We start from the raw sequence: 56,384 nt of genomic DNA, 5'->3' as shown, positions 1-56,384 counted from the left end.
CGACCGCCACAGCGACTATGGCGGGACGGGAACCTGGAGGCTCGGTGCCGCCTACCGGATCGAGCAGACCGGAACCACGTTGCGGTCCAGCTACGGCACGGCTTGGCAGCCGCCGTCGCTCTACGAACGGTTCGATCCCTGCTATGGACGGGTCGACCTGCGGCCCGAACGCAGCCGCGGCTGGGACGCCGGCGTCGAGCAATCGCTGCTGGACGGGCAACTGACCGCCGGGGCGACCTATTTCCAGGCCAGCACCCGCGACCAGATCAACTGGCTCTACGGTCCGGCGGCCAGCCCGGCCTGTTCGGGCGGTGGCTATGTCAACGTCGATCGCACCAAGGCGCAGGGGGTGGAACTGGAACTGGCCGCTCGCCCGACCGCGACCACCGACCTGCGCGCCGCCTACTCCTGGCAGAGCGTGGTCAACGCCAACACAGGGCAGCGCCTGCGCAACCTGCCGCTTCATCAGGGCAGCGCGTCGGTCGGCTGGCGCTTCCTGCCGGCGGCCTACGCCAATCTCGGCCTGCGCTATCGCGACATGATCGAGAATTACGGCACCGGCGGCGCCTTCCTCACCGCTGATCTCCGGCTGTCCTACGAGCTGACCGATGCGGTGACGCTGCATGGCCGCGTCGAGAACCTGTTCAACCGCCGCTACGAGGAAGTCTACGGCCACGCCGCGGAGAGCCGCTCGGCTTATGCCGGCCTGTCCGCACGCTTCTGACCCAGCCCTTCCCAGGAGGTTCGTTCCATGAGCACTGCGTCTTCCGTGGCCTCGCAAATCGTCGAGGAACCCGGCATGGGCCGGGTCGAGATCTTCACGCTGCCCACCGATCAGGATCTGCTGCTGGCCCTGCTGAAGGATGCCTTCGAGGTCTGGTGGCGGGACATCGTGTTCGGCTCGCTGGTCCAGGGCGCCGTCTTCGAGATCCGCGCTCCCAACGCCCCGCGCAAGGTGTCGCTGTTCGACGGATACCTGACCGTCGATTTTGGGGCGTGGCATTTCCATGTCTGCATCGGTTCCCACCGGGGCACGCCGCGCAACCCGGTCGATCCGGAGCTTGCCCGCATCCGTCGGACCGCACGGGCCGAGATGTACCGTGTCCTGGGGGCCGACGGCGCACCGCGGAGCTGGGGCCTGCGGCTGTTCAACGGCCAGGGCGACCAGCAGATGACGCTGTTCTTTCCCAACCCCTTCCTCGACGAAAACGACCGCATCCTGAAGGAGCCGGACTGGAGCCGCCTGTCGATGTGGGACCGGTTCCGTGAACGCTATCTCGGGCTGATGCCCGATCCGCTCGACCGCAGCGGGAGGGGGTTCCGGTGCGCCGGCTGACCCTCCGCCTGACAGCGGCCTGCGTTCTGGCCGCGGCCGTCCCGATGGGGAGGGCCGATGCCGCCGGTCCGCGGGCGGCATCGGCCACCGTGTGCGGCGACCAGTATCTTCTGGCGCTTGCCGATCCCGGCCAGATCGCCGCTCTGTCGCCGCAGGCCGGCGACCCCTGGCTGTCGCTCCTGGCCGGCGAGGCGGCCCGTCACCGGCAGGTCCGGCCGAGTGCCGAGACCTACCTGTCGCTCGGCGTCGGGGTGGTTCTCGCCAATGCCTGGAGCGACCACAAGACCGTGGAGCTGCTGGAACGGTTCGGCGTGCGGGTGGTGCGCATCCCGCTGGTCGAGCGGTTCGAGGACATCGAGACGGTGACGGCCACAATCGCCGAGGCTCTGGGACACCCCGAACGTGGCGCGGTCCTGAACGACGCGGTCCGCCGGCGGCTGGCCGCGCTGCGGGCGGAGAATGCCGGTGCCGGCCGACCAGCGCTCTACCTGCGTCCCGGCGGTGGCAGTGCCGCTGCCGGGACCTTCGTCGACGCGGTGATGACGGCAACCGGTCTCACCAACCAGGCGACCGCCGACGGGCGGTCGGGCTGGACCGGCTACGACCTGGAACGTTTCGTCCTCAACCCGCCCGAGATGCTGGTGACCAGCTTCTTCGAAAGTCCCGACCGGTCGGTGCGGCGCGCCTTCGGAGAGCATCCCGCCTTCCTCCGCCGGGCGGCGATCACCCCGACCGTGGCGGTGCCCGGCAAGACCTGGGTGTGCAGCGGCTGGTTCCTTGTCGAGGCGGCCGAGGCCCTGGCCGGCGGGCTGCGTCGGCTCCCACCGTCCTCTTCAACCAACCGGGGGCCTTGATCGATGCGCACTCTGCCTCTGCTGTCCAGCCTGGCCGCCGCCCTGCTGGTGGTCTCCGTGGCCGGTCTCGCCATCGGCTACGCGCCACTTCCGCCGACCGGCGTGATCGCCGGCGTCTTCGGCAACGGGGATCCCCTGACGGTCGCCGTCGTCCGGGAAATCCGTCTGCCGCGGCTTCTGCTCGGGATCGAGGTTGGGGCGGCGCTGGGCATCGCCGGCGCGGCGCTCCAGGGATTGCTGCGCAACCCGCTGGCCGAGCCGGGACTGATCGGCGTATCGGCGAGCGCCGGGCTGGGCGCGGTCATCGCCTTCTATTTCGGCTTCGCGGCGCTGTCGCCCTATGCGCTCCCCGCCATGGCGATGGCCGGCGCCCTGGTGGCGACCGGCATCGTGCTGGCGGTCGCCGCCCGTGACGGCGGCAGCCTGACCCTGATCCTGGCCGGGATCGCTCTGTCCAGTCTTGCCATTGCGCTCACCTCTCTGGCGATGAACCTCGCGCCCAATCCCTATGCGGTCACCGAGATGCTGCTGTGGCTGATGGGATCGCTGAAGGACCGGACGCCGGCCGATGCGCTGACCGCCTTTCCCTTCATCCTGGCCGGCGGCGGCCTGCTGCTCGCCACCGGCCGCGGGCTGGATGCGCTGACCCTCGGCGAGGATGCCGCCCGCAGCATGGGGGTCGATCTAAATAGGCTGCGGCTGGCCGTCGTCGGCGGCAGCGCCGCGGCGGTCGGGGCGTCGGTGGCGGTGGCGGGGTCCATCGGCTTCGTCGGTCTGGTGGTGCCGCATCTGCTGCGTCCCCTGGTCGGGCATGAACCCGGCCGCCTGCTGCTGCCGAGCGCGCTGGGCGGGGCGGTGCTGGTGACGCTGGCCGATCTGGTGTCCCGCCTGATCCCCACCGCGCAGGAGGTGATGCTGGGCGTCCTCACCTCGCTGGTCGGCGCGCCCTTCTTCCTCTTCCTCATCCTGCGCGTTCGCCGGGAGGCATGGTGACGATGCTGTCCGCTTCCGCAATCACCTTGCGCCTGGGCGGGCGGCCGATCCTGGACGGTGCCGGCTTTACCGCCCGGCGCGGTGCCGTCACCGGCCTGATCGGACCGAACGGCGTCGGCAAGTCCACCCTGCTCCGGGCGGTCGCCGGCCTGCTGCCCCATGGCGGCGACGTCCGCTTCGAGGGGCAGCCGCTGCCTGCCGAGAGCAGGGCGCGGGCGCGCCTGCTCGGCTATCTGCCGCAAGGCCATCACGTCCATTGGCCGCTGAGCGTCCGCCGCACGGTGGCGCTTGGGCGGTTGCCACATCTTGGTTCGCTCGGCCGGCCAGGACGAACGGACGAGGACGCGGTCGAGCGGGTCATGGCGGCGACCGGCATCGCCGGGCTTGCGGCACGGACGGTGCCAACCCTGTCGGGCGGCGAGCGGGCGCGCGTGATGCTGGGGAGGGTCCTGGCGACGGACGCCCCGGTCCTGCTCGCCGACGAGCCGACGGCGGCCCTCGATCCCGGCCACCAGCTCCGCATCATGGCGCTGCTGCGGGCCGAAGCGGTCGAGCGGCATCGTGCCGTCGTCGTCGTGCTCCACGACCTGTCGCTGGCCGCCCGCTGCTGCGACGACCTCGTCCTGCTGATGCCGGATCGTCGCGTGATCGCGGGGGACGTGGCGGCCGTTCTGACGCCCGGCCTGCTGCACGAGGCCTATGGCGTGTCCTTCGCGGTGACGCGGGCCGACGGCATCCCGGTGGTGCTCCCCCAATGCGCAACCACAGCGCCCAACATGATCCAATTCGGAGACTGACCAGCCATGACCATCGACGTGATCGTCTGTGAAACCTGCCGCCAGCCCGACACCGGACAAGAGGCGGGTCCGGAGGCCGGGTGGACTGGAGCGATGTTCGCGGCCCTGCTTGAGGGGGTTCTCGCATCCGCCGGCGCCGAAGATGTCCGCGTCGGCACCATGCGCTGCCTGATGAGCTGCCGCCGCCCTTGCGCCGTCCACATCCGCTCGCCGGGGCGCATGGGGTATGTTCTCGGCGACCTGACGCCCGAGCGGTCGGCCGTCGAGGCGCTCGTCGGCTATCTGCTGGCCTATGGTGCGACCTACAACGGTGTCGTCGCGTATCGGGATTGGCCGGACGGTGTCAAAGGCCGCTTCGTCGCACGGATTCCCGCCCCGGACATGCAACCTTTGGGAAAATGACGCTTATCCTCGGTGTGGCACTTCGGCTATTGTGCCGCACTTGCAACGGACGGATCCACGGACCGGCATGAGCGCGACCCAGGACAGACTGCGACCCGTGCGACGGGCCGGCCTTGCGGCCGGTGCGATTGCGCTGCTGTTGCAGATCGTCGCCTGGGCGTGGATGCCGGCCATGATCGCATCCGCCAACGCGGCCGAGAGCGGCGGGATCGTCATCTGCACCCCGGATGGCTTCAAGACCGTGGCGCTGGACGATCACGGTGCGGCGGGCAATCCGGCCCGGTTCGAACCGATCAAGTCCAAATCGGTCGAGTCCGACACAGGCAAGAGCGATCCGACGATGTCCGGCGGCTCCTGCCCACTCTGTCCATTGGTCGGCGGGCTGGCGATGCCGCCGCCGGATCTGCGGATGGCGCAGGCGTCGGTCGGGCGCCACAGTCCGGAATCTTTGCCCGGCGACGTGATCGCCGCCGGTTGGTTCCTGTCCACCCTCCAGGCCCGCGCGCCACCGGTCTAAGGCCGGAATTTCCGGATCGCCGCGCGAGACTGTCGCGCCGCGATCCGCCCCTGCCGACATTGGAACACCGGCCGGACAGTTGGAGCAGCGCCGCCGAGCCGTGCGCGACTGCCGGGTCACGTCTTGGTCAAGTCGCGGACTGGATTGGGTTGGGCGGCTGCGGGTCGATGGCGGTGTCCAGACCCTGTTCGACCGGCGTTACCCCCTGCCTCCCGGCGGCGCCGATGATGCCGATTTCCGGTCAGGGGAAGCCGGGGCACGGTCGGCGCACTGCCGGGGGCAGGGCGGGCCGTCATCGCCGGCATGACGGTCAAGTTCCCAGACCGGGCGTCTGTCGCACCGCACCTTATTCTTCCGAAGGTCCGCTCCATGCACGAGCAATGGCTGATCGCCACCCAACGTCTTGCCGTGGAGGCAGCGCCTGTTCTGGCCACCCGGACAGAGGCGGCGCGGTGGTCCTTGCCGCTTTCGTTCGCCTTGCATGCCGGGATGATCGGGCTCGTGACCGGCCTCCATGCACCGCCGGAGCCCCCGCCGTCGGTGGTGTCGGTGGAGCTTTCCTTTGTCGCGGTTGCGGCGGAACCGGCATCACCATCGGAACCGGTCGCGGATTCGACTGTGGGAGCGGACACCGGCGCACACTCCGAACCGGCTCCGGAACCGGCGGCGGAGCCGGAGCAGCCATCGGATACCCGGAGCACCGAGCCGGAGATGCCGCCCGATGTCGCGAGGCCGCCGGTCGCCGAGCCGCAGGCCGAGAAGTCGCCGGCTGAGGAGCCGCCAATTGACGAATCGCCTGTCACGGAAGTTTCCATGCCGGTCCCGTCGGAGCCGACGAAAGTGGAAACGCCACCGCCCGCTCAACCACCCGTTCTCGCCCGCCGGCCACCGCATAGCCCCCTGCGCCGCACCCCATCTCCCACCAGGCCGACGCCGGCTGCGGTCCCCCCGGCGGACAGGGCCGGAGCAACGAAGGAACAGACGGCACCGGCTCCCGCAGTACCGGCGGTCCAGGCGGCCGCACCGGCGCCGCCATCCTCGGACGCGCCCCCGAAATCCGACAGGGAGGCCGCCGATTATTTCGGCGCGATTCAGGCAAGGCTGGCCCGTCACAAGGTTTATCCACCAGCCGCGCGCCAGAGGCGTCAGGAGGGCATCGTGCTGGTCCGCTTCACCATCGTCGCCGACGGCACCATCACGGGCTGGGCGGTCGTCGAAGGCTCCGGACACGGCATCCTCGACCAGGCTGCGGAGGAGATGATCCGGCGCGCATCTCCGCTTCCTCCTATCCCTGTGGAGATGGGCCGCACCCGCATCGACATCACGCTTCCCGTTCGCTTCGCGTTGCAATGACAAGCCTGTTCCATGCCGGCCCAGTTCCCTCGGCGGCTGGGCGCTCTCTATTCGGAGATGCCATGACATACCTGCACGCACCGGCCGCCGGCACGCTTGCACGGGGAACGGCGGCCGTATCCGGTCTCTCCCGGGCGGCGTGGCGATTCACCCGCGCGGTCCTGTTCGTTCTGGCGACCGTCCTGTCCGCCGCGGCGGTGGGCGGGGAGGCAGCCGCTCATGCCTTTCTGACGGATACCGAACCGGCGGACAGCAGCCGTCTGGAGTCCGCGCCGTCCGAGATCCGGTTGACCTTCAACGAACCGGTCACGCCGATCCTTGTGCAGCTGCTCGATGCGGCAGGCCGCCCGGTCGCCGGGGAAAAGCCGGTGACGGGGCCGGGCGGCAGCGTCCGGCTTGCGCTGCCGACTCCCGTTCCAACCGGCCTCTACACCGTCAGCTACCGCGTGACGTCGGCGGACGGACATCCGGCGGCCGGCACGCTGCTGTTCGGTGTCGGGGTCACACCGCCGGCCGAGGAGGTGGCCGACAGGGCGGAGGCAGGACCGGCGGGGGCGCCGGCGCCGGCCCTTGCCGCGGTCGCGGTGCGGGCGCTGCATTTTGGCGCTTTGCTCGCTGCGACCGGCGGCGGCCTGTTCCTGGTGCTCGTCTCGGGGCGCTGGTCGCCGTTGAACCGGCGGCTGCGGCCAGGGCTGGGGCTGATCCTGTTGACGGCAGGACTGTCGGCTGTCCTGCTCGTCGTTCTGAACGGCATCGTTCTGAACGGCTCGGCGCCGGACACGCTCCTGTCTCCGGCCATCTGGGCGCAGGGATGGACGACGGGATGGACCAGCTCGGCCGGCGTCAGCGCGGCAGTGGCGCTGCTCGCCCTGCTGGCCGTCGCGGTCGGGCTGGCCCTGGAGGCGGATCACGCTGCCGGTCCCGCCCTGCTCCTGTCCGGCGCGATGATCGGTGCCGTGTCGCTGGCGCTTACCGGTCACGCCGCGACGGCGCCGCCGCGGTGGCTGAGCGCTCCGCTGGTGGCGCTGCACGGGCTGATGGCGGCGTTCTGGGTCGGCTCCCTCTGGCCGCTGGCCGTCGCATTGCGGACCGAACCGGCCGGTGAGGCAGCGCGCCTGATCCAGCGGTTTTCCCGGCTGGCGCTCGGGGCCGTGGCACTCCTCGTCGCTGCCGGTGCGCTGCTGAGCGTCCTGCAGATCGGCCTCCTGCAGATCGAACAGCCGGCGGCGGTGCTGGCGACGGGTTATGGCTGGCTCTGGCTGGCAAAGATGGCGGCCGTCGGCATCCTGCTTGCGTTGGCCGCCTGCAACCGGTTCTGGCTGACGCCGGCTCTCGGCATTGCAGGCGGCAGGGGAGCGGTGGCGTTGCGGCGGACGATTCGGGCCGAAGCGGCCGTCGTCATCGCCGTGCTTGTCGTCACCGCCGCCTTCGCGTTGACGCCGCCGCCGCGCGCCGTCACCGCTCCGGCGGGACCGGCGACCGAGGCCATGGCGGACGTCGTGCCGGCTCGCGATGCCGGATACGCGACATCCATTGGCCGGGGTGACCTCGTCGCCCTGATCGAGGTGATACCGGCCCGTCCCGGCCCCAACCGGGTGACCGTGCGCCTGTCCCGTTCCGACGGCCGCCCGGTCGATCCGGCCGGCGCCGACCTGCAATGGAGCCTGCCGGCTGCGGGTTTGGCGCCGGTCCGCCGTTCTCTGACGGCTTCGGCGGCCGGCGTGTTCGGTGCCGGCGATGTCGACCTGCCGATGGCTGGGCGCTGGTCGTTGCTGCTGGAGGTCCGGGGTGGGGAGACCGGGCCTGCGACATTCCGGACGGACGTGCCCGTCCTACCCGAAGACCAATCGAAGGAGGTCAAGCCGTGACGCCGAACAAGATCGGACGCGGGTTCTTTTGGAGTCTTGGCGCGCTGGCCATCGTTGCGCTGGCCGGACTGGTCGGCTGGCAGATCCAGCGAGTCGGCAGCGGCCACGGGGTCGCGGCGGAAGCGCTGACCAAGCTCGGCGGTCCCTGGACGCTGACCGATCAGACCGGCCAACCGCGTACCGACCGGAGCTTCCCCGGCAAACTGCAGGTGATGTTCTTCGGCTACCGTTATTGCCCGGACATCTGTCCGACCGAACTCCAGGCCATCGCCGAGACACTCGACCTGCTGGGCGCCGACGCGTCGCAGATCCAGCCGCTGTTCATCAGCATCGATCCGCAACGCGACACGCCCGCCGCGCTTGCCGAATACACCGCCCTGTTCGATTCCCGCATCCTCGGCCTGACCGGAACCCCCGATCAGGTCACGGCGATGGCGGCGGCGTTCCGCGTCTATCATGCGCGGATCGAAGCGAAGGACGGCGGGGCGGACGACTATCTGATGGATCACTCGGCCTTCGTCTACCTGACGGACCGCACCGGCGCCGTTGCCGGTGTCGTGCCGCCGGGCACCAAGCCGGCGGAACTCGCCGGCATCATCCGTACCCGACTGAAATCCTGACCCTCGTTAGAAGGACACGACGATCATGCGTATTCCGACACTCGCGGCCCTGATGATGTTCGCCGCCGGCACTGCGCTGGCCCATGGCTACAAGGCCGGTTCCGTGGAGATCGAACACCCCTGGGCCCGCGCCACCGCGCCGTCCGCCCAGAACGGGGCCGCCTATCTGGTTCTGAACGGAACGGGCAAGGAGAGCGACCGGCTGGTGTCCGCCGCCACCCCGGTCGCGGAGAAGGCGGAACTGCACACGCACCTGATGGACAATGGCGTCATGAAGATGCGCCCGGTCGATGCCATCGAGGTGACGCCCGGGTCCCCGACGGCGCTTCAGCCCGGCGGTCTGCACATCATGCTGCTCGGTCTGAAGCAGCCGCTGGTCAAGGGAAAGGCCTTCCCGCTGACCCTGACCTTCGAGAAGGCCGGTCCGGTCACCGTCCAGGTCGACGTTCAAGGCGCCGGGGCTGCGGCACCGGCACATGAAGGCATGGGGGATACCCACAAGTCCCACTGAGACTGGGCAGGGGCGCCGGCCGGCTGTCGGCCGGCGCCTCCCCTTTCGGGGTGGCGGTCACTCCGTCGTCGCGTTTCCGGTTCCATCTCCGCGGGCGCAGGATTGCAGCATGGTCCTTGCCGAGGGGAGGTGGCCTGTTGCAGTGGAGTGTCGTATCCGTTGCCGTCATGTTTCTGGCGCTGTCGGTCCTTCCGTCCGGCGGAAGTGCGGCTGCGTCCGATCCTTCCAGCTTCCTGTTCGTCGTATCGCCTTCTGCTTCCGACATCGCGGTGATCGACAGCGGAACCGATGCGGTCGTTTCGCGCATCCGCCTGTCCGCCTTGCCTGGGCCCGTCGCCGCCCTCGATCGTGGCGCGAAGCTGCTCGTCGCCAGCGGCACCGGACATCGCTTGACCGTGTTCGATACCGTGACCGGTACCGTCGTGGCCGAGTATCCAACCACGGTTTCCCCAACTCTCCTTGAAATGGCGCCGGACGGCCGGACCGTGGCAGTGGCCGATCCGGCGGCGGGCGCTGTGGAACTGGTCCGGCCCGGCGCCTCGGCCATGGTCGTCGAGGGCCTTTCCGGTCTTGGGGCGATGTCTTTCGAGGCGGGAGGGCGGCTGATGGTCGCCCACGGCAGTTCGGTCGCGCTGATCGACGGCAGGACCGGGCGGTCGGGACCAGGCCTGGGCATCATGGAATCCGATGGTCCGGTCACCCACCTCGCCGCAACACCCGGTGGCGATCTCGCCATCGTCGTTCAGGGCGAGCGCGGCGTGCTGTCGCTGTTCGACCTGCGGACGCTGACCAGGACCGTGCGGCTCGTCCTGCCGGCGCCGCTCGGGCGGCCTTTTCCGAGCCCGGACAACCAGTTCGTTCTGATTCCCGTCGATGAGGGGCGGGCCTTGTCGGTCCTGTCGACCTGGACCTACCGGGAAAGCGGGCGCTTGCCTTTGACGGCGCCGGTCAGCGGCTTCGGACTGGGCGTTCTGCAAAGCGTCTTCGTCGGCCTGAGCGCGGTGTCGCGGTCGATCCAGACCGTCGATCTCCGGGACCGTCGCAATCTCGCCGTTCTCGACCTGCCGGGAATGCCCAAGGCCGGAGCCCCTTCGGCGGACGGAACCAAATTCTATGTAGCACTCGACGATGGCGGGCGGATCGCGGTCGTGGATCTGCTGCGACCGTCTGTTATCCGGATCGTCGAGACGGACATCGGCGGACCGGTCGCCGTCGTTCCTGCACTTGACAGCGGCTTCTGCCATTGACGGGCGGAAACCACACGGGGACCGGCGGTTCGCGCGGCACCACCGGTTTGAACCGTGTATCGGCTGCAAAACGGTTGATAGACCTCGCCATACCCACAATGGACATGGTATTACTCCGCAACGGACGATAGCGATTTGACGACGGCGATTTTGGCAGGCCCCGCGACGTGAAGCCGGACATGGCGACAACCCCGGACAGGATGCGGCGAATTGCACGGCACGGCCTGTTGGCTGCGGCCGTCGCACTGATCGTGCAGTTGTTCGCCTGGGCGTGGATGCCGGCATGGAGTGCGCCCGGCGGTGGGAACTCCACCCAGTTTGCGGCCATCTGCACACCGGACGGTGTGAAGGTCGTGGCGCTGGACGATGACGGCCTGGTCGCGGAGCTTCAGCCGTCTGCGTTGCCGACGGAAAAAGCGCCTGCAAGCAAGGCCGAAGGCCAGTGTCCGCTGTGTCCGTTGATCGGCGGATTGGGGGTGCTTCCCGTGCAGGCGGTCGTCATGCCGTCGGATGTCGAGCGTCATGGCCCGACTGCGTTGCCGGGAAACCAGATCGCAACCGGCTGGTTCCTCGCCACCCTCCAGGCCAGGGCTCCCCCGTCGCTGGGGTAAGGCGCCCCTTGCGGCCGCCCGGTTGCCGGAACGATCCGGCCGGGCCGGCCTGACAGCGAACGCACAGAGCCTGTCCATCGCCGAACCGTCCGGAACCGCCCCGGCCGCTCGAACGCCTTTGGCGCGAGCGGATCTTTTGGGCGTGACCGGCCGACCGGGCAGACGGCTCGAAGCCCGCTCGCGGGGTGCATCGGTGACGTAATCGCGACGTGACGCCGCCGGGTTCCACCGCCTGTGGACCGGCGATCCATGCCGCTTTTCCAATAAACCGCCAGTCTTCAAGGATCGCAATTCGTGACGACCCTTTCGGTGCGCCTGCGCGCGTCCTGCCTCATCGTGCCCGGCCTGCTCGCCATCGCCTGTCCCGTCACTGCCGTCGCCCAGCAGCAGAGCCCAGCGGCACAGGCGGGCGCCTTCCAGTTGGAAGCCGTCACCGTCACGGCGACGCGCAGCGAGAATAACAGTTTCGACGTGCCGGCATCGGTGTCCGTCATCACCCGTGAGCAGCTGGACGACGACCAGGCCTCGAACCTGTCGGTCCTGCGCAAGGTTCCCGGCGTCGATCTCGGCGGCGGCGCGCGCCCGGCCGGCCAGATTCCGACGATCCGCGGCCTGCAAGGACCGCGCGTCATCCTGTCCGTCGATGGCGCCCGGCGCAATTACGCCGACAACATCCGCACGCCGCTGCTGATCGACCCGGACATGGTGCAGCAGATCGACATCGTGCGCGGCTCCGAATCGGCGCTCTACGGCAGTGGCGGCATCGGCGGCGTCATGGCCTTGCGCACTCTGGAGGCCGACGACATCCTCGCTCCCGGCCGGACGGCCGGAGGCCGGGCGAAGATCGGCTTCCGCAGCGCCGACCACAGCGTTTCGACCAACCTGACCGGCGCCGCGCGCAGCGGCGGTTTGGACATCCTGGGCAGCGCCACCCTGCGCGACGCCGGACGCATCCGCACCGGCGAGGGGAACGGGCTGACCAACGACGAGCAGCTGAAAAGCGGACTGTTCAAGGTCGGCGCGACGCTGAACGAGGGCAACCGGGTCCAGCTTTCCTATCAGAAATTCGCCGACACTCTGGTCACGCCCAGCAATCCCGGCGGCAGCGACGCCTTCGGCCTGTTGCAGAGGCTGAAGCGGCGCCAGGACCAGTTCACCGGCAGCTACGCCTTCCACGATGACGGCCGGAAGTGGATCGACGGCAGCGCCACCGCCTATTACACCAAGCTGCGCTTCGCGACGACGCCCTACACCGCCGGGGTGACGGCCACCGACATCGAGATGGCGACCGCCGGCGTCGCGTTGCAGAACAGCACCCACATCGAGATGGCGCCGTGGCTGCGCCACCGGATCACCTACGGCGTCGACGCCTACCGCGACCGCGCCCGCAACCGCGACGGCGGCGTCGCCAACGCAGTCCAGCCGGATGGCGAGCAGATCTCGCAGGGCCTGTTCCTGCAGGACGAGGTGACCATCGCCGAGGACTGGACGCTGACCGGCGCCATCCGGCACGACCGCTACCGCCTGGAGCCGGTGGGACAGGCGTCGTCCGACAACCAGCGCCTGTCGCCCAAAATCGCCCTGAAATGGCAGGTCCAGCCCTTCCTCGGCCTGTTCGTCGGCTATTCGGAGGCGTTCCGTGCGCCGACGCTGGGCGAGACCTACCAGAATCTCGGCACCACCCGCGCCCTCTTCAACTTCCGGCCCAATCCGGGCCTGAAGCCGGAGACCAGCCGGACCAAGGAGGCGGGCTTCACGCTGGCCTTCGACGACGTGTTGACCGGCGGCGACGCGATGCGGCTGAAGACCACCATTTTCACCGAGACGGTGGAGGACATGATCACCTCGGCCACTGTCGGCCGCTACACCCGCGCCGCGCCCTTTTCCGGCACCGGCCTGATCTTCCAGAACCAGAACGTCGCCAAGGCGGAGCGCCGCGGCGGCGAGCTGGTTGCCAGCTACACCGCCGGCGGCCTTGACCTCGGCATCGGCTATTCGCATCTGCGGGCGAAGGACGCCTCGACCGGCGCCGGGCTGTTCGCCCCGCCCGACAAGGTCACGGTCGGCACCCGCTACCGCTTCGAAAATGGTTGGGCCGTCTGGTGGACCGGCCAGTTCGTCGACGAGCAGCACCGCGATGCGACGGCGTTGCGACGGCGCGACGGCTACGGGCTGCACGACATCGGCGCGACCTACGGCCGCGATTGGTACCGGGTCGATCTCGGCGTCACCAACCTGTTCGACAAGGCTTACGCCACCTACCAGCAGTCGCAGACGACGACCTACACCTACGAGGAAGGCCGCAGCGTCAACCTGACGCTGAGCGCGCGCTTCTGACCCGGTCACCATCCTGCCTTATCCCGAACGAGGAGTTTCCCCGATGACTGTTCAGCGCGCCGCTTTTGCCGGCCTTGCGATCCTCGGCCTTGCGGCCTGTTCCACCACCACGCCGGCACCGGACAGCATGCCGGTCACGGTGACGTTCGCCCTGACGGCCAACGGCAAGCCGGCACGCTGCGGCGAACCGCTCGGCCCGCTCGGGTCGGGCGGCACCCCGGCGACCCTGCACGATGCGCGCTTCTACGTGGAGGACGTCGCCCTGATCGATGCGGCAGGGCAGGCGGTTCCGCTGGCGCTGGAACGGAATGACTGGCAGACGGCATCGGTCGCCCTGCTCGATTTCGAGGACGGTACGGGCGGATGCGCCGGCGGCACGCGGGCGACCAACGCTACGGTCACGGGCAGTGTGCCAGCCGGCCGCTATGCCGGGCTGTCCTTTACCGTCGGCGTGCCGCCCGCCCTGAACCACAGCAGCACCGAAAAGGCGGCCCCGCCGCTGGACATCGCCGCCATGGGATGGAGCTGGCAGGCCGGCCGCAAATTCATGAAGGTCGAGGTCGATCCGAACGGCGGGGTCGCCAAGTCCGCCGGGGCGAAGGCCCGGACCTGGTATGTCCATCTCGGCTCCAACGGCTGCACCGGCAACCCGGCGGACGGGGAAAGCGTGTCCTGCACCAACGCCAACCGTCTGCCGGTGACCGTCGCCGCCTTCGACCCGGCGACGCAGGCGGTGGCGCTCGACCTGTCGTCGCTGTTCGACGGCAGCGCGCTGGGCCGGGACCGCGGCGGGGCGGTCGGCTGCATGAGCGGCCCGACCGACCCGGAATGCGGCCCGGTGTTCCGGCAACTCGGCCTGTCGCTGGAGAGCGGGCGGCCGGTGACGCCCGGCACCTCTCCGGCCTTCGTGGTGGTTGCCAAACCGGTCGCCAAGCCATGACCGGCCGGTTCCGGCGCATCCTGGCCGCGGGCGTCGCCGTGCTTGGATTGGGGGCGGCGGCGCCGGTCCTGGCGGCGGATTGGACATGGTCCCTGCCGGGCCATGTGCCGGAGCCGCGCGTGCCCGCCGACAACCCGATGTCGGCGGCGAAGGTCGAGCTGGGCAGGCGGCTGTTCTACGACACCCGCCTGTCCGGCAACGGGACCGTCGCCTGCGCCTCCTGCCACATCCAGGCGAAGGCCTTCACGGACGGGCGGGCGCTGTCGCCGGGATCGACCGGCGGGCTGACCCACCGGAACGCCCAGCCTCTGGCCAACAGCGCCTGGAACGCCACCTACACCTGGGCGAACCCGGCGCTGGTGTCGCTGGAGCGGCAGATGGAGGTCCCGCTGTTCGGCGACGACCCCGTCGAGATGGGCGTGACCGACGCCAACCGGGCGGAGATTCTGGGTCGGCTGCGCGCCGACCCCGCCTATCCGCCAATGTTCCGCCAGTCCTTTCCCGAGGAGGCGGAGCCGCTGAGCATGGCGGCGGTCATCAAGGCCATCGCGGCCTTCCAGCGCAGCATCGTCTCGGTGGACAGCCGCTATGACCGCTATCTCCAGGGCAAGGCGAGCCTGAGCGAGGCGGAGACGAGGGGCATGACCCTGTTCTTCGGCGAGCGGGCCGAATGCCACCATTGCCATGGCAGCTTCAACTTCAACGATCAGGTCGTCCATGCCCGCAGCCGGGAGGTGGAGACGCCGTTCCACAACACCGGCCTCTACAATCTGGACCGCGCCGGGGCCTATCCCTTCCCCAACCGCGGCCTGTTCGAGTTCACCGCAAGGCCGGAGGATATGGGGGCCTTCCGCGCACCCAGCCTGCGCAACGTGGCGGTGACCGCCCCCTACATGCATGACGGCAGCATTGCCACGCTGGCGGCGGTGATCAACGCCTATTCCGATGGCGGCCGGGCGGTGCGCTCGGGGCCGCAGAAAGGCGACGGCCGCCTCAACCCGCACAAGAGCGGCCTGATTTCCCGCATCGGGCTGACGCCGCAGGAAAAGCGCGACCTGCTGGCCTTCCTGGGAGCGCTGACCGACGAGACCCTGCTGACCGATCCGCGCTGGTCCGATCCCTGGCAGGCGCTGAGGTGACGAACAGGTGACGGAGAGAGGAAAGCCCGGCCGTCCGTTGCGGCGGCCGGGCCTCCGGGCGCATCACATCCTGGCGGTCAGGGCCAGCATGACGTTTCGCGGCGTGCCGTAGGTGTTGTAGGTGTTGGTGGACCGTCCGAGAGCGGCGAAGTATTTCTCGTCGAACAGGTTGTTGCCGGTCAGCGAAACCGACAGGGTCTTGCTGAATGCGTAGCCGATCTGGGCGTTGACCAGAGCGTAGGCATCCTGGACCAGCGCCGCGTTGCTGCCGTTGCCGCCGGTGCGGGTGACCGCCGTGACGCCGGCCCCATAGTTGAAGCCTTCCAGCGGCCCGTCCTGGATGCGGTGCATGGCCAGCAGCTTGACGCTGTGCTTGGGGAACCAGTTGCTGAAATTCATGCCCTGGCTGGTCGCGTCCTTCACATAGGTGTTGAACAGGTAGCTGTAGCCGGCGGTCAGTTCGACGCCGGGCAGCGGGCTTCCCGTCACTTCGGCATCGACGCCGCGCGAGCGGACCTCGCCCATCTGCAGGTAATAGCCGGGGTGCGCCGCGTCCGCAAAAGCGCGGTTGGTGTCCTCGATCTGGAAGACGGCGAGGGAGGCGTTGAGCCGTCCATCGAGGAAGGCTCCCTTGACGCCGGTCTCGTACTGGGTGCCGTAGCGCGGATCCAGCGTCCGGCCGGTATGATCGGTGGTGGTCTGCGGGATGAAGATCTGGGCAACGCTGGCGTAGAGCGCGACCTCCTTGGTCGCATCGACGATGACGCCGCCATACGGCACGAACTCGCCGTCGCGACGGGCGCCCTGGACCCAGCCGGTGGGGCGGGAGGGCGGAATGCTGCGGCTCTTGGTGGTGAAGTACGCGAGCCGCCCGCCGCCGACCAGCGTCAGCGGTTCGGCGATCTTCAGCCGCAGCTGACCATAGCCGCCCTCCTGGAAGGTTTCGCTCTTGCCGCCGCTGGTCGCGGCGATGGCCGGTTCCTCCCAGGCCCTGGAGCTTTCGATCCCGAACAGCGGAATGCTGGTCAGCACCGGAGCGGTGCCGCCGGCATTGTTGGACAGGTAACGCTCGCGGTTGTAGCCGACCACCGCATTGTGGGTCAGGCCGAACAGCGTGAAGGGGCCGCCGACATACATGTCGAGGTTCTGGCGGACGTAGTTGTAGGTGCTGTCCCGTTTCGAATAGCTGATCGTGTCGGTCGCCGGGTTGATGGAGGAAGACGCATAGCCGTCGTTGAAGCGGAACTTGCGCTCCCACCAGCGCGCCTGGGCCTTGGCGACCCAGCCATTGTCGAAGCGGTGTTCCAGGCCGATGTCCTGCTCGTAGCTGTCGGTATGGTTCTTGGCCCAGGGAGCGACAGGGTTGAAGGAGCGCGGCGTGTTCGGGATGACCAGATTGCTGTAGACGGGGATGCCGTAGAAAGGCGAGGCCCGGTCCTGCTGGACGATGGCGGTGACCGACAGGGTGGTGTCCGGCGTGACGTCGTACTCCAGCGTGCCGTAGGCCAGCTTCCGGTCGCCGCTGGCGTGATCGTAGAAGTAATTGTTGTGCTGGCTGGATATGACGGCACGGCCGCGCAGCGATCCGTCGGCGTTGAGCGGGCCGGTCACGTCGGCGACGCCGCGCGTGTTGGCCCAGGAACCGTAGGAGGCGGTGGCGCTGGCGCCGAAAGCCTTGCGCGCCCGTTTGGCGACGAGGTTGACGGTGCCGCCGGGGTTGGGGTCCGTTCCGGTCAGCATGCCGGCGGTGCCGCGCAGGATTTCGATGCGGTCATAGACCGACAGATCGAACTGCTGCGATCCGCTGAGCGCGTTGTAGGACGGGATGCCGTTGAACATGACGTTCATGCCGTAGGACCGGCTGTTGTACTGGGCCTGGGTGCCGTCGTTCGGAATCGCGGTGACGCCGGTGGCCTGGGACAGGGCGTCCTGGAGCGTGATCATGTTCCAGTCGTCCATCACCTGCCGGGTGATGACCGAGACGGAGCCGGGGATCTCCTTGACCGCTGCGGGCAGCTTGCCGAACAGGGTCGCCGCCGGGCTGGTGTAGGATCCGGTGCCTTCGGTCTCGGCGTTGAGCGTTTCGCCGGTGACGGAGATTTCCGGCAAGGATACCGGGGGTTCGGCCGCCTGCGCATGGGCGACGACCAGCAGGGTCGCCATGGAGACACCGGCAAGCATGACGCGGCGCAAGGGAACAATCGCGGACTGATCGCACTGCATTCTGAAACGATCCGATTGGGAGATGTGGGGGGAAATGCCGGTGCATGCGCGGCCAGCTTCGATGGGACGGGGCCGTGATTGGGATCGGCGTGCGGCGGCCCGGTTGAGGGGGCCGGCCGCAGGAAGGTTCGGCCCTGCGGCCGGCGGATGCTCAGTCCACCGTGTCGGTGGCCGGCAGGTGATGTTCGTGCCAGACGGCGTTCAGGATGCCGCAGGCACAGGCGAAGCCGACGCCGAGGACCCAGGCGAAATACCACATGGCCGATGTTCTCCTTTGTTGGGGACGGCTCAATAGAGGCCGGAGGGGTTGCGCTGGATGTCCGCCGGCCCGACCCGTCCGCGCAGGACGCGGAAGATCAGGCTGGTGTAGGCCAGGATCAGCGGCAGGAAGATCAGCGTAGCCACCAGCATCACCAGCAGCGTGCGGTGGCTGGAGGAGGCGTCCCACACCGTCAGGCTGGCCGACGGGACGAGGCTGGAGGGCATCAGCATCGGGAACATGCTGACCCCCGCCGTTGCGACGATGCCGGCGATGCCGGTGGCGCTGGCGATGAAGGCGGCGCCCGGCCTGTCCTTCAGGGTGGCGATGAGGGCGCCCGCCGGGCCGAGCACGCCCAGGATCGGCGCCGCGACCATCCAGGGATGGGCGGCATAGTTGGCGAGCCATCCGCCCGGCCGCAGCTCCACCTGCTTGAACAGCGGGTTGGACGGCCCGTCGGTCACCACGGTCCCGACCAGGGCGTAGCCGGGCAGCCCCAGCGCGACCCACAGCCCGGCGAGCAGGAACAGCAGGATGGTGACCGGTGCGCCGGCGCGGACATAGACGGCGGCGCGTTGCCTGACCGGACCGTCGGTCTTCAGGGCGAGATAGACGGCGCCATGGGTCGTCAGCATGGCAAGGGATACCAACCCGGCCAGCAGGCCGAAGGGGTTGAGCAGTTCCAGCAGCCCGCCGCCCTCGTAGAACACGCGCATGTCGCCGTCGATGCGGAAGGGCACCCCTTGCAGCAGGTTGCCGAAGGCGACGCCGAACACCAGCGACGGCACCACCCCGCCCGCCACCAGTGCGGCGTCCCAGAAGCCGCGCCAGCGGGAATCGGCGAACTTGTTGCGGAACTCGAACCCGACCGGGCGCAGGATCAGCGTGACCAGCACCAGGAACAGCGCGATGTAGAAGCCGGAGAAGGCGGCGGCATAGATCGCCGGCCAGGCGGCGAAGATGGCGCCCGCCCCCAGGATCAGCCAGACCTGATTGCCGTCCCACACCGGGCCGATGCTGTTGATGGCGACGCGCCGCTCAACGTCGGTGCGGGCGACCAGCGGCAGCAGCGCGGCGACCCCGAGGTCGAAGCCGTCCATCACGGCGAAGCCGATCAGCAGCACGCCCAGGAACAGCCACCAGATCAGGCGGAGATGCTCGTAATCGAACAGGGTTTCCATGGTCGGATCCTCAGGCGGCGGGGATGGGCTGCGCGGCGGCGGAGGGAGGCCGCAGGGCGTCCGCCGGGCCGATGCGGATGTATTTGCGCATCAGGATCACGTCGACGATCAGCAGCGAGGTGTAGAACAGGACGAATCCGGTCAGCGAGAACAGCACCTGTCCGGCCGACAGCGCCGAGGAGGCGAGGAAGGTCGGCAGCACGCCGTCGATGGCCCAGGGCTGGCGGCCATATTCGGCCACGACCCAGCCCAGTTCCGCCGCCAGCCAGGGCAGCGGCAGCGACCAGACGCAGATTTTCAGGAACAGCGGATGGTCGAAGTCACGGCGGCAGGAACGCCAGAAGGCGACGGCGAACAGGCCGATGAAGAAGAAGCCCAGCCCCACCATAATGCGGAAGCTCCAGAACAGCGGCGGGACGGCGGGGATCACGTCGTTGGCCGCCCGCGCGATGGTGGCATCGTCCGCCGTCCGCGGATCGGCCACATAGCGCTTCAGCAGCAGGGCATGTCCCAGGTCGTCGGCCCGTGCTGCGAGCGTGGCACGGGCCTCGATGTCGCCGCGGTCGGCGCGCAGCCGCTCCAGCGCGTCATAGGCGACCAGGCCGTTGCGGATGCGGGCCTCCGCCCGCCGGACCAGATCGTCGATGCCCGGCAGCACCGTGTTGGCCGAGCGGGTGGCGATCAGCCCCAGCGCCCAGGGAACGGTCACCGCGGCATGGTTCTCCCGCGCCTGCTGGTCTGGGATGGCGAACAGGGTGAAGCCGGCCGGGGCCGGTTCGGTCTCCCACATCGCTTCGATGGCGGCCAGCTTGACCTTCTGGTGCTCGCCGAGGGTGTATCCGCTCTCGTCGCCCAGCACGGCGGCCGACAGGGCGGCGGCCAGTCCGAAGGCCGAGGCGACGATCATCGAGCGGGTGGCGAAGGCCCGGTGCCGGCCGCGCAGCAGATACCAGGCGCTGACCGACAGCACGAAGACCGAACCGGTGACGTAGCCGGCGCTGACGGTGTGGACGAATTTCGCCTGCGCCACCGGGTTGAACAGCAGGTCCCAGAAGGAGGCCAGTTCCATCCGCATGGTGTCGGGATTGAATTCGGCACCGACCGGATTCTGCATCCAGCCGTTGGCGATCAGGATCCACAGAGCCGACAGGTTGGAGCCGATGGCGACCAGCCAGGTCACTGTCAGGTGGCCGAGTTTCGACAGCCGGTTCCACCCGAAGAAGAACAGCCCGACGAAGCTGGATTCCAGGAAGAAGGCCATCAGCCCTTCGATGGCCAGCGGGGCGCCGAAGATGTCGCCGACATAGTGGCTGTAATAGGCCCAGTTGGTGCCGAACTGGAACTCCATGGTGATGCCGGTGGCCACCCCCATGGCGAAGTTGATGCCGAACAGCTTGCCCCAGAACCGGGTCATGTCGCGCCAGATCGGCCGGCCGGTCATGACATGGACGCTTTCCATGATGGCCAGTAGGAAGGACAGCCCCAGCGTCAGGGGCACGAACAGGAAATGGTAGAGCGCCGTCATGCCGAATTGCAGGCGTGACAGGCTCATCGGATCGAGATCGAACATCGCGGGTCTTCGAATCCTCAACGCGGCGGCGCCGACAGCGTCAGATGGCGGTCCATGGCGGACGCATCGACGACCGGGCGGTGCGCGCCGTCGAACAGGAACATCCGCATCGCCACGACCACGCACAGCTTGACCAGCAGGGTCGCCGTGATGGTGCGGGAGAGCGGGGAGGGGAAGAAGCGTGACCGGGCCGCCGGGCGGCAGGGATCGGAGGGCGGAGCGGATGCTCCGCCGTCGCCTCGCATGCTCATGTCGGGTCCTTTCGGACAAGGAGAAGGCGTTCGGCCCGATGGGCCGGCGCGGCTGTCTGGATGGCGGCTCGGTCAGATCGCTGGAGACGGGGGCGGGAACGGGGGTGGTCCGCGCGGCCAGGCGCTGCCCGAAGGCCGACCTGGGAGCGGGGCGGAGGACGCGGGAATGGGGCGCCACAGGACGGGACGCGACGCCGGCACCGGACATTCGACGGGGGGCGGAGTCTGGCTGTTGCCGTGCAGCAGCGGCAGGCAGAACAGGCAGAAGGCGCCGTCATGCCCATCGCCGGCGGGTGCCCCGTCGCTGCGCCGGCCTGGCGCGGTTTCGGCGGTGATGCGCTCGCCGGTCCGCCGGTCGATGACGACGAGGCCGGCGGAGGTGCAGATGACGATGCGGTCGCCGAGCAGGTCCTGCGCGAATGGCAGTGTGAAATCGGCGGACGCGGAGCCGGCGGACGGCTGCGGCTGGCCGGCGGCCAGGATTTGCAGGGTCAGCAGAGCCAGACAGGCCAGGGCGCCGATGCGCAGCCGTGTGAAGAGGCTGGAGCCGCCATCCCGCCATGCGTTGCGCAGCCGTGCCTTGCGCAGCCGGCCGGGCGCGGCGCGGCCGATGGCGGCGCGCGGCGGTCGGTCCGGAAAGGGCAGGGCGTCGGTCATGGCGGATGGTTTCGCGGACAAGGCCGCGCGAATGGGTTCAATGAGCGGGAGGTGGCGGCCACGCCATCCTTTCCGTTTGTATTGAGTCCGCACGATGGCGGATCCCCGGCACGGAGGAGGCTTGGTTTGCTCGGACGGGCCGCAGGCGACCGCGGGAGAGATGCCGGGGCTTTCTGACCGTCACGCGGGAAATCCAGGCAGGTCCATGGACCGCGGCATCGGGATGCCACGCGGTGGACGCGCCGTCAGGATTGCGGACGGAAAGGGAAGGGAGCGCCGGCTCAGCCGGCGGCAGGCGGTGCGCGGGCCTGGAGGCTTGACAGGAACCAGCCGGCCGCGATCACGTCGCCGGGCAGGGTCCGGGCATCGGCCATCGCCATGCTCTCGGCGGGACCGGCCGTCTGCACCTGCGGCGGGAGCCCGGCGCCGGTGACGGTCGGGCAGAGCGGGCAGTGATCCTTCGCGGCACTGCCGGAGCCGGAGCCGTCTTCAGGGGCGACCGGCTGGCCGTCGGACCCGATGAACACCGTCTTGAAGCCATCCACCGAACAGATGGTGACGGCTTCGGCACCCGCCGGGGCTCCATCCAGCGCCATCGCCGGCATCACCATGCTCCACACCATCATCTGCAGCACAAACGCCAGCGCGCCGGCCATAAGGCCAGCCCGGCGGATGCGGTCGATGAGGGGGCGTAGACGAAGCACGGGACCCGTTTGCTCCTGGGGGGCCGCCATCGGGCGAGACGGTCAAGTCATTGCACGGAACACGGATCCGGGCAAGTCATTACTCCGGAAAGGGACATCGGGCTGTCCGGCAGGGCCGGCCCCGCAAGGCCGGCGCCGCCATCCGGTGCCTGTCTTTTCCTCAGAAGGTCTTGGTGACGTTGAGAAGGATTTTCCGGCCTTCGCCACGCGCCGCGCGTCCGTCAAGATACCTGTAATACGGCGTGAAGTAATTGCGGTCGGTCAGGTTCTTGGCGAAGAGCCCGACCGAGAACCGATCGCCGGTGTAGCTGGCCGACGCGTCGATCGTGGCATAGCCGGCGGTCTTGTAGAGGTTCATCTGGTCGATGTTGGCCGACGACACCGCATGGATCCCGCCGCCCACGCGCCAGCCCTCACCGTCTGCGGTGCGGGTGTCGTAGTCCAGCCACAGGCCGCCCGAATGGCGGGGAACGCCCGGCAGCGTCGATCCCGCGGGCGCGCCATTGGGAATGTCCGCCGTCAGTTCGGCCCTGGTGTAGGCATAGTTCGCGATCAGCTTCCAGGGGCCCGACGGCTGCCAGACCAGATCGGCCTCGAAGCCCTTCGACATCTGCTGGCCGTCAGGAATGCTGGTCAGCATGAAGGGGTCGGCCGGGTTGGTGACGGGGACGTTCTCGCGCTCGATCCGAAAGACGGCCAAGCTGCCGGAAAGCCCCGTCCCGCTGTCGAACTTGACGCCGACTTCGGCCTGACGGGAATATTCCGGTTTGGGGCTGCCGGCGTAGAAGGTGAAGGGATTGGCCTTCATTCCTTCGGAATAGCTGGCGAACGCCGAAATCTGGTCGGTCAGATCATAGACGGCGCCGATGCGGGGCAGGATCCGCGTCTCGTTGAGCGTGTCGCTACGGGCATAGTTGATCGATACCGAATCCATTCCCAGATAGGCCAGCCGCAGGCCACCCAGGAGATGGAGCTTTCCGAGCGTGGATTGCAGCTGGGCGAAGCCGCCAGCCGTCGTGTAGGTGGCGTCGCCGTCGGTCATGGCCAACCCCTGGGGCATGGCCCATTTCGGCCATGCCCCAGGGGTCAGCAGATCGACCGAGCCGACCGGCATCATGTCCATGTACATCAGCGACCAGTCGCCGATACGCGAATAGTCCGCGCCGACCAGAAGCCGATGCTCCATCGCGCCGGTGGTCAGGCGTCCTTCCACCGAGGACGAAAGGCTGAGTTCGCTCTGCCTGCCGGGAACGAAGGAATTGTACAGGTTCCACGAACTGCGCCCGGCGTCCGGGGCGTTGGCGATGATGATCTGGGTCGTCTGGTTCACCTCGTTCCTGCCGTAGCGGAACTGTGTCTTGCTGGACCAATCGTCGTTGAAGTCATGGTCCAGCGTCACCGTTACCTTGCGGGTGCTGGTGTGGCTGTCCGGGACGTCCGGATCGCCGATATAAAGATCGCGCGACAGGCGGAAATCTCCCGCCACCGTTCCCCAGGCGGGAAGCGCCTGATACTCCTGCTGGCTCCACCGCGAGACGTAGCCGTCGACCGTCAGCCGGGTGTCCGTTCCGTTGCCGAAGGTCAAGGATGGGCTGAAGGAGTATCGTTTGGTCTTGATCAGATCGACGTCGGAACCCGACCGGACGTAGCTGCCGTTCATCCGGAACAGCACTGTCCCGTCCCCGCTCAGGCGCCGGTTGATGTCGAAGGACGGCTCCGTGTAGCCGTTGCTGCCATAGCTCAGGCCGACGGTGGCGAAATCGCGGTCCTGCGGTTTTTTGGTGACGATGTTGACCACACCGCCCAGAGGCGTGCCCACGCCGCCGCCGTAGAGGATCGCGTTCGGGCCTTTCAGCACTTCGATCCGCTCGATGCCGGCCATCGCATTCGGATCGCCGGTGTTCAGATAGCTGGTGATGCCGTCGCGATAGATTTCCGCCTGGAAGCCGCGCAGGATCGTCGATTCATAAGCGGGGGTTTGCAGAAGTGCGGAGCCCTGCGCGCCGCTGACGTTCTTCAGGCCTTCGGCTATGGTGGTCACGCCCTGGTCGCGCAGCAGCTGTGGCGTCACGACCACGACCGATTGCGGCGTTTCCTTCAGCGGGGTTTCCGTCTTGGTTGCGCTGCTCGTGGTGACGGCCCGATAGCCGTCGATGACAGCGCCGCCATCGCCTGCATACAGCGTGATCGGGTCCAATTGCACAGCGTCCTGAGCCGAGACGGTGCCCGTCGAAAGCACGGCACCGACCAGCAGGAGCGCGCCCTGTCCATGGGAGAGCGTCATGAGGGAGAATGCACTTTCAAAAAGAATGGGTCAGATCCGATCGTCGAGCAGCCATTTCCCGACAGGCTGCCGTCCCGCCCGCCTGGAATCACGGCATGGCGATGGTGCAAGCGCGCAGGAAGGAGCCGGCGTGACGGTCACGCCGTGTCGAAGGCTTCGCTCGTGATGCGGACGGAAAGGGAAATGGAGTGCCGGTTCAGCCGGCGGCCGGCGGTGCGCGGGCCTGGAGGCTGGACAGGAACCAGCCGGCCGCGATCGCGGCGCCGGGCAGGGCCCGGGCGTCTGCCGCCGCCATGGTCTCGGCAGGAACGGCTGTCTGCGCCTGCGGCGGAAGCCCTGCACCGGTGACGGTCGGGCAGAGCGGGCAGTGATCCTTCACCGGGCCGGTTGACCCGGAGCCGTCGTCAGAGGAAGGCTGCCCGTCGGACCCGATGACGATCGTCTTGATGCCATCGGCGGAACAGATGGCGATGGCTTCCGCCCCCGCCGGCATCCCGTCCAGCGCCATCGCCGGCATCGTCGCGCTCCACACCATCATCTGGACAACGAACGCCAGCGCCCCGGCCAGAAGGCCGGTTCGGCGGACGCGGTCCATGACGGAGCGGGACAAAAACACGGTGGGATGGTCGCTTACGGCTGGCACCGCCGAAGGTTGCGGCAGCCAAGTCATCGCACGGAAGCGGAAGCCGGGCAAGCCACAACGGAGAGCCGGTGATCCAGGCCGGAAGGCTTTACACCGGGCGGCCGGGCGCTGCCGCGGCCGTCCGGTGGGATGAGGCCGGTCAGGCGCCCTGGTGAAGGCGCTGGTTGAACAGTGGTCCCTGGCTGTAACGGTGCAGCGCCTTGGCGGCGGCAAGGACTGCCAGGTCCGCCAGCGGCTCGATGATGATGACGCTCATGTAGGCGACGCCGAAGCTGCCGACCTCCGCGAGGTTTTCCGCTGTGAAGCCGTGGCCGTAGATGGCCCAGAAGGCGACCCAGGCGACGATGCCGCCCTGATAGGCGGTGGAGAGCGCGAGAGCCTGCGAGTATTTCAGTTCGACATAGGGGGTGGCGGCCGGAACGATGCGCTTCGCCAGCAGGCTGATGCCCCACAGCGGCACCAGCAGCGTGGTGACGTTCATGCCGTACTGCGGCAGGTCGAAGGGAGCGAAGAATACCCCCTGGATCAGCAGGCCGGCGGCGAGGCCGATGGCGGCGGCACCAGACCCGAACAGCAGAAGCAGGGTCGAGCCGAGGATGAGGTGGACCTCCGACACGCCCACCGGATGATGCGGCAGAACCTCGAAGAAGCAGAAGACGAGAGCCGTGGTGATCAGGCTGCGCAGTCCCAGCGAAACGGCCCCGCCGTTGCTGTGGATGGTGTCGAGCGCCATTTTCCCGGCAAGGGCGAAGGCGCCCGCCGCCGTTGCGTAGCTGAGGAGAATCTTGGCGCCGTCGACGACGCCGGGTTCGATATGCATGCCGCTTTCCCTTTCCGAACCTGCCCTGAATTGAGTCGGGAGCGCCGCGGCGGGGGCAGCCGCGCGCGTCATTCCCCGATCCTTCGGGGCGGTATGCCGGCTGGATGGCTTGCGGAAAGCGGAACGGTCGGGGCCGTGCATCGGCAAGCGATCACCGGGGCACCCCGCCCGAGGATTTTCGTTCGGTTAGGGCAGGTCTCCTGGCTTGCGGGTCGTTGCCACGCCGTCCGGCCTTCCCGGCGCGGTCGGTCTCCCGAGGGGAGCCAGGCGCCAGTGACACGGATTTGGACGATGCGGCTCGCCGCTCACAGTTGCGGGGGCAGCGCCGGACTTGCCACCGATCCCTGACGGGGGCGGCGCACCGGCTTCCCTCTTAGCCCCACAGCTTGGCGATGCGGGGAACCATAACCATCGCCACGGTAGGGTGAACCGCCGCCGCCGTCAAGAGCGGCTCCCGGTCTTCGAGGAATGCCGGGCCGGAATACTGGAGGACCGGCTTTCCTGGAAAGGGCCATGATCGATGTCGGGGCGACGATCCGCTTTGCAGTGACCGACGTGAAACTTCGTATAAAAAGCGTTCGTCCAGAGTATCGCGCCTGGGCTATGGTGGTCCGCATCGTGCCTTGGGCACGGTTTCAAGGTCGGCGGAGCGGGATGCTGCTGAAGCGGAACGGACGGGGACGGGTGTGGCGGACCGGCTGCTTGGCCGGAGCGGTCGCATTGCTGTTCCAGATCGTTTCCTGGGCCTGGATGCCCGCCTGGATTTCGACGGCCAAGGCCGAAACGAACCGGATCGTGATCTGTACGGCGGACGGGTTCAAGACCGTGGCTCTGGACGATCACGGCGTCCCGGCCGACCCGGACGGCGCCCCTTCCGATGCGGGCGTCGCCGATGGCTCCTGCCCCTTGTGCCCCCTGGTCGGCGGTCTGGCGATGCCGCCGCTCGGCCTGCTTCCGGTGACCGTCGGATACGTCCGGCATGGGCCCGAGTTCCTGCCCGGACGCCGCATCGCCGCCGGATGGTTCCTGTCCTCCCTTCAAGCCCGGGCGCCGCCGGCCAACGGTTGATCCGTCTTCGGCATCGGTGGGTTTTCAGACCCGCCATTGCCGCACCGTGACCGATTGACCGGAGCTTCCGCATGCCCGACGCCTGTTTCGGGGAAGCGGCCGTCGCACCCGTGTTCGCCCCCGTCGTCCCGTCCGCTCGCGCGGCGAAGACGGACGAACCGCTGTTCGACGCCGTCGCCACCCCCAATGACAGCGGCACCCGCAATGGCCGCCTCATCTTCGTTGCCGTTCTGACCGCTTACTTCGCAATCACCCTGTTCGCCTGGCTGCGCCTCGGGGCGTGGCCGATGGCGCTCTATTCCCTGATCGTCCTTGCCTTCGCCCTCTGGTCGGTGATCGGCGATGCACGGCGCCGGCGGCAGTCCGAGCGTATCCGCGTCTGGCCGGACCGCACCCTGGTCGAACGCATCGACGGGGCAGGGCGGTGCACGTCCAGCGAGTGGCAGACCGGCTGGCTGCGGCTGACCGTCGAACACGGTCAGCCCGGCGGCCCATGCCTGCGCCTGACCAGCCATGGCCGGTCGGAAACGGTCGGCGCCTTCCTGACCGGCCGCGAGCGGCTGGATCTGGCGAACGCGCTGGCCCGCCACCTCGGTCCGGCAGCCGCAGTGCGCTGATCGCATTGCGCCGATCCGCCGGTTCGCCGGCGGCGGCTCCCACTGAAAATCCCAATCGCACCGACACCGCAGGGCGGAGCCGGCGGCTCTTCTGCGCTACCCTGGAGAACCTCGATGTCAAGACCATGTCCGCGGCGCACCTGCCGCCCGGCCCTGCTGACCGCGCTGATGGTGAGCGCGGCGCCGGCGGCGTTCGCGCAGGATGCCGTATCTCCGACGCTGCTGCCGCAGGTCACCGTGACGGGAAACTCCGCCGGATCGCTCACCGTGCCGACGACGGAGGACGCGGACCAGCGGATCCGGCAGACTCCCGGCGCTGTCGAACTGGTACCCGACACGGCTTTCAAGAACGGTACGGCGAACACGATCAGGGACGTTCTCGGCTGGGTGCCGGGTGTCGTGACGCAGCCCAAGTCCAACATCGACAACCGGGTGTCGATCCGCGGTTCGGGGCTGACGCGCAACTACGGCAATCGTGGCGTGAACCTCTTTATGGACGGCATCCCGATCAACACGTCCGACGGCCTGTTCGACGTGTTCGAGATCGATCCGAGCGCCTACCGCTATGTCGAGGTCTACAAGGGCGCCAACGCCCTGCGCTACGGCGGCAATGCGCTGGGCGGCGCCGTCAATTTCGTCACCCCGACCGGCCGCGATGCATTGCCGTTCGACGGCCGGATCGACACGGGAAGCTTCGGTTTCCTGAAGGGGCAGTCCAGCACGGGCGGCGCCTCCGGGGCCTTCGATTACTTCGCCAACCTGTCGGTCCAGCGCGAGGACGGCTATCGCGACCACAGCGAGGGCCATATGGGGCGCGGCAGCGTGAACCTGGGCTACCGGCTGTCACCGGATGTCGAAACGCGCTTCTATCTGAACGCGAACAGCTGGAGGCAACGCCTTCCCGGAGAACTGACCAAGAGCGAAGCGCTGAACGCGCCGAAGTCGGCGGATCCGGAGTTCGTGCGCCAGGACCAGCAGCGCAACATCGATTCGATCCGGATCGCCAACAAGACCACGCTGCGTTTCGACACCACCGAGGTGGAGTTCGGCGTCTTCAACCACCGACGCCATGTCGACCATCCGATCTACCGTTATCTCGATTACACCGTGAACGACTATGGCGGCTTCGTCAGCGCCACCGACGACCGGACCGTCGGCGGTTTCCGGAACCGCCTGACCGTCGGGGCGAACGCTCTCAACGGCACGATGGATTACAAGGAGTTCAACAACCTGAGCGGCGCGGTCAAGGGTGCGCTGGCTTTCTCGACGCGGGACAAGGCCGAGAACTATTCGGCCTATGCGGAGAACTCGTTCTATGTCCTGCCGGACGTCGCCCTGATTGCCGGCGTCCAGTTTCTCCATGCGGTACGGGATCGCACCGACCGGTTCCTGACCGACGGCGACCAGTCGGGCCGCCGCACCTACGATCTCTGGAGTCCCAAGGTCGGGATTCTGTGGGACGTCGATCCGGATTGGCAGGTGTTCGGCAACATCTCGCGCAGCGCGGAGGTGCCGACCTTCGACTCCAACAGTTTCGCGACCCCGGCGAGTTCGAACCTCAACGCCCAGACGGCAACCACCTACGAGATCGGCACGCGAGGCCGCAGGGCCGACGTCACCTGGGATCTGGCGCTCTACCGCTCCGAACTCCGCAACGAGCTGCAATGCGTCACCACGTCGCCCTACAGCACCTGCACCGTCCGCAATGCGGACAAGACGGTGCATCAGGGGGTGGAACTGGGCTTCGGCGTCGCCGTTCTGAAGGCGCTCGCCGCCCGGGAGGACCGCACCTGGCTCAACCTGACCTATAGCTACAACGACTTCTTCTTCGACGGTGCGACCTATCATGGCAACAGCCTGCCCGGCGTGCCGCCGCATTCCGCCCGCGCCGAGCTGCTCTACAAGCACCCGAGCGGCTTCTATGCAGGTCCCAGCGTCGACTGGATGCCGAAGAGCTTCTATGCCGACAACGCCAACACCCTCAAGGTCGATCCGTATGGGCTGATGAACGCCAAGATCGGCTTCGACCAGGGTTCGGGCCTGTCCGGCTATCTGGAGGGACGGAACCTGCTGGACAAGCGCTACATCTCGTCCACTATCACGGCGGAAACGGCCAGTGCCGGATCGGCCCTGTTCAATCCAGGCTATGGCCGCGCCGTCTATGCCGGCCTGCGCTTCGCCTGGTGAGGGCGGTGACGGTGAGAGCGAAGCAGGGGCTTCCCTGAGGAAAGCCTACTGACCGGTTCGCGATCCTGCTGCCACGGATCGGTGCGGGCGGATCGCGAACCTGCCCGGATGCTCCCCGGTCACTTCAATCGGGTCGTCGGATCGCCATCCTCGGGCGGTCCGCGGGGAGCCATACGGGAAAGCCACCTGTTGCGGAAGACCGAAGACATCGGCCACGCGCCGCCCCATTCAATCAAGCAGTTCGGCGGTGGCAGGGTGATTCGCCCATACCCTCCTCAATGGAGGATCTGATGCAGGAAGCTGCGGGTCCGCTCATGGCGCGGGGAGTCGAAGAACTCGTCGGGCCCGGCGCATTCGACGATCCGTCCCGTATCCATGAAGACCACCCGGTCGGCGACGCGGCGGGCGAAGCCCATCTCGTGCGTCACCACGATCATGGTCATGCCGTCCTCGGCCAGCGACACCATGGTCTCCAGCACCTCCTTCACCATCTCCGGATCGAGCGCCGAGGTCGGCTCGTCGAACAGCATCACCTGCGGCTCCATGCACAGGGCGCGGGCGATGGCCACCCGCTGCTGTTGCCCCCCGGAAAGCTGGCCGGGGAATTTCGCCGCCTGCTCGGCGATGCGGACGCGCCGCAGCAGTTGCATCGCCCGGTCCTCGGCCTCCCGGCGCGGGGTGCCGCGCGCCAGCATCTGCGGCAGGGCGCAGTTGTCGAGGATCGACAGATGGGGAAACAGGTTGAAGTGCTGGAACACCATGCCGACGCCGCGGCGGACGGCGTCGATGTTGCGCACGCTGTCGGTCAGCTCCACCCCGTTGACGGCGATGCGGCCGGCCTGATGCTCCTCCAGCCGGTTGATGCAGCGGATCAGCGTCGATTTGCCGGACCCCGACGGGCCGCAGACGACGATGCGTTCTCCCGTCGCAACCGTCAGGCTGACCTGATCGAGAACCTGGAAGGTGCCGTACCACTTGTCGACCGCCTCAATCAGGATGGCGGGGCTTGTGGCAGCGGGAGCAGTAGCAGAGGTGGTCATCAGCGGAGGTCCTTTTCCTGAACGCGGCCTTCCAGCCAGCGGGCGTAGAGCGAGATGGCGAAGCAGATGAGGAAATAGACCGCCCCCACGAACAGGTAGCTTTCCGCATAGGGAGCCGGCCAGACCGGATCGGAGGCTGCGGTGCGCGCGGCGCTCAGCATGTCGAAGACGCCGACGATCAGCACGAGGCTGGTGTTCTTGACCATGACGATGGCGGTGTTGGTCAGCGGCGGGATGACCTTCTGGATCGCCTGGGGCAGCACGACATGCCACACCGCCTTCCACACCGGGATGCCGAGCGCGCGGGCCGCCTCCATCTGTCCGCCGGGAACGCCCTGAAGGCCGCCGCGGATCACCTCCGCCAGGTAGGCGGCGGCGAAGATGGTCAGGGCGGCGAGCGTGCGGCCCAGCTTGTCGACCGACCAGCCGGCCGGCAGCAGCAGCGGCATCATGATCGAGGAGATGAAGAGCAGCCCGACCAGCGGCATGCCGCGGATGGTCTCGATCACCAGTACCGACAGGAAGCGCGGGACCGGCACCCTGGAGCGGCGGCCGAGCGCCAGCGTGACGGCGACCGGAAACCCCAGCCCCAGCGAGAGGATCGCCAGCAGCAGCGTGACCGGCAGGCCGCCCCAGTTGGCGGTGGAGACGAAGGGCAGGCCGGCGAATCCGCCCCACATCAGCGCCAGCATCGCGCCGATTGCCACCGCCCAGCCCGTCAGCAGGCGGCGCCCCCAATGGCGGGGCGGCAGCGACACCAGCACCATCGCCAGAACCAGACCGATCACGGCCAGCGGCCGCCACTGCTCGTCGGCGGGATAGACGCCGAACAGGATGAAGCGGATCTTGGCGGCGACGAAGGCCCAGCAGGCGCCGCCGGCACCGCAGCGGCCGGGATCGGCCGTACTCCACACGGCATCCAGCACGCCCCAGCGCAGCGCCGGCAAGAGCGCCAGGACGAGGGCGCCGGTCATCACGGTCAAGCCGGCCGCGAGCAGGTCGCCGAACAGGATTTGCAGGATCGGGGTGCGGCGGCGCTTCGGCGGTCCGTCCGCTGCCGCGGCGGGAATGGCGGTCGTCATGGTCATGATCGGAAACTCTCCCAGCGGCCAGCTCATCGCGTGACACTCATCGCGTGACCAGTGCGGTTCTGGCGTTGCACCAGTTCATCAGCAGCGAGACGGCGGCGCCGATGGTCAGGTAGACGGCGAGCAGGATGGCGATGCTTTCCAGCGCCTGGCCGGTCTGATTGATGACGGTGCCGATCACCAGCCCCAGTTCCGGGAAGCCGACGGCAAGCGCCAGGGTGGAATTCTTGACCGTCGAGAGATATTGCGTGGTCAGCGGCGGGATGATGACCCGCAGGGCCTGCGGCATGACGATCCGCATCAGCGTCTGCCGCTCGCTGAGGCCGAGCGCCCGCCCGGCCTCCCACTGGCCGCGGCCGACGGCGTCGATGCCGCCGCGGATGATCTCGCCGATGAAGACGGAGGTGTAGAGCACCAGCCCGACCATCAGCGCCGCGAATTCCGGCGACAGCCGCATCCCGCCGCTGAAGTTGAAGCCGCGCAGTTCCGGCAGGCTCGCCGCGGCGCCGATGCCGGTGATCCAGGCGAGGGCGAGGACAGCCGCGGCCGCTCCGACGGCGGGCAGGGCAGGGGCTGTCCGGCCTTGCCGGCGCAGCCGCCGGGCCAGCATCGCCGCGGCCACGAGGATGCCCGCCGTCCCGGCCGCGAAGCCCCAGCCGTTGCCGCTCCAGTCGATGCCCGGCAGATAGAGGCCGCGCTGCGACAGATAGATGTAGGGCAGGGGGTGCAGCGCATTGCGCGGGGCCGGCAGGGCCGTGGTGACGAGCGCGTACCAGAACAGCAGCTGCACGATCAGCGGCGTGTTGCGGACCGCCGTGACGAAGACGCCGGCCACCCCCGACAGCATCGGGTGCCTGGCCCGCCGGGCCAGCCCGACGAGCAGGCCGAGCAGGGTGGCGGACAGGATCGCCATCGCCGAGATCATCAGGGTGTTGCCGATCCCGACCACATAGGCCCAGGCGAAGCTGTCCATCGGGCTGTAGGGAACCACGCTTTCCGAGATCGGAAAGTTGGCCGGGCGGGCGAGGAAGTCGAAGCCGACGCGGATGCTGCGGACGGCCAGATTCTCCACCGTGTTGGCGGCGAGCCAGACCAGGGTCCCGACGAAGAGGAACAGCAGAAGCGCCTGGCCGGCCCAGGCCCGGAGGCGCGGGCTGTCCCAAAGGGCGGCGAGCATGGACCGATCTCCCGGTTGCCGTGCGGATGCGAGGGGCTTACTGGAAGGCCAGCGGGAACATCAGCCCGCCGTCGCGGAACAGGCGGTTGTAGCCGCGGTCGATCTTCAGCGGGCTGCCGGCGCCGAGGTTGCGGTCGAAGATCTCGCCATAGTTCCCGAGCTGCTTGACGATGTTGTAGGCGAATTTGTCGTCCAGCCCGATCGCCGTGCCGTTGCCGGGCTCCACCCCCAGGAAGCGGCGGATGCGCGGATCGCCGGAGCCGAGCTTCTGATCGATGTTGGCCTGGGTGATGCCGAACATCTCCGCCGCGGTCAGCGCCTGGAACGACCAGGTGACGATGTCCATCCACTGGTCGTCGCCATGCCGCACCGCCGGGGTCAGCGCATCCATGTAGGGGGTGGCCGGGAAGATGACATAGTCGGCCGGGTTCTTCGCCTGGGTGGCGCGGATGGAGGCGAGTGCCGCCGCGTCGGTGATCAGCGCGTCGCAGCGGCCGGAGAAGAAGGCCTGCCGCAGCGCCGACACGCTGTCGAAGACCACGGTCGTCAGCCCGAGCTGATGCTCGCGCGACACGTCGTTCACCACCACTTCGGTGGTCGAGCCGGTCTGGACGCACACCGACGCGCCCTTCATGTCCTGAACCTTGGTGACGCCGAGGTTTTTCGGCATCAGGAATCCGGTGAACTCGTAATAGTTGGGGGTGGTGAAGTTGATGCCGTTGCCGTCGCGCTGGATCGTCCAGGTCAGGGTGCGGGGCAGGATGTCGATCTCGCCGCTCTGTAGGGCCGGGATCCGCTGCTGGCCGCTGAGCGGCACGAATTCTGCCTTTTCCTTGTCGTTGAACACGGCGACCGCCACCGCGCGGCAGGTCTCGACGTCCAGGCCGCGCCAATAGCCCTTGTCGTCCGGCGCGCTGAAGCCGATGGTGCCGGAACTGGCGGCACAGATCACTTTGCCGCGCGCCTTCACGGCGTCGAGCGTGGTTCCGGCCTTCGCCGGAAGCGTCGCAGCGGCGAGGGCCAGGACTGCCGCGGTCGTCGCGATGGTGAGGCGGGCGGCGCGGCGCCGGCCCGGTGTCTGTTCGGTCATGCGGGAAACCCCTGTTCGTCGTCTTGCTTGTTGTCCGCCCGCCATTGCCGGCGGTGCGTGTGTGTCGGCCGCCGTCAGGCGGCCCGCGCCCCGGCCGTCCGTGCGGCGATGTCGTCGAGGAAGGCGGTGAGGTCGTCGTGCAGGTCGGACGGATCCTCCAGCCCGACGCTGATGCGCAGGATCAGATCCTCGCCGGTCCATGGCCGGGCGGTGCGGTTGCGCCTGACCGGCATCGGCGCCATCAGGCTGCGTGTGCCGCCCCACGAGGCGCCGATGGCGAAGGTCCGCAGAGCGTCCAGCGACGGCGAGACGTGGGGAGTCGCCGCGGGCGTGAATACGACGCCGAAGACGCCGCTGGCCCCCAGGAAGTCGCGCTTCCACACCGCATGGCCGGGAGAGGCGGGGAGCGGCGGATACAGCACCTCCGCTACCAGCGGATGAGCGGCCAGCCGTTCGGCCAGGGCCATCGCCCCGTCGGATGCCTGCCGCATCCGAACGCCCAGTGTCTCCATCCCCCGCAGCACCAGCGAGGCATCGTCGGGCGAAACGCCGATCCCGTAGCGGCCGAGGGCGCTGCGGATCGGCGCGATCAGGGCCTCGTTCCGTACGGTGAGCGACCCCATCAGCAGGTCGGAATGGCCGCCGATATACTTGGTCAGCGCTTCCGTCACCAGATCGGCGCCATGGTCCAGCGGCTTGAAGTTCAGCGGGGTGGCCCAGGTGTTGTCGCAGCCGACCAGCGCGCCGTGACGGTGTGCCACCGCCGCGATGGCCGGCAGATCCTGGACCTCCATGGTGGTGGAGCCGGGCGATTCGCACCACACGACCTTGGTGCGTCCGTCGATCCGCCGCTCCAGATCGGCGACGGAGGTCGGGTCGTAATAGTCGACCGCGATGCCGAACTTGACCAGATCGCGGTTGGCGAAGTCGCGCACCGGCGGATAGGAGGTGTCGGCGATCAGCATCCTGTCACCGGCTTGCAGGAAGGGCAGCACGGCAAAACTGTTGGCGGCCTGCCCCGACGGCAGAAGGAAAGTCCAGGCGCCGTTCTCCAGCGCCGTCAGCTTGGCTTCCAGCGTTCGGGTGGTGGGCGTTCCGTAAAGGCCATAGGTATAGCCGGTGTGCCCGCGGTCCCCGCGTGTCGCATAGCCTTCGGCATTGGCGAAGACGATTGTCGATCCACGGTGAACGGGCACGCTGAGGCTATCGAATCCTTCGGCGGCGACCGAGGGATTCACCACGCATTGGGTGAGATCTTTCATGGGAGGCGTCCTTTGACTGACGCCCCCGATTTGATGGCAACGGGCCTATTTCGTCCAATATTGATTTCCAGCTACTCTATTCTCCTGGGTTATAGGGGGGTGCCATGAATCTGCGGCAGGTCGAGGTGTTCCACGCGGTGATGACCAATGGCACCGCATCGCGTGCGGCCGAGGTGCTGCGCATTTCGCAGCCGGCCGTCAGCAAGGCGATCCAGGAGCTGGAGCGGGAGATCGGCTTCCCGCTGTTCCACCGCGCAAAGGGGCGCATGATCGCGACGGAGGAGGCGCGCCTGTTCTTCCAGGAGGTGTCCTCGTCCTTCTCCGGCCTGATCCATCTGCGCGCCGCCGCCGCCCGCATCCGCGATTTCGGCTCGGGCGAAATCCGGGTCGCCTGCCAGTCGGCGATCAGCACAACCGTCCTTCCGAAGGCGCTGCGCGCTTTCCAGCTGCGGCATCCCGATGTGTCGATCACCGTGCAGGCGCGCATGTCGTCGGTGGTGAAGGACCTGATCGCCTCCGGCCAGTTCGACGTCGGGCTGGCGGCCGACGAGATCGACGTGACCGGGGTGGATGCGACGCTGTTCATGCAGCAGCGCCTGGTGATCGCGGTCCCGGCCGGCCATCCGCTGGCGCAGCGCCGGGTCCTGCATCCCGCCGACCTTCACGGCACGCCCTTCATCGCCCTCGCTCCGGAAGACACCGCGCGCCGCCGGCTCGACGGGGTGCTGGCCGCCCACGGCGTGATGCCGAAGATCGTGCTGGAGACCCCCTATTCGACGACGGTCTGCGCCATGGTGCAGGCCGGCATCGGCTGCGGTCTGGTCAGTCCGCTGACCACCGAACCCTATCTCGGCCGCGGTCTGGTCGCCTGCGCGTTCGAGCCGGTGATCCGGTCGCGCACCTTGCTCCTGCTGCCGCCGAACCGCCGTCCGTCACGCATCGTCGCCGACTGCATCGAGGAATTGATGGCCTTCTCGTCCACCGGGGCGGGCGCCTTTGACTGAAGGCGGGACGTCTTGTGCGGCGCACACGCGCAATATATTCTATCGGATATAACGTATGTCGGGCTCGACCCTGCGCCGTCGCCTGGATGAGTGGCACAGGACCGCGCCGCTTCGGCGGGTTCATGCTGTCCTTGTCTGTATGGCGCGCTCTGGTCTCGACGCCGCCATCGTCATCATCGCTAACCGCATCAGGGCATTCTGAAAACCGCCTCTGAGGGGTTGCAGGATTCGATCCTCGAATTTCCGGTCCTCGACCTGCTCCGGCAGGCGCGCCACGTCCGCCAAGTGCAGATCGTGAACGGTCTCGCCCCCGCGTGAACGGCCTCGTCCCCGGCAATCTCACCCGCGCGCTCACCAGAGAGCATGTTCACCGGCGAGCATGTCGGCACCATCATCACCGCGAACTGAGGACCGCCACCCATGCCCGACACCAGCGCCAGCATCAAGCATGCGGTCTCGCCGCTCGCGCACCAGACCCTTCTCGATAGCGAGCTGACACCGTCCGGTCGCCGGCGTGCGCCCGGTCCGGTTGCTGCCCTGGCTGCAGGTCGTCAAGATCGGTGGCCGCTCCATCCTGGATCGCGGTGCCGAAGTCATCTTTCCGATCGTGAAGGAAGTCCGCGAGCTGCTGCCTGAACATCATCTGCTGATCCTGACCGTCGCCGGGATTCGTGCGCGCCACCTCAACAGTGTCGACCTCGACCTCGGACTGCCTGTCGGGTCGTTGGCACCGCTCGCCGCGAGATCTGCGTCACCTTGAGCGCGTCCAGATCGTGAACGGCCTCATGCCGGGCGGGCCAATGGCCGGAGCATTCGAACAACATTGCATCCGGTCAAACAGCGACTGCCGGCAGCCTCAATTCTCGGTGGTTGCGCGCCCCCGCAACCACCATTACCGAACGCACCTGCTCGCGAAGGCCGGCCGCTCCCGCAGCGCCGGCCTTCGCTGCGTTTGGGCTCAGCCCGAGGTTGAGCAGCGCCTCCAGATCGCGCCCTCCAACCCGATCTCGATGCCGGTCCCGGCGGCGCGGAAGCGAATCGTCACCCGTTCGATCAGCGGGCGCAGGCGGTCGCGCGCTTCAATCCGGTGGTCCGAATCCTCCAGTGTCGCCGCCAGATCGTCGATCCGCTCCCGGTAGAGGGCCGCCAAATTGTCAGGCAGGGGTACCGGCGGCGGGGGAGGGGAGGCCAGCGCCGTTTCCAATGACCCGACCTTCTCCTCCAACTCGACCATCAACCGATGCAGTCGATCGGTCACCCGCCCCGGCAGAAAATCCTGGACCCGATCCCACTGGTCGTCGCGCAAAGCATAGCGTCGCATCCGGCGGCCCTCCTGCCAGCCGACCCTCTATGAATCACGCATTCCTACCGCTGGGAATCCCCTAACTGATGACACGCCCTAGGGCAATCTCTTGCCCCACTTGCCTCCCTGCAACACGCCGGCGTCCAGCCCGAACAGATGGGCGGCGAGCGCCTCCGGCAGTGCGGCGGGGTCGGCGAGATGTCGCACACCTTCGACCATGGCGGCGCCGGCCAACCCGAAGACGGTCTTGCCCAGGCGCAGACCCAGCGCCACCTCCGACAGGGTGCCATAGCTGTCGCCGACCGCAATCAAACAGTGGCTGGCCTGGGCGATCAGCGCGTTGCGCGCCTCGCCGATGCCAGACGCCAGCACGATGCCGGCATAGGGGTTGGCGGTGGCGGGATCGGCGCCCGGCAGCAGGGCGATGCTCAGGCCGCCCGCCTCCGCCGCGCCACGGCAGGCCGCCTCCATCACCCCCTGGCGACCGCCACACAGCAGGGTCAGGCCACAGCGCGCGAGGATGGCGCCGGTGGCACGGGCGGCGGCCAGGGCGGCGTCGGTCGCCTCGTTCGGACCGATCACCCCGACCGGCGCCCGCAGGGGATGGCCGCCCCGGGTCTGGAGCCAGTGCAACGCCTGTTCCGGGTCGAGCGAATCCGCCCTGGTGAGCGCCGGGCCGGCGCTCCAGCCCCGGGTGGCGGGATCGAAGAGACGGCCGGCGTGGTGCAGGCGGTTGGTGTCGCGGTCAAGTTCGAACATGGTGATCGGCCTCGGAACGGGCGGCGGCGATCTCCGCCACCGCCATCAGGAAGGAACAGACGGCCAGCAACAGCACCGACAGGGCGGCGGCCAGCGGAAAATCGGCGCCGGCGTCGGCGATCAGGCTGTAGAGCCGCAGGGGAAGGATGTTGATCTGGGTGCCGACCAGCGCCAGCGCCGTTCCATAGGCGCCGAAGGCGACGGCCGTCGCCAGGGCGAAGGAGGCGAGCACAGTGGGCGCCACCTGCGGGGCGAGGATGTCGATCAGGGCGCGCAACCGGCTGGCCCCCATCGATTCCGCCGCCTCGGTCTGGCGATGGTCAAAATTGGCGAAGACCGGCAGCAAGGTCAGGATCACGCGCGGCGTCAGGAAATAGCTGTAGGCCAGAACCAGCCCCGGCGTGTCATAGAGGAAGGCGGCGATCGCCGCCGGATCGGCGCCCAGCTCCGCCAGCAGCAGCGTGGCGAAGCCGGCGCGGCCGAGCAGCAGGATGAAGCCGTAGGCGACGATCAGGCCGGAAAAGGTCAGCGGCAGGGCGATGACCACCTGAAGCAGGGCGCGGCGGCCCGGCGGCAGGCGGGCGAGATGCAGGGCGACGGCCACGCCCAGCACCACCGAGGCCAGTCCCGCCTCCAACCCCAGCAGCAGCGAGTTGCCCAGCGCCGCTAGCAGGTCGCCCTGGGCGAAGACGCGCTGGATGGCGTCTCCGGCCAGGGACTGCCACGCCACGGCGCCCAGCGGCAGCAGGAAGAAGAGGATTAGCAGCGCCAGCCCCGGCACCGCCAGCAGCAGACGGAGAATGGGCGATCCGCTCATGATCCGGACCCTGGGCAAGCGATGCCGGGACGGTTGGCGGTCATTTGCCGAGCGCGGCCTTGGTCCAGCCGGCATCGACCGCCGCCTTGCGGTCGGCCGCCAGCTTGACGTCGAGCGGACGGACCTGCGGGGCCGGCGGCAGCTTCGCCGCGATGTCGGCCGGCAGGGCGACGCCGGGCACCGACGGCCGCACATAGCCCTCGGCGAAGATCGCCTGGCCTTTGGCGCTCATGATGAAGTTCAGCCACAGCTTGCCGGCATTCGGGTTGGGGCCGTTCTTCACCAGGCTGATGCCATAGGGGGCGGCGGCCGACGCCTCGGCCGGGATGACGACGGAGACGGCGTCGCCCAGCCCATCGGTGTGCTTGGCCTTCAGCCCATCGTTCTCGTAGGAAATCCAGATCGGAATCTCACCCTTGATGAATTTGGCGTAGGGGGTGGTGCCCTCCACCCGCATCACGTTGCCGGATTTGTGCAGGCGGGCGAAATAGTCGAAGCCGGGCTGGAGATTGTCCATGTCGCCGCCATTGCCGAAATTGGCGGCGAAGCTGATCACCTGCCCGATGCCGGTGGAGCGCGGGTCGAGATAGACGACGCTGTTCTTGTATTCGGGCTTCAGCAGGTCGGCCCAGCTCTTCGGCACGTCCTTCACCAGCTTGGTGTTCACGACGAAGGCGACGGTCAGCGAATGGATGGTGAACCATTTGCCGTCGGGGTCGCGGAACACCTCGGGCAGCGTGTCGAAATTCACCGGCTTGAAGGGGGCGACGACATCCTTGGCCATGGCATCGAAGGCCGACGCGGCGAAGTAATAGGCGGTGTCGGCCTGCGGGCGGTTGCGCGCCTTGTCCAGCGCCACCACCGTCGCGGCGGAGCCGAGATCGTTGTAGGTCATCTCGACGCCGGGATAGCGCTTCTTGAAGGCGGCGAACTCCGCCGCCCAGTTGGCCCAGGTCGGGCCGGTGTCGAAGGAGACGACCAGCCCCTCTTTCAGGGCCTGCTCGTAGAGGGCGCGTTCGCCCCGATAGAGCTCGTCGCCGGCGGTGACCGCCTCGACGGCGGTGGCTTGGGCCAGCGCGGTGCCGGCGGTCGGCGGGGCGGCGGTCATCAGGCCAGCCGCCGACAGGGCGACCGCGGTGATCAGGCGTTTCATCAGGTCAGGCCTTTCCAGGGAGGCCGGCGGACGGGGCCGGCGGGGGGAAGGGAAAAGTGCGGGTCAGGCGGGAAGGATGCGCAGACAGCCCGGCGGGATCTGAACCGAGCGGATGTCGCCGCGGGACAGGGTCTCGCCCAGGATCGTGCCGCCCGGCACCGCGAGGTCGTAGCGGCGCAGCGAGCCGAGGAAGCGGTCGCGGACCAGCGTCCCGGTGAAACAGTTGACGGTGCCGTCGGGCGGATCGGTGCGGACCGCCTCCGGACGCGCCAGCAGGGTGACGGCGGTTCCGGCCGGCAGGCCGCCGGTGGCGCAGGCCAGCGGGCCGATGGCGGTCTCCACCAGATCCGGCCCGCGCACCGTGCCGTCGAACAGGTTGGCATGGCCGACGAAGCCGGCGACGAAGCGGTCGGCCGGACGGTCGTACAGCTCCTGCGGGCTGGCGAGCTGGAGCAGGGCGCCGTCGCGCATCACCGCGACCTTGTCGGCGATGGACAGCGCCTCCTCCTGGTCGTGGGTGACATGCAGAGTGGCGATGCCATGTTCGCGCTGCACCGCGCGGATCTCGTCCCGCATCGCCGCGCGATGGGCGGCGTCCAGCGCCGACAGCGGCTCGTCCAGCAGCAGCGCGCCGGGGGCGAAGACCAGGGCGCGGGCCAGCGCCACCCGCTGTTGCTGGCCGCCGGAGAGCTGGCGGGGGTAGCGGTCGGCCAGCCCCGACAGACGGGTGCGCTCCAGCGCCTGACCGGCTCGGCTCAGCCGCTCCGCCCGGCCGACGCCGCGCAGCTTCAGCGGATAGGCGACATTCTCCAGCGCCGTCATGTGGGGGAACAGGGCGTAGTTCTGGAAGACGATGCCGAGATTGCGCAGCCGGGGCGGCACGCCGGTCATGTCGGTCCCGGCGATCCGGATCCGCCCGGCCGCCGGGCTGAGAAAGCCGGCGATCAGCTTCAGCAGGGTGGATTTGCCGCAGCCCGACGGTCCGATGACGGCGCAGAACTCGCCCGGCGCCACATCGAGGCTGACGCCGTCGAGGCCCGCCCCGGCGGCGGGATAGCGGAAGGCGAGGGAATCGACGACGACGCTCATGACGGCGTCCCTTTTCTGGAGGGGAGCCCGCGCCCGGCCGAAGCCGAGGCGAGGGCGGACAGAACGGCCAGCAGCAACAGCAGCATGGTGCCGGCGCAGGCGAAGCCGGTGGCGCCGTAGAAGGCCTGGAGCAGAACCACCGGATAGGGGCGGGAGAGGAAGCCGGCGATCAGGTTGGACAGCTGGAATTCGCCGATCGACAGGGCGGCCACCATGATCAGACCGGAGGACAGGCTCTGGCGCAGGCTTGGGATCACGATGCCGAACAACCGCTGGCGGAAGCCGGCACCCAGCGATTCCGCGGCCGTTTCCAGCGTGACGAGATCGAGATGGCGCATGTCGGCCACCAGCGCCTGCATCAGGTAGGGCAGGGTCGAGACCACATGGCCGGCGACCAGCAGCCAGCCGCTGCCGAGGAAGGGCAGGCTGTCCGACGAGAAGACCAGGATGAAGCCGAACCCCAGCACCAGCGGCGGTGCCGCCACCGGCAGCAGGAACAGCACGCGGGCGGCAGCGCGCACGCCCCGGCGGGAGGCGCCATAGATCGCGTAGGCGAGCGGAACGCCGATGAGCGCCGTGACGGCGCAGGTCGCGGCGCAGACGGTCAGACTGACGGTGAAGGCCCGGCGGAAGCTGGCGTCTGACCAGAGCTGTCCGTACCATCCGGCGGTCAGGCCGCTGGGCAACAGGCTGTTGGTCCAGGACTGCCCCACCGACCCGATGGCGAGCAGGGCGATGGGGGCGGCCAGATACAGCAGGTAGAGGGCGGTGACGATGGGCATGAGGTGCCGGGTCTGTAAGATTTCGATCACGCTCTGATCGTTTTCTTACATAGCACGGCTCCATGATCCTTTTGTGACCGTCCGGCTGCAATTCCTGGACATTTCGACGGGAAACCGGCGCTGTCGCCGGTGTGGGCAACCGTGGCGGGCGATGGCTCCCGCTTGTCAGCGCCGGGAGCCTGCTGTAAGGATCTGATCGTTTTCTTCCACAAGCATCCGGCATGGGGTTTGGGCGGCATGATGGCGCACGGGAAAGGGCACGACCCGGAACAGAGTCTTCCGCTGCGCCAGCGGGAAATCCTGGCGCTGATCCGCGACCGGGGCTTCGTGACGATCGAGGCGTTGGCCGATCATTTCGCGGTGTCCGACCAGACCATCCGGCGGGACATCATCCGGCTCGACGGCGTCGGTCTGCTCCAGCGCTTCCATGGCGGCGCCGGGGTGCGCGACCAGTCGGTCCGGCTCGGCTATGTCGAAAAGCAGGCCATCGCGCCGCAGGGCAAGGAACGGATCGCCGCCGCCGTCGCGGCGCTGGTGCCGGAAGGGGCGTCGGTCTTCCTCGATGTCGGCACGACGGCGGAGGCGGTGGCGCGGGCCTTGCGCGGCAAGCGGCGGCTGCATGTCTTCACCAACAGCCTGTCGGCGGGAAGCCTGCTGGCCGGCCGGCCCGGCATCGACGTGTTCGTCACCGGCGGCGTCGTGCATGGCGCCGATGGTTCGCTGGTCGGTGACGCGGTGATCGCGACGTTGGAGCGCTGCCGGCTGGATCTGGCGGTGATCGGCATTTCCGGTTTCGATGAGGACGGTGCGCCGATGGATTTCGACATGCAGAAAATCGGCATCAAGCGGGTCGCCATGGCCGCCGCGCGCCGGTCGGTGGCGGTCGCGGACGCCGGCAAATTCGCGCGTTCCGCCATCGTCCGCATCGCTCCGGCCAGCGATTTTGGGCTTCTGGTCACGGATTCGCCGCCGCCCGCCGCGCTGGGCCGCGCGTTCGAGATGGCGCGTCTGGCCGTGCAGATCGCCGACGGCGAGGAGCGGTAGCGGTAAGCGGCTGCCAGTCGGACCGCCATTCCGGTTCGCTGGCGACGCTGCCTTCGCGGTTGTCATGTAACACGACCGTCGCCGCCGCTTCATCATAGAGTCGCGTATCTCGGGCATGACTGAGGAGGAATGAACGGGAGGATGGCACTTGGCCTCGTGGACTCTGAACGTCGTGTCAGCCCCCATAGCGTCCCCAGTTGCGGCGCGCTTCGAGGTGCGGCTGGCCACCAGCGCCCGGGAAATTGACGCCGCACAGGCCTTACGCTACCGCGTCTTCCACGATGAACTCGGAGCCACGCTCGCGAGCGTGGTCCCTGGCCGTGATGTGGACGCCTTCGATGCCGTCTGCGACCATCTCGTAATCCTCGACCATGCGCTGGACCATGAGATGGGGGGCGCGATCGTCGGAACTTACCGCCTTCTGCGGCGATCGGTGGCGGAACGGTGCGGCGGCTTCTATTCAGCCACCGAATTCGACATCGCTCCACTGTTCGATCATCCAGGCGAACTGCTGGAACTTGGGCGGTCCTGCGTCGACCCTGCTTACCGCAACGGGGCGACCATGCAGCTGCTGTGGCAGGGCATCGCCGCCTACATCCTGCAACATGATATCTCCTTGATGTTCGGCTGCGCCAGCCTGCCTGGTACGGACATCGATGCGCTTGCGCCAACGCTCGCCTATCTGCACCGCCATCATCTTGCGCCGCCGGCTCTCCGGGCACGGGCCCTGCCGGACCGCCGCGTTGCGCTGGACCGCTTGCCGATGCCGGCAGCGTCGGGAGATGCGGTGGTGATGCAACTGGGCGCTCGTGCGGCCGTGGCCGGGCTTCCTCCACTGCTCAAAGGATACCTGCGGGTCGGTGGCTGCATTGGCGATGGCGCCGTCATCGACCAAGAGTTCAACACGACCGATGTCTGCCTCATCGTCCCGATGGATGACCTGTCGGGCAAGTACGCCAAGCATTTTCTGAACCGCGCCCACTGACGCTCTTGTCCAAGGGTGGACCAATGTGCGGGAAGCGGAACATCGACAGGATCCAGAGCTTCAGCACCAGCTATTCGGAAGCGCGGGCCAAGTTCCGGGCGGCGGCGGACGCGGTTGAGGCCGACGTCGAGTGCTTGGCCAGTCCGATGCTCGGACCGGATGGCGAGGCTCTGTCGACCGACGTCGCCTGGATCGGACCGCGTGAGGCCGCGCGTGTGCTGACCCTGGTCTCCGGAGTCCACGGCGTGGAGGGGTATTGCGGCTCTGGTGCCCAGGTCGACTGGATGCGAAGCGGCGAAGCGGCGAGGATGTCGGAGGGCACGGCCGCGCTGCTCATTCATGCAGCCAACCCCCATGGTTTTGCCTGGACCCGCCGCGTGACCGAAGAGAACGTCGACCTCAACCGCAACTGGGTCGATTTCCAAACTCGCCTCCCGCAGAACCCGGACTACGAGATGCTGCGCGAAGCCTTGGTGCCCAGGACGTGGACGCCGAAATCGCGGGCGGCCAGCGCCAAAGTCTTCGGCGCGTACATCGGCGCGCACGGGTTCCCCATGTTCCAGGCCGTCGTTTCCGGCGGGCAATACACCGATCCTCGGGGATTGTTCTACGGTGGTCAGGAGCCAACCCGCGCACGACGCACGCTCTCCGACATTCTCACCGGCCGCCTGTCCGCCGCTCGCCGGGTGGTGGTCATCGACTACCACACGGGGCTGGGGGCGTGGGGTGTCGCCGAGGAGATCGTAAGCGAGCGGCGCGACACCGCAGTCTTCACACGGGCAGCCCGTTGGTTCGGCGCAGCCGTCACATCCAGCGCAGACGGCAGTTCCGTTTCGGCCGACCTGTCGGGCGATTGCTTGATCGGCATCCTCCGCCTGCTGCCCTATGCGGAGGTGACGGCGATCGCGCTCGAATTTGGCGTCTGCGCTATTGAAGACACGTTCGACGCCTTGCGTGCGGATGCCTGGCTGCACCGGTATGGAGAGCCCATCTCGACACAGGGTCAGCGCATCCGCACCAAAATGCTGGCTGCCTTCTACGACCAGTCCGCGGTTTGGAAAGGCATGGTCCTCGGTCAGTCGCGGTCCGTCATCCGGCGGGCTCTGGGGGGCCTCAATCAGTCCGATTAGAGTGTGATCGCTTCAAGCGTGAATCACCCGGAAAACCAAAAGCTTAGAGTCTGTCTGATGCTTCAATAAGCATCAGACAGACTCTAAATCGGCGCCGGTGTCGGTGCTGACACGTTCCGGCGAAACGATTGACCGATCCGGCCGTCTACGCGACGCGGCCGCGGGCACGGGGAATTTTTTACCAACCCGGCGTCACCAAAGCTTAACGGGAGTGAACGGGCGCTTGGGCGTAGAGAGGCTTCCTGTACCGGGGCGGCGAATGGCCGCTCCGGGACGCCTCCAGACACCGCCGATCCGACCACGGGAGCTCCCTGATGATCCGCCGCACCACTCTGCCTGGGACTTGTGCGCTTGCGCTGCTGACCATTGTCGCGTCCGCCACGGGGGCCGGGGCCGCAACCCGCCTGACCGTCTACACCGCGCTGGAAAACGAACAGCTCACCCCCTACAAGAAGGCGTTCGAGGCCGACAATCCCGGCATCGAGATCGAGTGGGTGCGCGATTCCACCGGCGTCGTCACCGCCAAGCTGCTGGCCGAGAAGGACAACCCCAAGGCCGACGTGGTGTGGGGTCTCGCCGCCTCCAGCCTGATGATCCTCGATGCGCAGGGCATGCTGATGCCCTATCAGCCGAAGGGCGCCGAGGATCTCAAGCCCAGCTTCCGTGACGCCAAGACCCCGCCGGCCTGGGTCGGCATGGATGCCTGGATGGCGGCGATCTGCTTCAACACGGTGGAGGCAGAGAAGAAGAAGCTGCCGAAGCCGACCTCCTGGGCCGACCTGCTGAAGCCGGAATACAAGGGCCAGATCGTCATGCCGAACCCGGCTTCCTCGGGCACCGGCTTCCTCGCCGTGTCGGGCTGGCTGCAGACCATGGGAGCGGACAAGGGCTGGTCCTATATGGACGGGCTGAACGACAATGTTGCGCTCTACACCCATTCTGGGTCCAAGCCCTGCAAGATGGCGGCGGCCGGCGAATACCCCATCGGCATCTCCATCGAATACACCGGCGCCCAGCAGAAGACCAAGGGCGCGCCCATCGACGTCATCCTGGCCTCCGAAGGGGTGGGATGGGAGATGGAGGCGACGGCCATCGTCAAGGGCACCCAAAAGGCCGAGGCCGCGAAGGCGCTTGCCGACTGGGCGGCCAGCCGCAAGGCGAACGAGCAGTATGTGAACTTCTATCAGGTCACCGCCCATCCCGGCGTGACCAAGGAGACGCCGAACTATCCGAAGAACGCGGAGGCGGCGATGAACAAGGCCAACGACTTCGTCTGGGCCGCGGCCAACCGCGACCGCATCCTGGCGGATTGGGAAAAGCGCTACGGCGCCAAGTCCGAACCGAAGAGCTGAGGCTGGCCGTAGGCCGACCGCAGGGGCGGGCGCCTGGACGCGCCCGCCCGCCCTTTCCGTTTTTCGCCGGGACACATTGCCGATGACCGCCGAGATAGCAGCCGCCCCCCATCTCCGCCTGGACTCCATCGTCAAGTCCTTCGGCGCCTTCACCGCGCTGAAGGGCGTGTCGCTCGACATCCGGCGTGGCGAGTTCGTCTGCTTCCTCGGGCCGTCCGGCTGCGGCAAGACCACGCTTTTGCGGGTGATCGCCGGTCTCGACCCGCAGAACGGCGGGACGGTGTGGTTGGGCGACCGCGACGTGTCACGATTGCCGCCCTCGGCGCGCGATTACGGCATCGTCTTCCAATCCTATGCGCTGTTCCCGAACCTGACGGTGTACCGGAACGTCGCCTATGGCCTGAAGCTGGGCCGGGCCGCCGAACGGGCGCGGGTGGAGGAGTTGCTGGCGCTGGTCGGCCTGCCCGACGCCGGCCCGAAATACCCGGCCCAGCTTTCCGGCGGGCAGCAGCAGCGGGTGGCGCTGGCCCGCGCGCTGGCGCCATCCCCCGGCCTGCTTCTGCTGGACGAGCCGCTGTCGGCGCTGGACGCGCGGGTGCGGCTGCATCTGCGCCGCCAGATCCGCGAGCTGCACCGCCGGTTGGGCATCACCACCATCATGGTCACCCACGACCAGGAGGAGGCGCTGACCATGGCCGACCGCATCGTGGTGATGAACAACGGCGTCATCGAGCAGGTCGGCGCCCCCGACGAGGTCTATCGCCGGCCAGCCAGCCCCTTCGTCGCCGATTTCGTCGGGGCGATGAATTTCCTGCCGGGCGTGCTTGAGGCGCCGGGACGGGTGAGGCTGGGCGAGCATGGCTTCGAGTGCGGCTTCGACAGCGCCGACGACCATCTGTCTGCCACGGCCCCCGGTGCCGCCGTCACCGTCTGCCTGCGGCCGGAGGATGTGCAGGTGCGCGCGGCCGGCGGCGCCAACACGCTGGACGCGGTGATCGAAAGCCTGGAATTCCTCGGTCCCTTCCACCGCGCCCGGCTGGCCGCCGACGGTCTGGGCGATGCCCGCGTCACCGCCGACCTGTCGGCCAATCTGGTGCGCGACCTGTCGCTGGAGTCCGGTTGCCGGCTGGCGGTGACCCTGCCGCGCGAGCGGCTGCGTGTGTTCGAGGCTGTGCGATGATGAGCACGCTGAAGGTGGCCGCACCGAAGCCTTCCTTCTTCACCGTTCGCCAATCCGGCCGGCCGGTGGAGCCGGGCGAGCGCTGGCTGTTCGGGCTGGGGATGGGCGGGATCGCGCTGTTCCTGGCGCTGTTCGTTCTGCTGCCGCTCGGCATGCTGTTCCTGCGCAGCGTCTATGACCGCGACGGCGCCTTCGTCGGGCTCGCCAATTTCACCGCCTTTCTTGAGGCGCCGACGCTGGTGCGCTCGGTGGTCAACAGCCTGACGCTGTCGCTGCTGACCACGGTCATCACGGTGGTGCTGGCCTTCCTCTACGCCTTCTGCCTGACCCGGACCTGCATGCCGGGCAAGGGGCTGTTCCGTCTGCTGGCGCAAATCCCGCTGCTGGCACCGTCGCTGCTGCCGGCCATCGCACTCGTCTATCTGTTCGGCAACAAGGGCATCCTGCGCGGCCTGCTGATGGGCGAGAGCATCTATGGCCCCATCGGCATTGTGATGGGCGAAGTCTTCTACGCCTTCCCCCATGCGGTGATGATCCTGACCGTGGCGCTGTCGACCTCCGATGCCCGGCTGTACGAGGCGGCGGAGGCGCTGGGGGCCGGTGCCTGGAAACGATTCGTCACCATCACCCTGCCCGGCGTGCGCTACGGCCTGATCTCCGCAATCTTCGTGGTGTTCACGCTGGTGGTCACCGATTTCGGGGTGCCCAAGGTGATCGGCGGCTCCACCAACATGCTGGCGACCGACGTCTACAAGCAGGTGGTCGGCCTGCAGAATTTCGGCATGGGGGCGGTGGTCGGCATCGTCCTGCTGCTGCCGGCGGTGCTGGCCTTCATCGCCGACTGGTTCGGCCAGCGCCGGCAGACGGCGCAGTTGTCCGCCCGCTCGGTGCCGTTCCAGCCGCGGGTGAATCCGGTCGGCGACCGGCTGGCCCTGCTGTTCTGCACGCTGGTCGGTGGCCTGCTGCTCGGGCTGCTGGGGGTGGCGGGCTTCGCCTCCATCGTCACCTTCTGGCCCTACAACCTGACGCCGACGCTGGCGAACTATGATTTTGCCGAGTTCGATGCCGCGGGCTGGAGCAGCTACGCCAACAGCCTGACCCTGGCCTTCTGGACCGCGCTGGCCGGCACCGCCATCGTCTTCACCGGCGCCTGGCTGGTGGAGCGGGCGCCGGGGCGCGCGGCGATGAAGGGGACGGTGCGGTTGCTGGCGATCCTGCCGCTGGCGGTGCCGGGGATGGTACTTGGGCTGGCCTACATCTTCTTCTTCAATGCGCCGTGGAACCCGATGGGCTGGCTCTATCACGGCATGGCGATCCTGGTGCTGGCGACGGTGGCTCATTTCTACACCGTCAGCCACCTGACCGCCGTCACTGCCCTGAAGCAGCTGGATGCCGAATTCGAGGCCGTGTCGGCCAGCCTGAAGGTGCCGGTATGGTCCACCTTTATGCGGGTGACGGTGCCGCTCTGCCTGCCTGCCATCCTCGACATCGCCATCTATTTCTTCGTCAACGCCATGACCACGGTGTCGGCGGTGGTCTTCCTCTATGCGCCGGAAACCAAGCCGGCCTCGGTCGCCGTGCTGAACATGGACGATGCCGGCGAGGTGGCGGGAGCAGCCGCCATGGCGATGATGATCGTCCTCACCTCCGCCGCGGTGCGGGTGCTGCATGCCCTGCTGTCGCGAGCATTGCAGGCGCGCACCCAGGCGTGGCGGCGGCGCTGAGGCCGGATAGGGGCCCGCCGGCCTCGGTCGCCACCTCCCGCGCCAGATCGAGGAAGGCGCGTACCACCGCCAGCCGGCGGCGTTCGCGCAGGCAGACGACATATTCGTCCATCTCGATCTCGGCCCCGGCGATGGGGAGCAGAACCAGCCGCCCGTCGCCGGTGAATTCCGCGGCCGAGGTGAAGCCGATGCCCAGCCCGGCCGCAACCGCCTCCACCACCGCCTCGCGGCTTTGAATCTCGATGACGGCGGCCGGCGTGACCTCCGCCGCCGCCAGCGCCCGTTCGACCAGCCGGCGGGTCATCGAACCCGGTTCCCGCAGCACCAGCCGTTCCGCCGCCAGATCGCTCAGCGACACCGCCCGGCGCCGTGCCAACGGATGCGTCTTCGGCACCAGCACCCGCACCGGATCGCGCCGCAGCGGCAGCACGAAAAGCCGTGAATCCCCCGGCACGTCGGCCAGCACCGCCACGTCGATGCGCGTTTCCATCAGCCCTTCCAGCATGGTCCGGGAATTGCCCACCGCCAGTGTCACCGTCGGTCCCGGATGGGTGCGGGTGAAGCGGGCGATCAGCGGCACCGCATGGAACGGACCGTCTGCGCCCACCGCCAGCGTGCCGCCATCCAGATGCCGCACCCTGGCCAGCAGTTCCATCGCCTCCTGCTCCGCCGCGAACAGGCGGCGGGTGACGGCGAACAGCGCCGTGCCGGTCTCGGTCAGCGCCACCTGACGGTTGCCACGGTCGAACAGGGTGACGCCATAGGTCTCCTCCAGCGCCTTCACCTCCTGCGAGCAGGTCGGCTGCGTCACGTTCAGCAGGCGGGCCGCCTTGGTGAAGCCGCCCTCCGTCGCCACTGCATGGAAGGCACGGATCTGGGCGAAGTTCATTGATTTCATCTATGGACCCATAGGTCGAATGGATTGGCTTTATGGTAGGCGAACCGGCGTCATGAAGCCATTCCGACCGTCACGGTTCCCTTCCTTCCTTCGGGATTCTTCCCTGATGTCCGACCTTGTGCCCTATCTGCTGACTCCAGGTCCATTGACCACCTCCGCCACCGTCAAGCAGGCAATGTTGCGCGATTGGGGATCGCGCGACGGCCGTTTCATCGCGCTGAACGCCGCCATTCGCGACCGTCTGGTGCGGCTGGCCGGCGGCAGTGCCGACAGCCATGTCGCGGTGCCGGTCCAGGGCTCCGGCACCTTCGCGGTGGAGGCGATGATCGGCACGCTGGTGCCGCGCGCCGGCCGGCTGCTGGTGCTGGTCAACGGCGCTTACGGCACCCGCATGGTCCGCATTGCCGAGGTGGCCGGCCGATCCGTCACCGCGCTGGAAACGGCGGAGGATCTGCCGGTGTCGCCCGCAGCGCTCGCCGATGCGCTCGACGCCGATCCGGCGATCACCCATGTCGCCGTCGTCCACTGCGAAACCACATCCGGCATCCTCAACCCGATCGAGGCTGTTGCCGAAATCGTCCGGTCCCGTGGCCGTGCCCTGCTGATCGACGCCATGAGCGCCTTCGGGGCCCTGCCGCTCGACATGGCGGCTCTGGGCGCCGTCGCGGTCGCCGCATCTTCCAACAAGTGCCTGGAGGGGGTGCCGGGCATGGGCTTCGTCATCGCCCGCCGCGATGCGCTGGAGGCCGCCAAGGGCAATGCGCATTCCCTGTCGCTCGACCTGCATGACCAGTGGCGCGGCTTCGAGGCGAACGCGCAGTGGCGCTTCACCCCGCCGACCCATGTGGTCGCCGCCTTCGCCCAGGCGCTGGACGAGCATGAGGCGGAAGGCGGCATCGAGGGGCGCGGCGCCCGATATCGCGCCAACGCCGCCATCCTGATCGACGGCATGCGGGCGCTGGGGTTCGAGACGCTGCTGCCCGACCATCTCCAGGCTCCGATCATCGTCACCTTCCGCATGCCGGCCGACCCGGCCTTCGTCTTCGCCGACTTCTACGACCGGCTGCGCGAGCGCGGCTTCGTCATCTATCCCGGCAAGCTGACGGTGGCCGACAGCTTCCGCATCGGCTGCATCGGCCGGCTGGGCGCGGAGGAGATGACCGCCGCCATCGCCGCCATCCGCAGCACCCTGTCCGAGATGGACGTCGCCACCGGCGCACCCTGACCGTTTCACCTGCTCGAAAGCCCGATCCGATGAGTTTCGTCTACTCGCGCCGCTACACCGGCCCGCTCCAGGCCGTCATCCTCGACTGGGCCGGGACCACCGTCGATCATGGCTGCCTCGCCCCGGCCGGCGCCTTCATGGAAGCCTTCCGCCGCTCCGGCGTCTCGATCACGCTGGATCAGGCGCGCGGTCCGATGGGCATGGCCAAATGGCACCACATCCAGGCGATCACCCGGATGACGCCGGTGGCAGAGGCCTGGACCGCCGTCCACGGCGCCGCCCCGGACGATGCCGATGTCGACCGCATCTATGAGACCTTCCTGCCGCTTCAGGTGGAGGTGGTGGCGCAGCATTCCGACCTGATCCCCGGTGCGGCGGAAACCGTCGCCGCCATGCGGGCGCGTGGGCTGAGGATCGGCTCGACCACCGGCTATCCGCGTCCGGTGATGGATGTGGTGCAGCGGGTGGCGGCGGCGCAGGGCTACACGCCCGACATCACGGTCTGCGCCGGCGAAACCCCTGCCGGCCGCCCCGGTCCCGCGATGGCTCTGCGCTGCGTCGTCGAGCTGTCCGTCTCTCCGGTCGAGGCCTGCGTCAAGATTGGCGACACCGTGGTCGATGTCGAGGAGGGGCTGAACGCCGGCATGTGGACCATCGCGGTCGCCGACACCGGCAACGAGGTCGGCCTGCCCCTTGCCGATTGGCAGGCGCTGGCGCCGGCGCGGCGCGGCGCGCTGCATGCCACGGCATCCGACCGGCTGGCCCGCGCCGGCGCCCATTACGTGGTGCGGTCGCTGGCCGAGGCGCTGCCGCTGCTCGATGCCATCGAGGCGCGGCTGGCGCGCGGCGAGAAGCCGTGAACACAGCCCCGGCCGCCATCGACAGCGCCGACATCGTCGTGGTCGGCGCCGGTATCCTGGGGCTGGCCGTTGCCTGGGCCCTCGGGCGGGCGTTGGGACCCGGCGGGGGCCGGTCGGTTCTGGTGGTTGATCGTCATCCACCCTCGACCCAGGCCACAGCACGGGCCGCTGCCCTGCTGACACGCGCCCGCGGCGATGCGGCGACGGCGGCGCTGGTGCGGAACACCTATGCCGCCATCGCGAGCCTGGAGCAGGAGTTGGAGGAGGATCTGGGCCTGCGGCAGGTCGGTACCCTGCATGTTGCTGCAAGTACGGCGCGTGTCGAGGCTCTGCGTGCCCTGGTCGCCGGCAGCGGCGATCCGGCCGGATGGCTGGACGGGGAGGGGGCTGCGCAGCTTGCCCCCTGTCTGTCGGCCGAGGCCGTCGGGCGTGCCGCCTTCATGCCGATGGACGGCTTCATCGATCCGGTCCGGCTGGCCGACGCCTATCGCCGCTCCGCCCGCCGCGCCGGTGTCCGGATCGGGGCGGGCCTGTCCGTGCAGTCGATCCGGCTGGAGCGTGGCCGCATCGCCGGGCTGGAGACCGACCGGGGCTTCATCGCCGCACCCGTCGTGGTGAATGCCGCCGGCGCCTGGGCGGCGGGACTGGCCTGGACCGCCGGGGTCGGACTGCCGCAGGCGCCGGTGCGCAGCCAATATTGGATCACCGAACCACGCCCCGACCTGTTTCCCCGCGATTTGCCGGTGCTGGTCATGCCCGATGCCGGCGCCTATGCCCGACCGGAACTGGGGGCGCTGCTGTTCGGGCTTCGCGGGCGCCGGTCGCTGGCGCTCGATCCGGCGCTGCTTCCTGCCGACACCGCCGGGCTCGATCTCGGCGATTCCGACGGCGGCCTGGAAACGCTGGAGGATGGCTGGCAGGCGTTGGCGCGGCTCTGTCCACCGCTGCTCCAGGCCGGGATCGCCCACTATGTCTCCGGCCTGTCCACCTACACCGCCGACGGCCGCTTCGTGCTGGGGCCGGTTGCAGAGGTGGAAGGACTGTTCATGGCGACCGGCTGCTGCGGTGCCGGCATCGCAGCATCGGGAGGCATCGGCCGGGCGGTGGCGGCGGCCGTGCTTGGACGGCCGGGAGCGGTGGACCTCGCTCCCTTCGCGCCCGGTCGGCTCGGTCCGGTCGATCCCTTCTCCCAGGCGCTGCGCGCCGCCTGCGCAGCCGCAAGATCCGGCAAGACCGCCGGCTGATGGGCCAACCAACCGAAAGATGACACGATGCAGCCGGACCGTTCCGAAGGCGACGTCAATCTGGGGCCGCGACGGGCACGCTGGATGGCGGACGCGCTCGGTCCCAAATCCCGGGCGCTGGTGGAGCGCGATGCCGGTGCCTTTCTGAGACAGTCCCTGTCCACCCCCTGCCTGTCGGCGATCCGCCGGGCCGAGGGCATCTGGATCGAGGACATGGACGGGCGGCGCTTCATGGATTTCCACGGCAACAGTGTCCATCACATCGGCTACGCCCACCCGCGGCTGGTGGCGGCGCTGAAGGCGCAGATGGACGAGTTGTCCTTCGCCCCGCGCCGCTTCGCCTGCGAACCGGCGGCGGAGTTGGCGGAGCGGCTGGCCGCAATCGCTCCGACCGGTCCCGGCAGCCGCGTGCTGTTCGCGCCCGGCGGGTCGGAGGGGATCGAGATCGCGCTGAAGCTGGCCCGCGTCGCCACCGGCCGATTCAAGACCGTCTCCTTCTGGGACGCCTTCCACGGCGCCGGCTTCGGGGCTTCCGGGGTCGGCGGCGAGGCTCTGTTCCGCTCGCACGGGATCGGGCCGTTGCTGCCGGGGACCGAACATGTGGCACCCTTCGCCTGCGCTCGCTGTCCCTATGGCTTCGACCCCGCCCCCGGCGGCGGTCCCGACCTCGACACCTGCCGGATGACCTGCGCGCGGATGCTGCGCTATGTGTTGGAAAAGGAGGGGGATGTGGCAGCGGTGGTGGCGGAGCCGGTGCGTGCCGTGCCCTATGTGCCGCCGCCGGGCTTCTGGGCGGAGGTGCGGCGGGCCTGCGACGCAGCCGGTGCCTTGCTGATCTTCGACGAGATCCCGACCGGCCTCGGCAAGACCGGCAGTCTGTTCAGTCACGAGCCCTTCGGCGCAAGGCCCGACATTCTGGTGTTGGGCAAGGCGCTCGGCGGCGCCATGCTGCCGCTGGCCGCGGTGATCGCCCGCCCCGGACTGGACATCGCCGCCGACCGTGCGCTCGGGCACTACACGCACGAGAAGAACCCGCTCCTTGCCCGCGCCGGCCTGACCACCCTGGACATCGTCAGGGACGAAGGATTGGCGGAGCGTGCCGCGACATTGGGCGCCCATGCGCTGGATCGCCTTCGCGAACTGACTGCGGCCCTGCCGGGGATCGCCGACGTCAGGGGCGCGGGGCTGCTGATCGGGGTGGAACTGGCCGATCATGACGGCCGCAGCGGTACCGATCGGGCGGAGGCGGCCTTCTATGCGGCACTGGCCGCCGGGGTCAGCCTGAAGATCTCGCAGGGAACGGTTCTGACCCTGTCGCCACCTCTGACGATTGCCAAAACCGATCTGGAGCAGGCATTGGCAATCGTCGCCCGGGCGATCACGACAATGGCATGATGACGCTTTCTTGAATTTTCAATAGCTTAAGCAACCATTCCATCGCGATGGTGGTTGTTCGGCCAGCCACTTCGGACCGGATTTTGGCTGATGCTGGCCGCCCCTGGCATGCCCTGATAGGCTCGGTCATCGGGGTCGGCCTCGCCAACCAGCTGATGGCGCCGGATGGGCAGGCGACCTCCGGCGTCGAGTGGGGCAGGACTTCGGCGTCTTGCAGGCCCTGCTGTTCAGCCCGGTGATGGGTTTCGTCCTCGCCGCTGTGCTGCTGGTGCTGAAGGCGGCACGCGCTTCCCGGCGCCAGTCGAACACCTGCCAGGGCTGCAATCCGTGACGCCGGGCCATTTCGGAGACCACGACACCGGGTATTGCCGCCTCGGCCAGGATCCGCGCCTTCTCCTCCGGCGACCAGGTCCGGCGCCCTACATCGCCCGTGATCACCTCCATGCGGCGCACCCGCACAGGCTCCTGGTCAAGCGTAAGGTCGAGCATAGACACAAACCGTTCTCCCGATCATGCGATCCGGGAGATTCGCTCCGCCCTGATCCCGTCGAAAGGTGGAGCCAGAACACCGCTTACCGTGGATCAGCTTCCGGCATCGGAGTGCGAAGCATCGTCAGGCCGTGCGCCGGGCTACAGCCGACTGTCCGCACAAAGAGAAAGGGGGCGCCCCTGCGGGCGCCCCCCCTCTTTTACCATGCTTGGGCTCACGCCCCCAGCCATCAACCGAGGTTGATGTCGGAGAGCGAGAGGACCGTGCCGTTGTACACGCCGAGCAGCCGGACCTCGGTGGCGGC

Annotated in this window: 53 protein-coding genes, 1 pseudogene and 1 riboswitch (1 of these 55 running past the window's edge); of the genes and pseudogenes, 31 read left to right on the top strand and 23 right to left on the bottom strand. The window is 68.3% G+C overall.

Going from position 1 to position 56,384, the window contains the following annotated elements; genetic code table 11:
• From CRT60_RS12120 to CRT60_RS12045, 16 genes are all read left to right on the top strand, one after another.
• Window positions 1-724, top strand: the final stretch of a protein-coding gene (locus CRT60_RS12120; RefSeq protein ID WP_244592440.1) for a TonB-dependent receptor plug domain-containing protein. 1,178 nt of this gene lie to the left of the window's left edge; the window shows 724 of its 1,902 coding nt (coding positions 1,179-1,902); its start codon lies beyond the left edge, outside the window; the stop codon is at window positions 722-724.
• Window positions 725-751: 27 nt separating this feature from the next.
• Window positions 752-1,336 carry a DUF7676 family protein gene (locus CRT60_RS12115; protein ID WP_098736662.1) on the top strand — a complete coding sequence of 195 codons (585 nt, stop codon included), beginning with the start codon at window positions 752-754 and terminating at the stop codon, window positions 1,334-1,336.
• Window positions 1,324-2,190: an ABC transporter substrate-binding protein gene (locus tag CRT60_RS12110; RefSeq protein WP_098736661.1), complete on the top strand. Its 867-nt coding sequence runs from the start codon at window positions 1,324-1,326 to the stop codon at window positions 2,188-2,190. The genes CRT60_RS12115 and CRT60_RS12110 overlap by 13 nt, the downstream gene beginning before the upstream one ends.
• Before the next feature lie 3 nt (window positions 2,191-2,193).
• Window positions 2,194-3,183, top strand: a complete 990-nt coding sequence (locus CRT60_RS12105) for a FecCD family ABC transporter permease (protein ID WP_098736660.1) — start codon at window positions 2,194-2,196, stop codon at window positions 3,181-3,183.
• 2 nt (window positions 3,184-3,185) lie between these two features.
• Window positions 3,186-3,980 carry an ABC transporter ATP-binding protein gene (locus tag CRT60_RS12100; protein WP_244592439.1) on the top strand — a complete coding sequence of 265 codons (795 nt, stop codon included), beginning with the start codon at window positions 3,186-3,188 and terminating at the stop codon, window positions 3,978-3,980.
• Between the two features lie 6 nt (window positions 3,981-3,986).
• Window positions 3,987-4,382: a DUF1636 domain-containing protein gene (locus CRT60_RS12095; protein WP_098736658.1), complete on the top strand. Its 396-nt coding sequence runs from the start codon at window positions 3,987-3,989 to the stop codon at window positions 4,380-4,382.
• Between the two features lie 67 nt (window positions 4,383-4,449).
• Window positions 4,450-4,899 (top strand): DUF2946 family protein, encoded by a 450-nt coding sequence (locus CRT60_RS12090; protein WP_098736657.1) that lies wholly within the window; start codon window positions 4,450-4,452, stop codon window positions 4,897-4,899.
• A 369-nt stretch (window positions 4,900-5,268) separates the two neighbouring features.
• Entirely contained in the window at window positions 5,269-6,252 is a 984-nt protein-coding gene (locus tag CRT60_RS12085) for an energy transducer TonB (RefSeq protein ID WP_098736656.1), read from the top strand.
• Between the two features lie 62 nt (window positions 6,253-6,314).
• Window positions 6,315-8,120 (top strand): copper resistance CopC/CopD family protein, encoded by a 1,806-nt coding sequence (locus CRT60_RS12080; RefSeq protein ID WP_161958028.1) that lies wholly within the window; start codon window positions 6,315-6,317, stop codon window positions 8,118-8,120.
• Window positions 8,117-8,740: an SCO family protein gene (locus CRT60_RS12075; RefSeq protein ID WP_098736654.1), complete on the top strand. Its 624-nt coding sequence runs from the start codon at window positions 8,117-8,119 to the stop codon at window positions 8,738-8,740. Before CRT60_RS12080 ends, CRT60_RS12075 begins: the two co-directional genes overlap by 4 nt.
• 25 nt (window positions 8,741-8,765) lie before the next feature.
• Window positions 8,766-9,251: a copper chaperone PCu(A)C gene (locus CRT60_RS12070; protein ID WP_098736653.1), complete on the top strand. Its 486-nt coding sequence runs from the start codon at window positions 8,766-8,768 to the stop codon at window positions 9,249-9,251.
• A 137-nt stretch (window positions 9,252-9,388) separates the two neighbouring features.
• On the top strand, window positions 9,389-10,498 hold the full coding sequence (locus tag CRT60_RS12065) for a YncE family protein (RefSeq protein ID WP_161958027.1): 1,110 nt from the start codon (window positions 9,389-9,391) through the stop codon (window positions 10,496-10,498).
• A 179-nt stretch (window positions 10,499-10,677) separates the two neighbouring features.
• Window positions 10,678-11,109, top strand: a complete 432-nt coding sequence (locus CRT60_RS12060; protein WP_098736651.1) for a DUF2946 family protein — start codon at window positions 10,678-10,680, stop codon at window positions 11,107-11,109.
• A 294-nt stretch (window positions 11,110-11,403) separates the two neighbouring features.
• A complete protein-coding gene (locus CRT60_RS12055; RefSeq protein ID WP_098736650.1) occupies window positions 11,404-13,446 on the top strand; it encodes a TonB-dependent hemoglobin/transferrin/lactoferrin family receptor in 2,043 nt (680 codons plus the stop codon).
• 43 nt (window positions 13,447-13,489) lie between these two features.
• A complete protein-coding gene (locus CRT60_RS12050) occupies window positions 13,490-14,386 on the top strand; it encodes an MbnP family copper-binding protein (RefSeq protein WP_098736649.1) in 897 nt (298 codons plus the stop codon).
• Window positions 14,383-15,525: a methanobactin export MATE transporter MbnM gene (locus CRT60_RS12045; protein WP_098736648.1), complete on the top strand. Its 1,143-nt coding sequence runs from the start codon at window positions 14,383-14,385 to the stop codon at window positions 15,523-15,525. Before CRT60_RS12050 ends, CRT60_RS12045 begins: the two co-directional genes overlap by 4 nt.
• Before the next feature lie 63 nt (window positions 15,526-15,588).
• On the opposite strand, the gene CRT60_RS12040 is transcribed toward CRT60_RS12045, so the two are convergent.
• From CRT60_RS12040 to CRT60_RS11995, 10 genes are all read right to left on the bottom strand, one after another.
• Complete coding sequence (locus CRT60_RS12040) at window positions 15,589-17,688, bottom strand: TonB-dependent siderophore receptor (RefSeq protein ID WP_161958026.1); 2,100 nt, start codon at window positions 17,686-17,688, stop codon at window positions 15,589-15,591.
• Window positions 17,689-17,899: 211 nt separating this feature from the next.
• Window positions 17,900-18,007, bottom strand: a complete 108-nt coding sequence (gene cydX, locus CRT60_RS12035; RefSeq protein ID WP_098736646.1) for a cytochrome bd-I oxidase subunit CydX — start codon at window positions 18,005-18,007, stop codon at window positions 17,900-17,902.
• Window positions 18,008-18,036: 29 nt separating this feature from the next.
• Window positions 18,037-19,188 (bottom strand): cytochrome d ubiquinol oxidase subunit II, encoded by a 1,152-nt coding sequence (gene cydB / locus CRT60_RS12030; protein WP_098736645.1) that lies wholly within the window; start codon window positions 19,186-19,188, stop codon window positions 18,037-18,039.
• Between the two features lie 10 nt (window positions 19,189-19,198).
• A complete protein-coding gene (locus CRT60_RS12025; RefSeq protein ID WP_098736644.1) occupies window positions 19,199-20,758 on the bottom strand; it encodes a cytochrome ubiquinol oxidase subunit I in 1,560 nt (519 codons plus the stop codon).
• 17 nt (window positions 20,759-20,775) lie between these two features.
• On the bottom strand, window positions 20,776-21,009 hold the full coding sequence (locus CRT60_RS12020) for a hypothetical protein (protein ID WP_098736643.1): 234 nt from the start codon (window positions 21,007-21,009) through the stop codon (window positions 20,776-20,778).
• 72 nt (window positions 21,010-21,081) lie between these two features.
• Window positions 21,082-21,666 carry a DUF2946 family protein gene (locus tag CRT60_RS12015; protein WP_098736642.1) on the bottom strand — a complete coding sequence of 195 codons (585 nt, stop codon included), beginning with the start codon at window positions 21,664-21,666 and terminating at the stop codon, window positions 21,082-21,084.
• A 281-nt stretch (window positions 21,667-21,947) separates the two neighbouring features.
• Window positions 21,948-22,370 carry a DUF2946 family protein gene (locus CRT60_RS12010; protein WP_244592438.1) on the bottom strand — a complete coding sequence of 141 codons (423 nt, stop codon included), beginning with the start codon at window positions 22,368-22,370 and terminating at the stop codon, window positions 21,948-21,950.
• 160 nt (window positions 22,371-22,530) lie between these two features.
• Window positions 22,531-24,654 (bottom strand): TonB-dependent siderophore receptor, encoded by a 2,124-nt coding sequence (locus CRT60_RS12005; RefSeq protein WP_098736640.1) that lies wholly within the window; start codon window positions 24,652-24,654, stop codon window positions 22,531-22,533.
• 196 nt (window positions 24,655-24,850) lie between these two features.
• Window positions 24,851-25,270 (bottom strand): DUF2946 family protein, encoded by a 420-nt coding sequence (locus CRT60_RS12000; protein ID WP_244592437.1) that lies wholly within the window; start codon window positions 25,268-25,270, stop codon window positions 24,851-24,853.
• Between the two features lie 166 nt (window positions 25,271-25,436).
• Window positions 25,437-26,117 carry an energy-coupling factor ABC transporter permease gene (locus tag CRT60_RS11995; protein ID WP_098736639.1) on the bottom strand — a complete coding sequence of 227 codons (681 nt, stop codon included), beginning with the start codon at window positions 26,115-26,117 and terminating at the stop codon, window positions 25,437-25,439.
• A gap of 173 nt (window positions 26,118-26,290) precedes the next feature.
• Window positions 26,291-26,539, bottom strand: a riboswitch (cobalamin riboswitch).
• A gap of 91 nt (window positions 26,540-26,630) precedes the next feature.
• On the opposite strand from CRT60_RS11995, the gene CRT60_RS11990 reads away from it, so the two are divergent.
• The 3 genes from CRT60_RS11990 to CRT60_RS11980 all read left to right on the top strand — a co-directional run bounded on the left by CRT60_RS11990 (window position 26,631) and on the right by CRT60_RS11980 (window position 29,989).
• Window positions 26,631-27,185, top strand: coding sequence for a DUF2946 domain-containing protein (locus tag CRT60_RS11990; RefSeq protein ID WP_244592436.1), 555 nt, complete (start codon window positions 26,631-26,633; stop codon window positions 27,183-27,185).
• A gap of 71 nt (window positions 27,186-27,256) precedes the next feature.
• Entirely contained in the window at window positions 27,257-27,802 is a 546-nt protein-coding gene (locus CRT60_RS11985) for a DUF2244 domain-containing protein (RefSeq protein ID WP_098736637.1), read from the top strand.
• 114 nt (window positions 27,803-27,916) lie between these two features.
• Window positions 27,917-29,989 carry a TonB-dependent receptor family protein gene (locus CRT60_RS11980; RefSeq protein ID WP_098736636.1) on the top strand — a complete coding sequence of 691 codons (2,073 nt, stop codon included), beginning with the start codon at window positions 27,917-27,919 and terminating at the stop codon, window positions 29,987-29,989.
• A 275-nt stretch (window positions 29,990-30,264) separates the two neighbouring features.
• On the opposite strand, the gene CRT60_RS11975 is transcribed toward CRT60_RS11980, so the two are convergent.
• The 5 genes from CRT60_RS11975 to CRT60_RS11955 form a co-directional block, all read right to left on the bottom strand.
• A complete protein-coding gene (locus CRT60_RS11975) occupies window positions 30,265-31,029 on the bottom strand; it encodes an amino acid ABC transporter ATP-binding protein (protein WP_098736635.1) in 765 nt (254 codons plus the stop codon).
• A complete protein-coding gene (locus CRT60_RS11970; RefSeq protein ID WP_098737001.1) occupies window positions 31,029-32,117 on the bottom strand; it encodes an amino acid ABC transporter permease in 1,089 nt (362 codons plus the stop codon). The genes CRT60_RS11975 and CRT60_RS11970 overlap by 1 nt, the downstream gene beginning before the upstream one ends.
• A 40-nt stretch (window positions 32,118-32,157) precedes the next feature.
• Complete coding sequence (locus tag CRT60_RS11965; protein WP_098736634.1) at window positions 32,158-33,294, bottom strand: amino acid ABC transporter permease; 1,137 nt, start codon at window positions 33,292-33,294, stop codon at window positions 32,158-32,160.
• A 37-nt stretch (window positions 33,295-33,331) separates the two neighbouring features.
• Window positions 33,332-34,384, bottom strand: coding sequence for an amino acid ABC transporter substrate-binding protein (locus CRT60_RS11960; protein WP_098736633.1), 1,053 nt, complete (start codon window positions 34,382-34,384; stop codon window positions 33,332-33,334).
• 74 nt (window positions 34,385-34,458) lie between these two features.
• The gene (locus tag CRT60_RS11955) at window positions 34,459-35,646 is read right to left on the bottom strand and encodes a trans-sulfuration enzyme family protein (protein ID WP_098736632.1); all 1,188 of its coding nucleotides are present in this window, start codon (window positions 35,644-35,646) and stop codon (window positions 34,459-34,461) included.
• 104 nt (window positions 35,647-35,750) lie between these two features.
• Between CRT60_RS11955 and CRT60_RS11950 the strand changes: the two genes are divergently transcribed.
• The gene (locus CRT60_RS11950; RefSeq protein WP_098736631.1) at window positions 35,751-36,650 is read left to right on the top strand and encodes a LysR substrate-binding domain-containing protein; all 900 of its coding nucleotides are present in this window, start codon (window positions 35,751-35,753) and stop codon (window positions 36,648-36,650) included.
• 514 nt (window positions 36,651-37,164) lie between these two features.
• The gene (locus tag CRT60_RS11940; RefSeq protein ID WP_244592435.1) at window positions 37,165-37,410 is read left to right on the top strand and encodes an amino acid kinase family protein; all 246 of its coding nucleotides are present in this window, start codon (window positions 37,165-37,167) and stop codon (window positions 37,408-37,410) included.
• Between the two features lie 465 nt (window positions 37,411-37,875).
• Here CRT60_RS11940 and CRT60_RS37775 read toward each other — a convergent pair.
• The 6 genes and pseudogenes from CRT60_RS37775 to CRT60_RS11910 all read right to left on the bottom strand — a co-directional run.
• Window positions 37,876-37,971, bottom strand: a pseudogene (locus CRT60_RS37775) (IS5/IS1182 family transposase); the annotation flags it as partial.
• Between the two features lie 78 nt (window positions 37,972-38,049).
• On the bottom strand, window positions 38,050-38,712 hold the full coding sequence (locus tag CRT60_RS11930) for an SLOG cluster 4 domain-containing protein (protein WP_098736629.1): 663 nt from the start codon (window positions 38,710-38,712) through the stop codon (window positions 38,050-38,052).
• On the bottom strand, window positions 38,699-39,529 hold the full coding sequence (locus CRT60_RS11925; protein ID WP_098736628.1) for an ABC transporter permease: 831 nt from the start codon (window positions 39,527-39,529) through the stop codon (window positions 38,699-38,701). The genes CRT60_RS11930 and CRT60_RS11925 overlap by 14 nt, the downstream gene beginning before the upstream one ends.
• Window positions 39,530-39,569: 40 nt before the next feature.
• The gene (locus tag CRT60_RS11920; RefSeq protein ID WP_244592434.1) at window positions 39,570-40,682 is read right to left on the bottom strand and encodes an extracellular solute-binding protein; all 1,113 of its coding nucleotides are present in this window, start codon (window positions 40,680-40,682) and stop codon (window positions 39,570-39,572) included.
• A 63-nt stretch (window positions 40,683-40,745) separates the two neighbouring features.
• Window positions 40,746-41,771: an ABC transporter ATP-binding protein gene (locus CRT60_RS11915; protein ID WP_098736627.1), complete on the bottom strand. Its 1,026-nt coding sequence runs from the start codon at window positions 41,769-41,771 to the stop codon at window positions 40,746-40,748.
• A complete protein-coding gene (locus CRT60_RS11910) occupies window positions 41,768-42,553 on the bottom strand; it encodes an ABC transporter permease (RefSeq protein ID WP_098736626.1) in 786 nt (261 codons plus the stop codon). Before CRT60_RS11910 ends, CRT60_RS11915 begins: the two co-directional genes overlap by 4 nt.
• Window positions 42,554-42,790: 237 nt before the next feature.
• On the opposite strand from CRT60_RS11910, the gene CRT60_RS11905 reads away from it, so the two are divergent.
• The 6 genes from CRT60_RS11905 (at window position 42,791) to CRT60_RS11880 (ending at window position 49,968) form a co-directional block, all read left to right on the top strand.
• Window positions 42,791-43,597 (top strand): DeoR/GlpR family DNA-binding transcription regulator, encoded by an 807-nt coding sequence (locus CRT60_RS11905; protein WP_098736625.1) that lies wholly within the window; start codon window positions 42,791-42,793, stop codon window positions 43,595-43,597.
• Window positions 43,598-43,811: 214 nt separating this feature from the next.
• Window positions 43,812-44,582: a GNAT family N-acetyltransferase gene (locus CRT60_RS11900; protein WP_342210675.1), complete on the top strand. Its 771-nt coding sequence runs from the start codon at window positions 43,812-43,814 to the stop codon at window positions 44,580-44,582.
• 23 nt (window positions 44,583-44,605) lie between these two features.
• Window positions 44,606-45,712 (top strand): M14 family metallopeptidase, encoded by a 1,107-nt coding sequence (locus CRT60_RS11895; protein WP_098736624.1) that lies wholly within the window; start codon window positions 44,606-44,608, stop codon window positions 45,710-45,712.
• A 314-nt stretch (window positions 45,713-46,026) separates the two neighbouring features.
• Entirely contained in the window at window positions 46,027-47,064 is a 1,038-nt protein-coding gene (locus CRT60_RS11890; RefSeq protein ID WP_098736623.1) for a putative 2-aminoethylphosphonate ABC transporter substrate-binding protein, read from the top strand.
• 82 nt (window positions 47,065-47,146) lie between these two features.
• A complete protein-coding gene (locus CRT60_RS11885; protein WP_098736622.1) occupies window positions 47,147-48,244 on the top strand; it encodes a putative 2-aminoethylphosphonate ABC transporter ATP-binding protein in 1,098 nt (365 codons plus the stop codon).
• Window positions 48,241-49,968 (top strand): putative 2-aminoethylphosphonate ABC transporter permease subunit, encoded by a 1,728-nt coding sequence (locus CRT60_RS11880; RefSeq protein ID WP_244592433.1) that lies wholly within the window; start codon window positions 48,241-48,243, stop codon window positions 49,966-49,968. Before CRT60_RS11885 ends, CRT60_RS11880 begins: the two co-directional genes overlap by 4 nt.
• On the opposite strand, the gene CRT60_RS11875 is transcribed toward CRT60_RS11880, so the two are convergent.
• Window positions 49,886-50,857 carry a LysR substrate-binding domain-containing protein gene (locus CRT60_RS11875; RefSeq protein WP_244592432.1) on the bottom strand — a complete coding sequence of 324 codons (972 nt, stop codon included), beginning with the start codon at window positions 50,855-50,857 and terminating at the stop codon, window positions 49,886-49,888. The genes CRT60_RS11880 and CRT60_RS11875 overlap by 83 nt on opposite strands.
• 115 nt (window positions 50,858-50,972) lie before the next feature.
• Between CRT60_RS11875 and CRT60_RS11870 the strand changes: the two genes are divergently transcribed.
• From CRT60_RS11870 to CRT60_RS11855, 4 genes are read left to right on the top strand one after another with little or no spacing between them, the layout of a single operon-like run.
• Window positions 50,973-52,091, top strand: a complete 1,119-nt coding sequence (locus CRT60_RS11870) for a 2-aminoethylphosphonate--pyruvate transaminase (protein ID WP_098736619.1) — start codon at window positions 50,973-50,975, stop codon at window positions 52,089-52,091.
• Window positions 52,092-52,120: 29 nt separating this feature from the next.
• Complete coding sequence (gene phnX, locus CRT60_RS11865) at window positions 52,121-52,951, top strand: phosphonoacetaldehyde hydrolase (RefSeq protein ID WP_098736618.1); 831 nt, start codon at window positions 52,121-52,123, stop codon at window positions 52,949-52,951.
• Window positions 52,948-54,195, top strand: a complete 1,248-nt coding sequence (locus CRT60_RS11860; RefSeq protein WP_098736617.1) for an NAD(P)/FAD-dependent oxidoreductase — start codon at window positions 52,948-52,950, stop codon at window positions 54,193-54,195. Before phnX ends, CRT60_RS11860 begins: the two co-directional genes overlap by 4 nt.
• A gap of 27 nt (window positions 54,196-54,222) precedes the next feature.
• Window positions 54,223-55,590, top strand: coding sequence for an aspartate aminotransferase family protein (locus tag CRT60_RS11855; RefSeq protein WP_098736616.1), 1,368 nt, complete (start codon window positions 54,223-54,225; stop codon window positions 55,588-55,590).
• Between the two features lie 126 nt (window positions 55,591-55,716).
• Here the strand turns inward: CRT60_RS11855 and CRT60_RS37770 are convergent, their stop codons facing one another.
• Window positions 55,717-56,034: a transposase gene (locus CRT60_RS37770; RefSeq protein ID WP_425290406.1), complete on the bottom strand. Its 318-nt coding sequence runs from the start codon at window positions 56,032-56,034 to the stop codon at window positions 55,717-55,719.
• Window positions 56,035-56,384: the final 350 nt, after the last annotated feature.

It is taken from the genome of Azospirillum palustre (genome assembly GCF_002573965.1).
Classification (GTDB): domain Bacteria; phylum Pseudomonadota; class Alphaproteobacteria; order Azospirillales; family Azospirillaceae; genus Azospirillum; species Azospirillum palustre.
This window is presented reverse-complemented; position numbering and strand designations above follow the sequence as displayed.

Coding starts and splice junctions, on each gene's coding strand:
- CRT60_RS12115 (WP_098736662.1), top strand. CDS start 752: ATGAGCACTGCGTCTTCCGTGGCCTCGCAAATCGTCGAGGAACCCGGC.
- CRT60_RS12105 (WP_098736660.1), top strand. CDS start 2,194: ATGCGCACTCTGCCTCTGCTGTCCAGCCTGGCCGCCGCCCTGCTGGTG.
- CRT60_RS12100 (WP_244592439.1), top strand. CDS start 3,186: ATGCTGTCCGCTTCCGCAATCACCTTGCGCCTGGGCGGGCGGCCGATC.
- CRT60_RS12095 (WP_098736658.1), top strand. CDS start 3,987: ATGACCATCGACGTGATCGTCTGTGAAACCTGCCGCCAGCCCGACACC.
- CRT60_RS12090 (WP_098736657.1), top strand. CDS start 4,450: ATGAGCGCGACCCAGGACAGACTGCGACCCGTGCGACGGGCCGGCCTT.
- CRT60_RS12085 (WP_098736656.1), top strand. CDS start 5,269: ATGCACGAGCAATGGCTGATCGCCACCCAACGTCTTGCCGTGGAGGCA.
- CRT60_RS12080 (WP_161958028.1), top strand. CDS start 6,315: ATGACATACCTGCACGCACCGGCCGCCGGCACGCTTGCACGGGGAACG.
- CRT60_RS12070 (WP_098736653.1), top strand. CDS start 8,766: ATGCGTATTCCGACACTCGCGGCCCTGATGATGTTCGCCGCCGGCACT.
- CRT60_RS12060 (WP_098736651.1), top strand. CDS start 10,678: ATGGCGACAACCCCGGACAGGATGCGGCGAATTGCACGGCACGGCCTG.
- CRT60_RS12050 (WP_098736649.1), top strand. CDS start 13,490: ATGACTGTTCAGCGCGCCGCTTTTGCCGGCCTTGCGATCCTCGGCCTT.
- CRT60_RS12045 (WP_098736648.1), top strand. CDS start 14,383: ATGACCGGCCGGTTCCGGCGCATCCTGGCCGCGGGCGTCGCCGTGCTT.
- CRT60_RS12040 (WP_161958026.1), bottom strand. CDS start 17,688: ATGGCGACCCTGCTGGTCGTCGCCCATGCGCAGGCGGCCGAACCCCCG.
- cydX (WP_098736646.1), bottom strand. CDS start 18,007: ATGTGGTATTTCGCCTGGGTCCTCGGCGTCGGCTTCGCCTGTGCCTGC.
- cydB (WP_098736645.1), bottom strand. CDS start 19,188: ATGGAAACCCTGTTCGATTACGAGCATCTCCGCCTGATCTGGTGGCTG.
- CRT60_RS12025 (WP_098736644.1), bottom strand. CDS start 20,758: ATGTTCGATCTCGATCCGATGAGCCTGTCACGCCTGCAATTCGGCATG.
- CRT60_RS12020 (WP_098736643.1), bottom strand. CDS start 21,009: ATGAGCATGCGAGGCGACGGCGGAGCATCCGCTCCGCCCTCCGATCCC.
- CRT60_RS12015 (WP_098736642.1), bottom strand. CDS start 21,666: ATGACCGACGCCCTGCCCTTTCCGGACCGACCGCCGCGCGCCGCCATC.
- CRT60_RS12005 (WP_098736640.1), bottom strand. CDS start 24,654: ATGACGCTCTCCCATGGACAGGGCGCGCTCCTGCTGGTCGGTGCCGTG.
- CRT60_RS11995 (WP_098736639.1), bottom strand. CDS start 26,117: ATGCATATCGAACCCGGCGTCGTCGACGGCGCCAAGATTCTCCTCAGC.
- CRT60_RS11990 (WP_244592436.1), top strand. CDS start 26,631: ATGATCGATGTCGGGGCGACGATCCGCTTTGCAGTGACCGACGTGAAA.
- CRT60_RS11985 (WP_098736637.1), top strand. CDS start 27,257: ATGCCCGACGCCTGTTTCGGGGAAGCGGCCGTCGCACCCGTGTTCGCC.
- CRT60_RS11980 (WP_098736636.1), top strand. CDS start 27,917: ATGTCAAGACCATGTCCGCGGCGCACCTGCCGCCCGGCCCTGCTGACC.
- CRT60_RS11975 (WP_098736635.1), bottom strand. CDS start 31,029: ATGACCACCTCTGCTACTGCTCCCGCTGCCACAAGCCCCGCCATCCTG.
- CRT60_RS11970 (WP_098737001.1), bottom strand. CDS start 32,117: ATGACCATGACGACCGCCATTCCCGCCGCGGCAGCGGACGGACCGCCG.
- CRT60_RS11965 (WP_098736634.1), bottom strand. CDS start 33,294: ATGCTCGCCGCCCTTTGGGACAGCCCGCGCCTCCGGGCCTGGGCCGGC.
- CRT60_RS11960 (WP_098736633.1), bottom strand. CDS start 34,384: ATGACCGAACAGACACCGGGCCGGCGCCGCGCCGCCCGCCTCACCATC.
- CRT60_RS11955 (WP_098736632.1), bottom strand. CDS start 35,646: ATGAAAGATCTCACCCAATGCGTGGTGAATCCCTCGGTCGCCGCCGAA.
- CRT60_RS11950 (WP_098736631.1), top strand. CDS start 35,751: ATGAATCTGCGGCAGGTCGAGGTGTTCCACGCGGTGATGACCAATGGC.
- CRT60_RS11930 (WP_098736629.1), bottom strand. CDS start 38,712: ATGTTCGAACTTGACCGCGACACCAACCGCCTGCACCACGCCGGCCGT.
- CRT60_RS11925 (WP_098736628.1), bottom strand. CDS start 39,529: ATGAGCGGATCGCCCATTCTCCGTCTGCTGCTGGCGGTGCCGGGGCTG.
- CRT60_RS11920 (WP_244592434.1), bottom strand. CDS start 40,682: ATGAAACGCCTGATCACCGCGGTCGCCCTGTCGGCGGCTGGCCTGATG.
- CRT60_RS11915 (WP_098736627.1), bottom strand. CDS start 41,771: ATGAGCGTCGTCGTCGATTCCCTCGCCTTCCGCTATCCCGCCGCCGGG.
- CRT60_RS11910 (WP_098736626.1), bottom strand. CDS start 42,553: ATGCCCATCGTCACCGCCCTCTACCTGCTGTATCTGGCCGCCCCCATC.
- CRT60_RS11905 (WP_098736625.1), top strand. CDS start 42,791: ATGATGGCGCACGGGAAAGGGCACGACCCGGAACAGAGTCTTCCGCTG.
- CRT60_RS11895 (WP_098736624.1), top strand. CDS start 44,606: ATGTGCGGGAAGCGGAACATCGACAGGATCCAGAGCTTCAGCACCAGC.
- CRT60_RS11890 (WP_098736623.1), top strand. CDS start 46,027: ATGATCCGCCGCACCACTCTGCCTGGGACTTGTGCGCTTGCGCTGCTG.
- CRT60_RS11885 (WP_098736622.1), top strand. CDS start 47,147: ATGACCGCCGAGATAGCAGCCGCCCCCCATCTCCGCCTGGACTCCATC.
- CRT60_RS11880 (WP_244592433.1), top strand. CDS start 48,241: ATGATGAGCACGCTGAAGGTGGCCGCACCGAAGCCTTCCTTCTTCACC.
- CRT60_RS11875 (WP_244592432.1), bottom strand. CDS start 50,857: ATGAACTTCGCCCAGATCCGTGCCTTCCATGCAGTGGCGACGGAGGGC.
- CRT60_RS11870 (WP_098736619.1), top strand. CDS start 50,973: ATGTCCGACCTTGTGCCCTATCTGCTGACTCCAGGTCCATTGACCACC.
- phnX (WP_098736618.1), top strand. CDS start 52,121: ATGAGTTTCGTCTACTCGCGCCGCTACACCGGCCCGCTCCAGGCCGTC.
- CRT60_RS11855 (WP_098736616.1), top strand. CDS start 54,223: ATGCAGCCGGACCGTTCCGAAGGCGACGTCAATCTGGGGCCGCGACGG.
- CRT60_RS37770 (WP_425290406.1), bottom strand. CDS start 56,034: ATGGAGGTGATCACGGGCGATGTAGGGCGCCGGACCTGGTCGCCGGAG.